Source organism: Melaminivora jejuensis, assembly GCF_017811175.1.
Classification (GTDB): domain Bacteria; phylum Pseudomonadota; class Gammaproteobacteria; order Burkholderiales; family Burkholderiaceae_C; genus Melaminivora; species Melaminivora jejuensis.
The window spans coordinates 1-56,662 of sequence record NZ_JACWIJ010000002.1 but is presented as its reverse complement, the minus strand read 5'-3'; the positions used below and the strand labels follow the sequence as shown (position 1 = coordinate 56,662).

General features: G+C 66.6%; 42 protein-coding genes and 14 pseudogenes (1 of these 56 cut by a window edge). 16 read left to right on the top strand and 40 right to left on the bottom strand.

Translation table 11 applies throughout. The features are described from left to right. The 3 genes in view from IDM45_RS00485 to IDM45_RS00475 are tightly spaced (at most 13 nt apart) and all read left to right on the top strand, a layout consistent with a single transcriptional unit that may run on beyond the window. Positions 1 to 520, top strand: the 3' portion of a protein-coding gene (locus IDM45_RS00485) for a hypothetical protein (RefSeq protein WP_209421169.1). Its footprint begins 176 nt before the window's first position; only the last 520 of its 696 coding nucleotides appear in the window; the start codon falls outside the window, past its left edge; its stop codon occupies positions 518 to 520. A 13-nt stretch (positions 521 to 533) separates the two neighbouring features. Next, the gene (locus IDM45_RS00480; RefSeq protein ID WP_209421168.1) at positions 534 to 1,079 is read left to right on the top strand and encodes a GTP-binding protein; all 546 of its coding nucleotides are present in this window, start codon (positions 534 to 536) and stop codon (positions 1,077 to 1,079) included. Further along, positions 1,076 to 1,717 (top strand): hypothetical protein, encoded by a 642-nt coding sequence (locus IDM45_RS00475; RefSeq protein ID WP_209421167.1) that lies wholly within the window; start codon positions 1,076 to 1,078, stop codon positions 1,715 to 1,717. The genes IDM45_RS00480 and IDM45_RS00475 overlap by 4 nt, the downstream gene beginning before the upstream one ends. A gap of 163 nt (positions 1,718 to 1,880) precedes the next feature. Here the strand turns inward: IDM45_RS00475 and IDM45_RS00470 are convergent, their stop codons facing one another. From IDM45_RS00470 to IDM45_RS00405, 14 genes and pseudogenes are all read right to left on the bottom strand, one after another. Continuing rightward, positions 1,881 to 2,678, bottom strand: coding sequence for an amino acid ABC transporter ATP-binding protein (locus IDM45_RS00470; RefSeq protein WP_269783620.1), 798 nt, complete (start codon positions 2,676 to 2,678; stop codon positions 1,881 to 1,883). Next, positions 2,659 to 3,312: an amino acid ABC transporter permease gene (locus tag IDM45_RS00465; RefSeq protein ID WP_209421166.1), complete on the bottom strand. Its 654-nt coding sequence runs from the start codon at positions 3,310 to 3,312 to the stop codon at positions 2,659 to 2,661. Before IDM45_RS00465 ends, IDM45_RS00470 begins: the two co-directional genes overlap by 20 nt. 151 nt (positions 3,313 to 3,463) lie before the next feature. Beyond that, positions 3,464 to 4,266 (bottom strand): annotated as a pseudogene (locus IDM45_RS00460) (amino acid ABC transporter substrate-binding protein). A 120-nt stretch (positions 4,267 to 4,386) separates the two neighbouring features. Further along, a complete protein-coding gene (locus tag IDM45_RS00455; RefSeq protein WP_232653652.1) occupies positions 4,387 to 5,382 on the bottom strand; it encodes a Bug family tripartite tricarboxylate transporter substrate binding protein in 996 nt (331 codons plus the stop codon). Between the two features lie 121 nt (positions 5,383 to 5,503). Beyond that, the gene (locus IDM45_RS00450) at positions 5,504 to 6,430 is read right to left on the bottom strand and encodes a class I SAM-dependent methyltransferase (protein WP_232653654.1); all 927 of its coding nucleotides are present in this window, start codon (positions 6,428 to 6,430) and stop codon (positions 5,504 to 5,506) included. Further along, complete coding sequence (locus IDM45_RS00445) at positions 6,427 to 7,053, bottom strand: DUF1415 domain-containing protein (protein WP_209423931.1); 627 nt, start codon at positions 7,051 to 7,053, stop codon at positions 6,427 to 6,429. The genes IDM45_RS00450 and IDM45_RS00445 overlap by 4 nt, the downstream gene beginning before the upstream one ends. Positions 7,054 to 7,210: 157 nt before the next feature. Then, entirely contained in the window at positions 7,211 to 8,398 is a 1,188-nt protein-coding gene (locus tag IDM45_RS00440) for a deoxyguanosinetriphosphate triphosphohydrolase (protein WP_209421165.1), read from the bottom strand. A gap of 113 nt (positions 8,399 to 8,511) precedes the next feature. Next, a pseudogene (gene aroB / locus IDM45_RS00435) lies at positions 8,512 to 9,626 on the bottom strand (3-dehydroquinate synthase). Between the two features lie 59 nt (positions 9,627 to 9,685). After that, on the bottom strand, positions 9,686 to 11,230 hold the full coding sequence (locus IDM45_RS00430; protein ID WP_209421164.1) for an Ig-like domain-containing protein: 1,545 nt from the start codon (positions 11,228 to 11,230) through the stop codon (positions 9,686 to 9,688). Between the two features lie 17 nt (positions 11,231 to 11,247). After that, on the bottom strand, positions 11,248 to 13,485 hold the full coding sequence (gene pilQ / locus IDM45_RS00425) for a type IV pilus secretin family protein (protein ID WP_209421163.1): 2,238 nt from the start codon (positions 13,483 to 13,485) through the stop codon (positions 11,248 to 11,250). After that, on the bottom strand, positions 13,482 to 14,048 hold the full coding sequence (locus tag IDM45_RS00420) for a pilus assembly protein PilP (protein ID WP_232653656.1): 567 nt from the start codon (positions 14,046 to 14,048) through the stop codon (positions 13,482 to 13,484). Before IDM45_RS00420 ends, pilQ begins: the two co-directional genes overlap by 4 nt. After that, positions 14,045 to 14,731, bottom strand: a complete 687-nt coding sequence (locus tag IDM45_RS00415) for a type IV pilus inner membrane component PilO (RefSeq protein WP_209421162.1) — start codon at positions 14,729 to 14,731, stop codon at positions 14,045 to 14,047. The genes IDM45_RS00420 and IDM45_RS00415 overlap by 4 nt, the downstream gene beginning before the upstream one ends. Positions 14,732 to 14,743: 12 nt before the next feature. Beyond that, a complete protein-coding gene (locus IDM45_RS00410; RefSeq protein WP_209421161.1) occupies positions 14,744 to 15,379 on the bottom strand; it encodes a PilN domain-containing protein in 636 nt (211 codons plus the stop codon). Further along, on the bottom strand, positions 15,376 to 16,455 hold the full coding sequence (locus IDM45_RS00405) for a pilus assembly protein PilM (protein ID WP_209421160.1): 1,080 nt from the start codon (positions 16,453 to 16,455) through the stop codon (positions 15,376 to 15,378). Before IDM45_RS00405 ends, IDM45_RS00410 begins: the two co-directional genes overlap by 4 nt. A 233-nt stretch (positions 16,456 to 16,688) precedes the next feature. Between IDM45_RS00405 and IDM45_RS00400 the strand changes: the two genes are divergently transcribed. Next, positions 16,689 to 19,118, top strand: coding sequence for a penicillin-binding protein 1A (locus IDM45_RS00400; protein WP_209421159.1), 2,430 nt, complete (start codon positions 16,689 to 16,691; stop codon positions 19,116 to 19,118). Positions 19,119 to 19,211: 93 nt separating this feature from the next. On the opposite strand, the gene cyaY is transcribed toward IDM45_RS00400, so the two are convergent. Further along, the gene (gene cyaY / locus IDM45_RS00395) at positions 19,212 to 19,550 is read right to left on the bottom strand and encodes an iron donor protein CyaY (protein WP_209421142.1); all 339 of its coding nucleotides are present in this window, start codon (positions 19,548 to 19,550) and stop codon (positions 19,212 to 19,214) included. A 15-nt stretch (positions 19,551 to 19,565) separates the two neighbouring features. Between cyaY and lptM the strand changes: the two genes are divergently transcribed. The 3 genes from lptM (at position 19,566) to IDM45_RS00380 (ending at position 22,002) form a co-directional block, all read left to right on the top strand. Continuing rightward, positions 19,566 to 19,799 carry an LPS translocon maturation chaperone LptM gene (lptM, locus tag IDM45_RS00390; protein ID WP_209421141.1) on the top strand — a complete coding sequence of 78 codons (234 nt, stop codon included), beginning with the start codon at positions 19,566 to 19,568 and terminating at the stop codon, positions 19,797 to 19,799. Continuing rightward, positions 19,796 to 21,094, top strand: a complete 1,299-nt coding sequence (gene lysA, locus IDM45_RS00385) for a diaminopimelate decarboxylase (RefSeq protein ID WP_209421158.1) — start codon at positions 19,796 to 19,798, stop codon at positions 21,092 to 21,094. The genes lptM and lysA overlap by 4 nt, the downstream gene beginning before the upstream one ends. Positions 21,095 to 21,165: 71 nt before the next feature. Further along, a complete protein-coding gene (locus IDM45_RS00380; protein ID WP_209421157.1) occupies positions 21,166 to 22,002 on the top strand; it encodes an oxygen-binding di-iron domain-containing protein in 837 nt (278 codons plus the stop codon). Here the strand turns inward: IDM45_RS00380 and IDM45_RS00375 are convergent. The 5 genes from IDM45_RS00375 to IDM45_RS00355 form a co-directional block, all read right to left on the bottom strand. Next, positions 21,938 to 22,606 carry a protein-methionine-sulfoxide reductase heme-binding subunit MsrQ gene (locus IDM45_RS00375; RefSeq protein ID WP_209421156.1) on the bottom strand — a complete coding sequence of 223 codons (669 nt, stop codon included), beginning with the start codon at positions 22,604 to 22,606 and terminating at the stop codon, positions 21,938 to 21,940. The two genes, IDM45_RS00380 and IDM45_RS00375, sit on opposite strands and share 65 nt — an antisense overlap. Next, positions 22,606 to 23,616 (bottom strand): protein-methionine-sulfoxide reductase catalytic subunit MsrP, encoded by a 1,011-nt coding sequence (gene msrP, locus IDM45_RS00370; protein ID WP_209421140.1) that lies wholly within the window; start codon positions 23,614 to 23,616, stop codon positions 22,606 to 22,608. The genes IDM45_RS00375 and msrP overlap by 1 nt, the downstream gene beginning before the upstream one ends. 70 nt (positions 23,617 to 23,686) lie before the next feature. Continuing rightward, positions 23,687 to 25,039, bottom strand: a complete 1,353-nt coding sequence (gene ccsB / locus IDM45_RS00365; RefSeq protein ID WP_209421139.1) for a c-type cytochrome biogenesis protein CcsB — start codon at positions 25,037 to 25,039, stop codon at positions 23,687 to 23,689. Beyond that, the gene (locus tag IDM45_RS00360) at positions 25,036 to 27,192 is read right to left on the bottom strand and encodes a cytochrome c biogenesis protein ResB (RefSeq protein ID WP_209421138.1); all 2,157 of its coding nucleotides are present in this window, start codon (positions 27,190 to 27,192) and stop codon (positions 25,036 to 25,038) included. The genes ccsB and IDM45_RS00360 overlap by 4 nt, the downstream gene beginning before the upstream one ends. Before the next feature lie 182 nt (positions 27,193 to 27,374). Continuing rightward, on the bottom strand, positions 27,375 to 28,007 hold the full coding sequence (locus IDM45_RS00355; RefSeq protein WP_209421137.1) for a c-type cytochrome: 633 nt from the start codon (positions 28,005 to 28,007) through the stop codon (positions 27,375 to 27,377). A gap of 119 nt (positions 28,008 to 28,126) precedes the next feature. Between IDM45_RS00355 and yihA the strand changes: the two genes are divergently transcribed. Together yihA and IDM45_RS00345 are read left to right on the top strand one after the other, a co-directional pair. Beyond that, on the top strand, positions 28,127 to 28,873 hold the full coding sequence (gene yihA / locus IDM45_RS00350; RefSeq protein ID WP_209421136.1) for a ribosome biogenesis GTP-binding protein YihA/YsxC: 747 nt from the start codon (positions 28,127 to 28,129) through the stop codon (positions 28,871 to 28,873). Between the two features lie 58 nt (positions 28,874 to 28,931). Beyond that, positions 28,932 to 29,831 (top strand): alpha/beta fold hydrolase, encoded by a 900-nt coding sequence (locus IDM45_RS00345; protein ID WP_209421155.1) that lies wholly within the window; start codon positions 28,932 to 28,934, stop codon positions 29,829 to 29,831. Positions 29,832 to 29,900: 69 nt separating this feature from the next. On the opposite strand, the gene IDM45_RS00340 is transcribed toward IDM45_RS00345, so the two are convergent. Both IDM45_RS00340 and IDM45_RS00335 read right to left on the bottom strand, forming a co-directional pair. After that, positions 29,901 to 30,770 carry a lysophospholipid acyltransferase family protein gene (locus IDM45_RS00340; protein ID WP_209421135.1) on the bottom strand — a complete coding sequence of 290 codons (870 nt, stop codon included), beginning with the start codon at positions 30,768 to 30,770 and terminating at the stop codon, positions 29,901 to 29,903. Next, on the bottom strand, positions 30,767 to 31,624 hold the full coding sequence (locus IDM45_RS00335) for a lysophospholipid acyltransferase family protein (protein ID WP_209421134.1): 858 nt from the start codon (positions 31,622 to 31,624) through the stop codon (positions 30,767 to 30,769). Before IDM45_RS00335 ends, IDM45_RS00340 begins: the two co-directional genes overlap by 4 nt. Positions 31,625 to 31,768: 144 nt before the next feature. On the opposite strand from IDM45_RS00335, the gene metK reads away from it, so the two are divergent. The 3 genes from metK to nadE all read left to right on the top strand — a co-directional run bounded on the left by metK (position 31,769) and on the right by nadE (position 35,167). Next, a complete protein-coding gene (gene metK / locus IDM45_RS00330; RefSeq protein WP_209421133.1) occupies positions 31,769 to 32,950 on the top strand; it encodes a methionine adenosyltransferase in 1,182 nt (393 codons plus the stop codon). 163 nt (positions 32,951 to 33,113) lie between these two features. Further along, a complete protein-coding gene (locus tag IDM45_RS00325) occupies positions 33,114 to 33,299 on the top strand; it encodes a DUF1328 domain-containing protein (protein WP_209421132.1) in 186 nt (61 codons plus the stop codon). A gap of 149 nt (positions 33,300 to 33,448) precedes the next feature. After that, positions 33,449 to 35,167 (top strand): NAD(+) synthase, encoded by a 1,719-nt coding sequence (gene nadE, locus IDM45_RS00320; protein WP_209421131.1) that lies wholly within the window; start codon positions 33,449 to 33,451, stop codon positions 35,165 to 35,167. Between the two features lie 518 nt (positions 35,168 to 35,685). Here the strand turns inward: nadE and IDM45_RS00315 are convergent. Together IDM45_RS00315 and IDM45_RS00310 are read right to left on the bottom strand one after the other, a co-directional pair. Continuing rightward, a complete protein-coding gene (locus IDM45_RS00315; RefSeq protein ID WP_209421154.1) occupies positions 35,686 to 37,233 on the bottom strand; it encodes an ATP-binding protein in 1,548 nt (515 codons plus the stop codon). A 31-nt stretch (positions 37,234 to 37,264) separates the two neighbouring features. Further along, complete coding sequence (locus IDM45_RS00310; RefSeq protein ID WP_209421153.1) at positions 37,265 to 39,103, bottom strand: acyl-CoA dehydrogenase; 1,839 nt, start codon at positions 39,101 to 39,103, stop codon at positions 37,265 to 37,267. A gap of 221 nt (positions 39,104 to 39,324) precedes the next feature. On the opposite strand from IDM45_RS00310, the gene IDM45_RS00305 reads away from it, so the two are divergent. Further along, positions 39,325 to 40,521: an MFS transporter gene (locus IDM45_RS00305; protein WP_209421152.1), complete on the top strand. Its 1,197-nt coding sequence runs from the start codon at positions 39,325 to 39,327 to the stop codon at positions 40,519 to 40,521. A gap of 202 nt (positions 40,522 to 40,723) precedes the next feature. Here the strand turns inward: IDM45_RS00305 and IDM45_RS00300 are convergent. The 12 genes and pseudogenes from IDM45_RS00300 to IDM45_RS00250 form a co-directional block, all read right to left on the bottom strand. Beyond that, a pseudogene (locus IDM45_RS00300) lies at positions 40,724 to 41,897 on the bottom strand (acetyl-CoA C-acyltransferase). Positions 41,898 to 41,980: 83 nt separating this feature from the next. Next, complete coding sequence (locus tag IDM45_RS00295) at positions 41,981 to 44,092, bottom strand: 3-hydroxyacyl-CoA dehydrogenase NAD-binding domain-containing protein (RefSeq protein ID WP_209421151.1); 2,112 nt, start codon at positions 44,090 to 44,092, stop codon at positions 41,981 to 41,983. 173 nt (positions 44,093 to 44,265) lie between these two features. Then, positions 44,266 to 44,918: pseudogene (gene maiA / locus IDM45_RS00290) on the bottom strand (maleylacetoacetate isomerase). A gap of 16 nt (positions 44,919 to 44,934) precedes the next feature. Beyond that, positions 44,935 to 46,008: a TRAP transporter large permease gene (locus IDM45_RS00285; RefSeq protein ID WP_325168927.1), complete on the bottom strand. Its 1,074-nt coding sequence runs from the start codon at positions 46,006 to 46,008 to the stop codon at positions 44,935 to 44,937. Positions 46,009 to 46,045: 37 nt separating this feature from the next. Next, positions 46,046 to 46,255, bottom strand: a complete 210-nt coding sequence (locus tag IDM45_RS18045) for a hypothetical protein (protein ID WP_325168926.1) — start codon at positions 46,253 to 46,255, stop codon at positions 46,046 to 46,048. Further along, positions 46,252 to 46,797 (bottom strand): TRAP transporter small permease, encoded by a 546-nt coding sequence (locus IDM45_RS00280; protein WP_209421149.1) that lies wholly within the window; start codon positions 46,795 to 46,797, stop codon positions 46,252 to 46,254. Before IDM45_RS00280 ends, IDM45_RS18045 begins: the two co-directional genes overlap by 4 nt. 116 nt (positions 46,798 to 46,913) lie before the next feature. Next, entirely contained in the window at positions 46,914 to 47,939 is a 1,026-nt protein-coding gene (locus IDM45_RS00275; protein ID WP_209421148.1) for a TRAP transporter substrate-binding protein, read from the bottom strand. Between the two features lie 25 nt (positions 47,940 to 47,964). Further along, positions 47,965 to 48,976, bottom strand: a pseudogene (locus IDM45_RS00270) (fumarylacetoacetate hydrolase family protein). Between the two features lie 85 nt (positions 48,977 to 49,061). Beyond that, positions 49,062 to 49,608, bottom strand: a pseudogene (locus IDM45_RS00265) (VOC family protein). A 36-nt stretch (positions 49,609 to 49,644) separates the two neighbouring features. Beyond that, positions 49,645 to 49,872, bottom strand: a complete 228-nt coding sequence (locus tag IDM45_RS00260) for a DUF2783 domain-containing protein (protein WP_209421147.1) — start codon at positions 49,870 to 49,872, stop codon at positions 49,645 to 49,647. 27 nt (positions 49,873 to 49,899) lie between these two features. Then, a pseudogene (locus tag IDM45_RS00255) lies at positions 49,900 to 51,581 on the bottom strand (FAD-dependent oxidoreductase). A 75-nt stretch (positions 51,582 to 51,656) separates the two neighbouring features. After that, positions 51,657 to 52,619, bottom strand: a pseudogene (locus IDM45_RS00250) (MBL fold metallo-hydrolase). Positions 52,620 to 52,728: 109 nt separating this feature from the next. Here IDM45_RS00250 and IDM45_RS18190 point away from each other — a divergent pair. The 3 genes and pseudogenes from IDM45_RS18190 to IDM45_RS18180 form a co-directional block, all read left to right on the top strand. Then, a pseudogene (locus tag IDM45_RS18190) lies at positions 52,729 to 52,908 on the top strand (LysR family transcriptional regulator); the annotation flags it as partial. Between the two features lie 101 nt (positions 52,909 to 53,009). After that, positions 53,010 to 53,057 (top strand): annotated as a pseudogene (locus IDM45_RS18185) (hypothetical protein); the annotation flags it as partial. Between the two features lie 37 nt (positions 53,058 to 53,094). Then, entirely contained in the window at positions 53,095 to 53,631 is a 537-nt protein-coding gene (locus IDM45_RS18180; protein WP_411828432.1) for a LysR substrate-binding domain-containing protein, read from the top strand. A gap of 11 nt (positions 53,632 to 53,642) precedes the next feature. On the opposite strand, the pseudogene IDM45_RS00240 reads toward IDM45_RS18180, so the two are convergent. From IDM45_RS00240 to IDM45_RS00225, 4 pseudogenes are all read right to left on the bottom strand, one after another. Next, positions 53,643 to 54,336: pseudogene (locus IDM45_RS00240) on the bottom strand (ABC transporter ATP-binding protein). Position 54,337: 1 nt separating this feature from the next. Continuing rightward, positions 54,338 to 55,126, bottom strand: a pseudogene (locus tag IDM45_RS00235) (ABC transporter ATP-binding protein). Beyond that, positions 55,123 to 56,425, bottom strand: a pseudogene (locus IDM45_RS00230) (branched-chain amino acid ABC transporter permease). The pseudogenes IDM45_RS00235 and IDM45_RS00230 overlap by 4 nt, the downstream one beginning before the upstream one ends. Positions 56,426 to 56,438: 13 nt before the next feature. After that, a pseudogene (locus tag IDM45_RS00225) lies at positions 56,439 to 56,662 on the bottom strand (branched-chain amino acid ABC transporter permease); the annotation flags it as partial.

Genomic DNA, 56,662 nt, shown 5'->3' with positions numbered 1-56,662 from the left:
GGTGCGCAGCCTCATGGTGCACCCACTGCCAGACGATGCGCTGGAGCAGGCCGCGCAGCAGCACCTGGGCGGCAGGATGCACGCCGCACGCAAGCCGCTCGACCTGCTGGTCTGGGAACTCGCCAGTCAGGCACTCAAGGGCATTACGCTGCAAGTGCAGGCAGACCTGACGCTGCAGCTGCTGCGCTTTCCCAACTTCACGCTGCTGGAGCAGGTCGGGCCGCTGGACGTGCAGCTGGCCGCCATCTGTGCGCGCGCGCCGCGCTCGCTGCGCAATCTGCAGCGCAGCTTCGCCAGCCATGAGCAGGAGGTGCTGCGCTTCGTGGTGCTGAGCGTCCTGTCGGATCTGGCACGCGTGTCGCCCGCCGCCGAAGCGCCGGCGAATATGACGCACAACGAGCCCGCGCCAGCCGCGCCCACAGCCCGGTCGAAGTCCGCCGCCGACGCCGCGCCGGAGCGCGCACGACCGTCGGCGCAGCGGCGCGGCTTCTTCAAGTCCTTCCTGGAAAAGCTCTTCTAACGCAGTCCAGACTATGGCACAGATCTACAAGCTTCTGTTCGCCGGCCCCGTCGGGGCGGGCAAGACGACGGCCATCCAGAGCCTGTCGGATATCGAAGTGGTCAGCACCGAGGCCAAGGCGTCAGACGACGTGCGCCTGCTCAAGGAAACCACCACCGTGGCCATGGACTACGGCCTGATGCGCCTAGCCAATGGCGACCAGGTGCGGCTGTACGGCGCGCCCGGCCAGAAGCGCTTTGATTTCATGTGGGACATCTTGTCGGAAAACGCCCTGGGCCTGGTGCTGCTGCTGAATGGTCAAGCGAGCAATCCGGTAGCCGATCTGCGCACCTACGTGACGGCTCTGCGCGACTTCATCGTCCGCACGACGCTGGTGGTCGGCATCACCCATGCCGAGGCGGCCGGCTGGCAGGCGCGCCAGGAGGTGGCGCGCGAGCTGGTGTCGCTGGGTCTGCCGCCGACCGTCATGGACACCGACGCGCGCAGCCGCGCCCACATGGCGGCGCTGGTTACGGCGCTGATCTACGACATCGACCCATTCGCGGGCGCCGCGTCATGACGGCCGAGCAGGACCCGAGCGCCAACGCCCCGGCCGCTGGCCCCTGGCTGATGCTGACGCCAGCAGGCGCCCTGCGCGTGTTCGCCGAGCGCCAGCCGGACGAGGACAGCGCCCTGCTGCAAACCCTGTTGCCGCGCGGCGCGGCGCCGACGCGACGCGCATGGCTGGCGCAGCATCCGGCTCATCAGGAGCTGCTGGCGCGCGCGCTGCGCGAGGGCTGGGCGCACGAAGTGCAGCGCGAACTCAGGGCGCCCGACGTGCGGCTGGACAACTATCTGCCGCACGCCATCGCCGGCCTGTCCGGCGCGCGGCTGGCAGCGCTGGCCTCCGACGACGGCTTTTGCCTGGCTCGCGTGGGCTATTCAGAGGACGAGGCCGACACCTTGTGCGCCGCGGCTGCCGAGTTTTTCACTTTCGCCGCGCGCCAGAAGCAGCGCGGCTGGACCGGCACAGGCCGGGCGGTATCGTTCTTCGAGAGCATCGACATGGTCATGCCCACCACCAGTTTCATGCTGTTTTGGGTGGATGGCGTGGGTTACTGGTTGATCCTGGGCGACGAGCCGCTGATCAACAACACGGCCTTTGTCGAACTGATCTGGGGCATTCGTGCGGCCGGGGAGAAATTCTCGCTGCGGTGAGGGCGGCGCGGCAACGCCCCAAACGCCACGACTGGCCTAGGGCGCGGTGCTGCAGAGCATGCAATCGGGTCTGTTGCTGCCTCTGCGACCCTCATCGCACCTGCGCCCAGCCATCGACAGGGTTCTCGTGGGCCGAGCCCATCTCGCCGAACGCAAACTCGTATCAGAGCATATGGTTCAAAAACGCCCGCGCCCGCTCGTTGCCCGGATCGGCAAAGAACTCGCGCGCCGGGCGGGCCGCGATCAGCTCGCCCTGATCCATGAAGGCCACGGTGTTGGCCACTTCGCGCGCAAAACCCATCTCGTGCGTGACTACCAGCATGGTCATGCGCCCGTCGGCCAGCTCGCGCATGGTGCGCAGCACCTCGCCCGTGAGCTCGGGATCGAGTGCCGAGGTCGGCTCGTCGAACAGCATGACCTCGGGCTGCATGGCCAGCGCCCGGGCAATCGCCACGCGCTGCTTTTGCCCGCCCGACAGGCGCGCCGGGTAGTTGTCGCGCTTTTGTGTCAGGCCGACTTTGGCCAGCAGGCCTTCGGCGCGCGCAATCGCCGCATCGCGCGCCAGGCCCTGCACCACCATGGGCGCTTCGATCAGGTTCTGCAGCACCGTGAGATGCGGAAACAGGTTGAAGTGCTGGAACACCATGCCGGTGCGCGCGCAGATGCGGCGCAGGTGCGGATCGGGCACATAGACGCAGCGGCCCTCGGCGTCGGTGGTGGCCAGGGTGTCGCCGGCAATGGCGATGTGGCCGCTGTCGATGGTCTCCAGGTGGTTCAGGCAGCGCAGGAAAGTGCTCTTGCCCGAGCCAGAGGGGCCGATGATGGCCACCACCTCGCCGGCGCGCACGGACAGCGAGACGCCGCGCAGCACCTCGTGGCTGCCAAAGCGCTTGCGCACGTCGCGCGCCTCGATCATCGGGGGCGCGCCCACGGCGCCAGCATCACTGGTCGAACTTGGCATAGCGTTGCTCCAGGCGCTGGAAGCCCCAGGTCAGCACCAGCGTCATGAGCAGATAGAACGCGGCGGCGACGATGAAGGGCGTGGTGGTGAAGTCGCGCTGCACGATGCCGCGCGCGGCGCGCAGCAGGTCGTTGAGCGCCAGCACATAGATCAGCGACGTGTCCTTGACCAGGGTGATGGTCTCGTTGCTCATGGGCGGCAAGATGGTGCGCACCATCTGCGGCAGCACGATGCGGCGCATGGTCTGCGGGTAGCTCATGCCCAGCACCTTGGCGGCCTCGTACTGGCCGCGATCGACGGACTGGATGCCGGCGCGGAAGATCTCGGCAAAGTAGGCGGCGTAGTTCAGCGCAAAGGCCGCCACCGCCGCCGGGAAGTCCGGCAGGCGCACGCCCACCACCGGCACGAAGGGCAGCGCAAAGTAGATGAACAGCATCTGCAGCATCAGCGGCGTGCCGCGCATCAGCCAGATGTAGCCATTCACGGCCCCCGACAGGGGCTTGAGGGGCGACAGCCGCGCCAGCGCCAGCGCCAGGCCCAGCGGCAGGGCCAGCGCCAGCGTGATGGCAAACAGCTTGAGCGTGACCGCAGCGCCCTGCGCCAGCGGCGCGATGAGGGAGAGAACGTAATCCATGCGTGGGCGGGAGTAGCCCCCTCCCCAGCCCTCCCCCATCGGGGAAGGGGGTCAAAAAATGAATGAAAAGTGGCTCAAAGCCGCACCAGTCAAGCGCAGCCAGCTATCAAAATTGATGATTGACCGATAGCGCAATAACGCAATAGCGCAATCACTTGATGATGTTCTTGCCGAACCACTGCTCGGCAATCTTGGCGGCGGCGCCGTCGCCCTTCATCTCGTTCAGGGCCTTGTCCAGCTTGCCTTGCAGGTCGGTGTCGTCCTTGCGCACACCCACGCCGTACTCCTCGGTGCCGAAGTTCTCGTCCAGCACGGCGTACTGGTCGGGCTTCTTGGCCACGTAGTAGCGGCCCACGACCTCATCGACCACCACGGCCTCCAGGCGGCCCGTGCTCAAGTCCATCAGCGCGGTCACGTTGTCGCCAAAGGTCTTGAGCTCCTTGAAGGATTCGAAGACGGCGGCTTCCTTCTTGATGGCGTCCACCGCGCTGGAGCCTTCCTGCGCGCCGACCACCTTGCCGGCCAGATCGGCCTTGGCCTTGATCTCGGAGTTGGCGGGCACCACGATGATCTGGTGGTTTTCCATGTAGGGCGCGGTGAAGGCGATGTTTTGCTTGCGCTCTTCGGTGATGGTCAGGCCGTTCCACAGCGCATCGACGCGCTTGCCCGACAGCTCGGCCTCCTTGGCGCTCCAGTCGATGGGCTTGAACTCGACCTCCAGGCCCAGGCGCTTGGCGGCTTCCCTGGCCATGTCGATGTCGAAGCCGACCAGCTCGTTCTTGTCGTCACGAAAGCCCATGGGCGGGAAGTTGTCGTCCAGGCCGACCACGATCTTGGTGATGGCCGCAGGCTCGGGCGTGGGTGCGGCAGCAGCGGGGCGGCGCTTTCCTGCTTGGAGCAGCCGGCAAGCACGGCGGTGAGGGTCAACAGGGCGACAGCGGCGAACTTCTTCATGGGTTTGGCAAAGGTGGGGAGTTGAGGGAAAGCAGGCGAAGCAAAAAGCGTCGTCCCGGGCGCTGGCGCCCAGGAAAACCCGCAATTGTCCCATCTTTGCCGTATCGCCCGGCGCCGGCGTCAGTCCACCCGTGCGCCCGAGGCCTTGACGATGGGCGCCCAGCCCTTGACCTCGCTGTCGATGAAGCGCGCGAAGTCCTGCGGGCTGTTCTTCTCGGCCATGGCGCCCAGCTTGGCGTAGGACTGCTGGATGTTGGGCTTGTCGAAGGCGTCGTTCATGACCTTGTTGAGCCGGGCGACGATCTCGGGCGGCGTGCCCTTGGGCGCCAGCAGGCCGAACCAGGAGGTGACATCGAACGGCGCCACGCCGCTTTCCTCCATGGTCGGCACGTCCGGCGCCGAGGGCGAGCGCTTCTTGGTCGTCACGGCCAGCGCGCGCAGCTTGCCCGACTGCACGTGCGGCCAGGCCGAGGGCATGTTGTCGAACATGAACTGCACCTGGCCGCCGATCAGGTCGGTCATGGCCGGGGCGCTGCCCTTGTAGGGCACGTGCTGGGTCTGCAGACCGGTGCGCACCTTGAACATCTCGCCGGCCATGTGGATGGACGTGCCGCTGCCCGAGGAGGCATAGGAGGCCGTGTCGTTGTTGGCGCGCGCCCAGGCAATCAGCTCGGGCACCGTTTTGGCCGGCACGCTGGGATGCACCACCAGGATGTTGGGCACCTTGGCACCCAGCGCCACGGCCTCAAAGTCGCGCATCAGGTCGAACTTGATGTTCGGGTACAGCGTCTGGTTGATGGTGCTGGTCACGGCCACGAACAGCAGCGTGTAGCCATCGGCAGGCGCCTGGCGCACCAGGTCGGTGGCGATGTTGCTGCCGCCGCCGGGCTTGTTGTCCACGACGAAGGACTGGCCCAGCGCCTCGGTCAGCTCCTGCGCCATCAGGCGCGCGACGATGTCGGTGGTACCGCCCGCCGAGAAGCCGACGACGATGCGCACCGGCTTGCTGGGGTAGCCGGCACCTGCCTGGGCCTGCACGCCCAAGGCGTCGGCAGCGGCCAGGCCAGCCATGGAGCGCACCAGAGTGCGACGCGAGAAAAAGCCGTTCAAGGGCATGGTGGGAGTCTCCTGTTGTTCCAAGCGGCTGAGGCAGCCGGCAGCGCCGCACACTACCGGACTCGGCGTGGCAGGAGTAGCGGGGGCTTTCCCGCAGTGCAATACCCGCCGGGCAACCTCCTCAGGCCAGCCCGAAGCGCGCCCCCAGCGCGGCGCGCAGGCCAAACTCGTCCAGGATGGCGGCCAGGCGCTCGGCGGCACTGCGCTTTTTCTGGCCGGTGAAACGCGCCAGGATCAGCTCGTTCTTCAGGCTGTGCTCCCAGCCGACCAGCTCGGTCACCGTAACCTGGTAGCCCGAGGCCTCCAGATGCAGGCAGCGCAGCACGTTGGTGATCTGGCTGCCCAGCTCGCGCGTGTGGATGGGGTGGCGCCACAGCTCGGCCAGCGGCGTGCGCGACAGGGCGAGCGCCTTGCCCTGGCGCAGACTGGCCGCGACCTCGGCCTGGCAGCACGGCACCAGCACCATGGCGCGCGCCTGCTTGGCCAGGCCGAAGCGAATAGCGTCGTCGGTGGCGGTGTCGCAGGCGTGCAGCGCGGTCACGATGTCGAAGCCCTCGGGCAGCTGCGCCGCGCCTGCGGCATCGGCCACTGCCATGTCCAGAAAGTGCATCCGCTCGAAGCCCAGGCGTGCCGCCAGCTCGCGCGAACGCTGCACGAGTTCCGCGCGCCACTCGATGCCGTAGATCTCGCCGCGCCCGAGCTGCTTGAAAAACAGGTCATACAGGATGAAGCCCAGGTAGGACTTGCCCGCACCGTGGTCAGCCAGCAGCGGCGCGTGGCCGTCCTGCGCGGCCTCGGCCAGCAGCGGCTCGATGAACTGGTACAGGTGATAGACCTGCTTGAGCTTGCGCCGCGAGTCCTGGTTCAGCCGGCCCTCGCGCGTCAGGATGTGCAACTCCTTGAGCAGCTCGATGGACTGGCCGGGGCGCAGCTCGGCCAGCACGGCGGCGTCCTGCGCCGCACCCCTGCCCTGCCCGGCTCCCTCTGGCCTGTTCTTGCCGCCCTTGCCCGGCCTGCCGCCCGGGCGTGCCTGCGCTGCGCCGCTCATGGCTGCTGCCCGCCGGCGCCAGCCTTGCCGCCGGACTGGCCATCGGCAGCGGCATTGCCAGGGCCGCGCCCAGGAGCCGGCTCGGGCAGGCCGCCATGCAGCGGGCAGCGCGGGCCGACGTTCAGCGCCGTCCAGCCCTCGGCCCCCAACCCCTCCAGCACTTCGATGTTGCGCTCGAAAATGGCCTCGGCCTCGGGGAAGGCCTCGACCGCGCGGTCGATGCTGTCCTCGCGCAACAGGTGCAGCGTCGGGTACGGCGCGCGGTTGGTGCAGTTGCTGACGTCATCCGCCTGCGTGCCGGCGAACTGGAACTGCGGATGGAACGATGCCACCTGCAGGATGCCGGCCAGCTCCAGCGTCTCGACCAGCTCGTCGGCCAGCTCCAGGAAATCGTTGAAATCCAGAAAATCCGCCATGCAGTGCGGCGCCATCAGCAGCGTGGTGTCGCGCCGCTCGGGCGAGGCCTCGGCCAGTGCCTCCAGCTCATCAGCCAGCTCCTGCAGCAGCCCGCGCGCATCAGTGGCCTGGCTGACGACGTAGTGGATCTGCCCCTTGGCGTGGACGCCCTTGGCAAAGGGGCACAGGTTCAGGTCGATCACGGCGCGCTCCAGCCAGCGCACCATGTCCTCGATGACGATGGCGTCCGGGGTGCTGGCATCGGTGCCAGGGCCGGTGTCGCTCGGGCTTTGCGGGTTGGCTGGGTGCTGGGGCATGGGGCGTTCCGTGGCTGGTGTGGCGAAAAGGGAAAGCCGCGATTCTAGGAAGCGCGCCCAAACCCTCTCAAACCAGCAGCCGCAGCCCCGTCAGCCGCTCGTGCTCGCGTGCGGCAAAGCGGTCGGTCATGCCGGCGATGAAATCGGCCACGACGCGGGCGCCTTGCGCCGGCGCGCCCGCCGCCAGCGCCTGCCGGGCCTGCTGCGCCTGGGCGACGGGCAGCTCGTGCGGCGCGGCCAGGTAGGCGGCGAACAGCTCACGCACGATCTGCTGGGCTGCATCCATGGTCTGCGCCACCTGCGGATGGCGGTACAGCGCGCGCATCAGAAACTGCTTGAGCTGCAGCGACTGCGCGCGCATGGCAGCCGAAAAACACACCAGCGCCGGCAGCGCCCGCACCGCCTGCACGCTGTCCGGGTGGTGGCGTGCCAGGGCGGCGCGCGTGCTGTCGATCACGTCATAGACCTGGTCGCTGAGCATCCGCCGGATGGCCTCGTGCAGCAGCCGGCGCTGGCCAGCCGGCTCGGCCAGCTGCGGGTATTGGCTCTGCACCGCTGCGCGGTAGCGGTCGAACAGCGGCACCTCGCGCAACTGCGCCAGCGTCACCAGGCCGGCGCGCACGCCGTCGTCGATGTCGTGCGCGTTGTAGGCGATCTCGTCGGCCAGGTTGCACAGCTGCGCCTCCAGGCTGGGCTGGCCGCCGTGCAGGAAGCGCCAGGCCACGCCGTGCGGCTCGCGCGACTCCAGCAGCTCGGCGTTGCGCCGCGAGCAGTGCTTCAAGATGCCCTCGCGCGTCTCGAACGTCAGGTTCAAGCCGTCGAATTCGGGGTAGCGCTCCTCCAGCCAGTCCACCACGCGCAGGCTTTGCAGGTTGTGCTCGAAGCCGCCAAAGCCCTGCATACAGGCGTTGAGCGCGTCCTGGCCGGCATGGCCGAAGGGCGTGTGGCCCAGGTCGTGCGCCAGGCTGATGGCCTCGACCAGATCCTCGTTGAGACGCAGCGAGCGGGCGATGGAGCGCGCCAGTTGCGCCACCTCCAGCGAGTGCGTCAGCCGGGTGCGGTACAGATCGCCCTCGTGGTTGACGAAGACCTGGGTTTTATAGACCAGGCGCCGGAAGGCCGAGGAGTGGACGATGCGGTCGCGGTCGCGCTGGTATTCGGTGCGCGTGGGCGCAGGCGGCTGCGGATGGCGCCGCCCACGGGTATGGGCCGGATCGCAGGCATAGGGGGCCAAAAGCCCTGAATTTTTGGTCATTTTGGCCTCAAACCCTTACCCAGCAAGCGCTAACAGCTACTTTAACAATAGCAAAACAGCTTTTGACTTTCGACGTAGCGCAGCCGCACCGCACCCAGGCAGCCCGGCCCCGATCAGCCAGCGCAGCAGGTGTCGATGACTTCGCGCACCAGCGCATCGGGCGCCGGGCGCAGCACGGCGCGGCCCGGCTGCTCGATCAGCACGAAGCGGATGGCGCCGGCCTCGGCCTTCTTGTCCACGCGCATCAGCTCCAGGTAGCGGGCGGCGTTGTCCCGGGCGTCGAGCACCGGGCCGCGCACGGGCAGGCCGGCGCGCTCGATCAGGCGGCGCAAGCGCTGCACGAAGGCGGCATCGACCAGGCCCAGGCGCTGCGACAGCTCGGCCGCCATGACCATCCCGGCGGCCACGCCCTCGCCATGCAGCCACTGGCCGTAGCCCAGGCCGGCCTCGATGGCGTGGCCGAAGGTGTGGCCGAAGTTCAGGATGGCGCGCAGGCCGGCCTCGCGCTCGTCGGCGCCCACCACCTCGGCCTTGATCTCGCAACTGCGCTGCACGGCGTGGGCCAGCGCCTGCGGCTCGCGCGCCAGCAGGGCGTCCATGTGCTCCTCCAGCCAGGCGAAGAAGGCCATGTCGGCAATCGGGCCGTACTTGATGACCTCGGCAATGCCGGCAGCCAGCTCGCGCGTGGGCAGGGTGTTCAGGGTGGACAGATCGCAGATCACCAAGCGCGGCTGGTGGAAGGCGCCGACCATGTTCTTGCCCAGCGGGTGGTTGATGCCGGTCTTGCCGCCGACGCTGGAGTCCACCTGCGCCAGCAGCGTCGTGGGCACCTGCACGAAATCCACCCCGCGCATGTAGCAGGCGGCGGCAAAGCCGGTCATGTCGCCGATCACGCCGCCGCCCAGGGCGTACAAAACCACCTTGCGGTCGCAGCCGTGGGTCAACAGGGCGTCGAAGATCAGGTTCAGGGTCTGCCAGGTCTTGTGCTCCTCGCCATCGGGGAGGGTGACGGTGTGGACGTGCGGGTAGTAGGGGCGAGGGCGTCGGCCAGGGCCTGGCCGTACAGGGGGGCGATGGTGGTGTTGGTGACGATGAGGGCGGAGGTGGCGGGGGGGAAGACTTGATCCGCTTTTTTTGCCAAATAGGCGAGCAGTTCACTCCCTACATTTATTGCATAACTACGCCGCCCAAGGTCGATCGTTATTTTTCCAGAAGAACTCAACATCATTGAATTTTCTTTATTGAAAAAGGCCCGGAAAATCCGGGCCTTTTTTATCAAATATTAAATCAATCCACTTTGGGGCAGGCAGGGACGCTAACTGCCAGATTTACTGCATACACAGTTTTGCTGGGGCCTGCCGTGAATTGCACCACCCAATTGTCAACACCTGCAGGATTGTCAGGCTTGCCGGTTGCAGAAAATTCCACCAAATTTCTAATCCCAGGGGAATCAAGCGTCGGAGAGCCTGCCACAACGGCTGGATTGGCCAATTCGCTACGTGACCTGGCAGTGATAACTGTACCTGCAGGAGCTGGAAAACCTTTTTCCGTTCCCAGCCACAGTACAAAACCGCTGAATTTACATGTCTTTGCATCAACCAGACTCAAGTTGATAGGAGCTGTAATGGGAGTAGTGCTGTTGCGATCCGCATAAAAATCGAGCCAACCCACCGAAGTCACCCACAGTCTTAGAGAATCGGTGATCCTTTCTCCCTGCCCTGTTTGCGTAGAAAACAGCACATTCACGGGCACACCGTCAAGTGGCCGTGGATTCTGCACTTCATACTGCACCGAACATTTACCATTCACCGTGGTGCAGCCACCACGCCCAGAGGTGCCAACGCGTCCGTAATCAGCTTGCGCGACAACAGCCAAGCCGTCGGCAACAGGGTTTCCGTTCCTGTCCACTACCATCACATTGATGGTCGAACTATCGCCAGACAAATCGAAATCCATATTGTATTTGGAAGCCGAAAGATCGAAACCGCGTTGTGTGGCGATATCCGTAGTGACAGTCAAGGTGTCAGATTGCGTGCTGATATTGCGTTCTCGCACCCTAGCATTGACAATGACAGAAACCGGATTTTCCTTCGAAGATACGGATACCGTAATTTCTCCAGCAGAGTTTGTAGTACCTTGCGTGGTAAGTAGGTTGACGCTGCCTGCAGGCACAACATTGAAGTCAACCACTACTCCCTTGAGAGGCGAGCCTTGCCCATCGACCACGGTAAAGGTGAGCAATGCGGTCTCCGACCTGCCATTCCCGCCAGAGCCGGCAATGACGATGGAGCTGTCGGAGGGATTAGCCTTGCTGAAATTGATGGCCGCAGCGGCAGCTTGTGGATCAGCAACCACTGTAGGGGAAACTGATACGCTTTGCCGTCCTGTTGCCACCTTTTCCTGGCCAGTTCTATCCACGACTTTCACAGTGGCGACAATTTGGGTTGCGCCTAGAGCCTGTGCATCCTTGGCTTTGACATCAACCTCGGCAACCCCATCCTTGTTCGTCAAGGCAGTGGCAGATTCCGGGATGAACTCCAGCAATGCAGAGCCTTCTTGAGAGAAGGTAACGACCGTCCCCGGGATCGGATTGCCAGCCCTGTCCTTGACCGTAGCCTTGACATGGGCGTCCAGTTCTGAAGAAGAAAAGGAATTTACAGGAGCTGCGCCCTGACCCTCTCCCTTGAAAGTCTGGACATTGACGATGGCATTGACTGACGTACCTCCCTCACCACTAGAATTTCCAGACCCTCCCGGATCTCCGCCGCCGCCACCACAAGCGGCCAACAACGTGAAGGATAAGCACGCTGCAATTTTTCCTATGATTTTCATTGTTCTCACCTTATGAATTAACGCACAGATCCACGATCAGTAATCACCTTGGGGGTGATGAAGACCAGCATTTCCCGCTTGGTGGATTCCTTGGTGCGGGATTTGAAGAGATTGCCCACTACCGGAACATCACCCAGCAGCGGGATTTTCTCTTCCTGCGAGGTTTCTTCCATTTCGAAGATGCCGCCAATCACCACGGTACCACCGTTTTCCACCAGCACCTGGGTGATGACATGCTTGGTATCGATGGCCAGGCCCTGCTCGGTGCGCTCGCCCCGGGCGTCCTTGCTGATGTCCAGGTCCATGATGATGTTGCCCTCGGGGGTGATCTGCGGGGTCACCTCCAGCTTGAGCACCGCCTTCCTCCAGACCGTATTGGCACCCCTGTCGGATATCACCACATACGGATATTCGGTGCCCTGCTCGATCAGTGCCTTGACCTGGTCGGCCGTCACCAGGCGCGGGCTGGAGACGATCTTGCCCTGGCCATCGGCCTCCATGGCAGACAACTCCAGGGTCAGGAAGCGATTGGCTGCCGGGCTGAAGATCGACAGGGCAAAGGAGCCGATCCCGCCCACTCCGGACAAGGCTGCCGGCAGGTTCAGGAAAGTGCCAGTGGTGCTGGGACCTTCCCCCTCCTTGCCGCCCGGCTTCACGCCGCTGATGTTCATACCCGCCCCGGACTGGAAGCCAGTGGAGCCAGTCGCGTTGTCGTAGCCGGTGCCAATTGCCAGGCGGTTGCCCCCGCCGATGCTGTAGCCGCCGTCGCCACCCCTTTGGGCACGCAGGTCGCCGCCGCCCAGCCGCACCCCCAGCGAGCGCCCAAAGGTGTCGCGCGCCTCGACGATGCGCGCCTCGATCATGACCTGGCGCACCGGCACGTCCAGGGTCTGCAGCAGCAGGCGCACTTCTTCGAGCTTGGCAGCGGTGTCGGTCACGAAGATCTGGTTGGTGCGCGGCTCGTCGATGGCGCTGCCGCGTGGCGACAAAAAGCGTGCGCCCGGCGTGGAGGCTGTCGGCGAAGTGCCCGCTGCGCTAGTGGCACCACCACCGCCGCCGCTGCCGCCGGAAGTGGCCGTCAGGCGCGGCGCGATGTCCGACGCCTTGGCGTAGTTGAGCTGGAAGGCCTGGGTGCGCAGGGGTTCGAGCCGCTGCAGGGCCTGGGTGGCCTCGTAGTCCTTCTTGGTGCGCTCGTCGATCTCGTCCTTGGGGGCGATCCACAGCACGGTGCCCGACTTGCGCATCCCCAGGCCCTTGGCCTCCATGATGATCTGCAGCGCCTGATCCCAGGGCACGTCCTTCAGGCGCAGCGTCAGCGCGCCGGTCACGGTGTCGGAGGTGACGATGTTGAAGTTGGTGAAGTCGGCAATGACCTGCAGGAGCGAGCGCACGTCGATGTTCTGGAAGTTCAGCGACAGCTTCTCGCCGGTGTAGCGCGGGCCTTGGCTGAGTTTGTTCAGGTCAATCTTCTTGGGCCGCACCTCGACCACGAACTGGTTGTCGCTTTGGTAGGCACTGTGCTCCCATTCCCCCGTCGGCTCGATGAGCACGCGCACACGCTCGCCCTGCTGCGTGGCGCTGATGGTCTGCACGGGCGTGCCGAAGTCGGACACATCGAGGCGGCGGCGCAGCCCTTCGGGCAGCGAGGAGCGCAGGAATTCCACCACCAGCCCCTTGCCCTGCTGCTGCAGATCGACGCCGACCTGGTTGTTGGCCAGCGCCACCACCACCCGGCCCGCGCCATCGGGGCTGCGCCTGAAGTCCAGATCGCGCAGCGCCAGCACATCGGCGTTGTGCCCTTCGGCAAACACCGTGCGCTCGGCGCTGGGCGAGGCCGCTGCCGAGGTGCCGGCCACGGCGTCCAGCGTCACCAGCACCGTGCGCCCCTGCATCTGGGTGCTGTAGGTCGCGGTCTGCCTGAGGTTGAGCACCACCCGGGCGCGCTCCTCGGTCTGCACGATGTTGGCTGTCCGGATGTTGCCCTGGTTGACCTCCACCAGCGAGCGCCCGGTGGCATTGCCCACGCCGGGGAAGTCGAGTGCGATGCGCGCCGGACTTTGGGTGGCGAAGCCTGCCGGGGCTTCCGTCAGGGGCTCGGTGAGTTCGATGCGCAGCACCTCCGTCCCGCCCTGCAGATAAGCCGTGACCGATTCGATGCTGGGCCGGGCCTGCACCCCCGCAGCCCCCAGGACGGCGGCCAGGGCGACGGCGGCAAGCCGCAGGCGCTGATGCAGACGTGTTGTCGAGCCGATCATTGTTTCTTCTCCCCACTTGCCTCTTGCAGTTCGATCTTGGTCGGGCGCTCGATCCAGTCGCCCGATGAGTCCTGCACCACCTCGCGCAGATCCATCGAGGTTTCGTTGATGGCCATGATTTTTCCGTAGTTCTGCCCCAGGTAATTGCCTACGCGCACCTGGTACAGCAGCTTGTCCACGCTGACCAGGGCTGTCGGCGTGCCTTCCTTGTTCAGGCTGCCGACCATCTTGATGGCATCCAGCGGATAGGCCTCCAGCGGCTGCTTGCGCCGCGCCATCTCGGGCGCTATCAGCGACACGTTGGCCACCGACTGCGAGGAGTCCCGGCGCAGTGCCTGGGTCAGCTTCTGCGGGTTGAAGGGGTCGGAGCTGCCCTCGGCCCCGTAGTCGCTGGGCACGAACTGCTTGGGCTCGGTGAGCTCCAGGGTGCGTGGCTTGGTGGTGCTGCGCAACTGCCGCATCCAGCCGCGCAGGTCGTCCTGGCCGTCACTGCTGCAACCCGCCAGCAGCAACGCCAGCGGCAGGGCTGCCAGCGGCAGCATCCGGTTCTTGCCGCCCGTCATTTGGCGCCCGCCTTCTTTTTCTTGGTGGCGTCCTTCTGGGCCTGGATCTCTTCGGGATCGAGGTAGCGGAAGGTGCGCGCCGTGGCCTCCAGCGTCAGGTTGCCGCCGCCCTCCTTGGCCACCGGCACTAGCGAAATGTTGTTCAGCGTGACGATGCGCGAGAGGTTGGCCACGTCGGCGGCGAAGGCGCCGATGTCGTGGTAGCGCCCGATGATGCGGATCGAGATGGGCAGCTCGGCGTAGTAGTCCTTGACCACGATCTGATCCGGGCGGAACAGCTCGAACTGCAGGTTGCGGCCCAGGCCGGCCTGGTTGATGTCGGACAGCAGCGCCGACATCTCGGCCTTGCTGGGCAACTGCTTTTCCAGCTGGATCACGTACTGCTGCACCTGCTCGCGCTGCTTCTTGAGCATGTCCAGGCTGACGGCCTTGACCAGCTTCTTCTGGTAGTCCGTGCGCAGGGTCTGCTCGGTGGCGCGCTCGGCGGCCAGTTCCTCTTCGTAGTCGGTCAGCTTGAAGAACCAGGAGAAAGTGGCCACGCCGGCTGCGATGAACAGGCACAGCAACACGCGCGGCACGATGGGCCACAGGGAGGGATCCTTGGAGTCGAGGTTCTGGAACTGCCGCTGCAGGCGATCCTGCAGATCGGCAAAGTCCAGCTTGGGAACGGTGCGTGTCGCCATCTGTCTGGTCACTCACTTGCTGGCCGGCTTGCCACCGGCAGCCGGCTTGCCGCCGGCCGCTGGCTGGCCGGCAGCGTCCTGCTTGCTGGCGCTGCGCACCAGCCTGAAGCGCAGGTTGAAGGAAGCCACGCGGCGCTGATCCTTGGGGGTCAGGGACACGTTGGCGGCAACGATCTCCACCAGCTCGGGCTTGGTGAACCAGGGCGTGTTGTCGGAGAAGTTGCGCAGCATCTCCGACACGCGCTCGTTGGACTGGGCCATGCCCTGCATGGTCACGACCTCGTTGCCCTGCTTGAGACTGGTGATGTACACGCCATCGGGCAGCTGGGCCACCAGTTCGTTGAGCATGTGGACTGGCAGGTTGCGGTCGGCCTGCAGGTCTTCCACCGCCTTCTGGCGCGCCTGCAGGGCGGTGATTTCCTCCTCGATGCTGGCGATCTCCTTGATCTGCCCTTCCAGCAGCTTGATCTCGCTGCGCAGCAGTTCGTTGCGCCCTTGCTGCTCGGCGATGTGGGCCTGGAACCACAGGTAGATCAGTGCGGCGATCGCCAGGCCGCCCAGGGCGGAGGCGAACATGACAACCTGGAAGGTCTCGCGGCGGCGTTTGCGTGCTGCCTCGCGATGCGGCAGCAGGTTGATCAGGATCACTGCAGGAACCTCCGCATGGCCAGACCGCAGGCAGTCAGGTAGGAGGGCGCTTCGCGCATGAGTTTCTTCAGGCGGATGGAGCCGCCGATTTCCATGTCGTCGAAGGGATTGACCACGCTGCAGGCCGAGCCGGTGGTCTGGATGACCTGCTCGGGCAGGCCGTGCAGGGCCGCCGAGCCGCCGGCCAGCAGGATGTGATCGACCCGGTGAAAGGGCGTGCTGGTGAAGAAGAACTGCAGCGCCCGGGCGAATTCCTGCGCCAGGCTGTCCACGAAGGGACGCAGCACAGCCGAGCCATAGTCTTCGGGCAGCTCGCCGCTGCGCTTCTTGTCTTCCGCCTCTTCCTGCGAAAAGCCATACTGGCGCATGAGCAGCTGGGTCAGCTGGGCGCCGCCGAAGGCTTGGTCGCGCTCGTACAGCACATCGTCGTTGCGGATGACCTGCAAGCTGGTGGTAAGCGCGCCGACCTCGAACAGGGCAATGACGGCATCCTGGCTGCCGCCGGGCAGCGCCTGGATCAGGCGGGCCGCCGCCAGGCGCGCGGCGTGGGATTCGATATCGACGATGACCGGCCTGAGCCCGGCGGCCTCGGCCAGGCCCTGGCGATCCTGCACCTTCTCCTTGCGCGAGGCGGCGATCAGCACCTCATCGTCGCCCGGGGAGTTCTTGGCCGGGCCGATGACGCAAAAATCCAGGCTGACCTCATCGAGCGAGAACGGGATGTACTGGCTGGCCTCGGACTCGACCTGCACCTCCAGCTCCTGCTCGCTCATGCCACCGGGCAGGGCGATGCGCTTGGTGATGACGGCCGAAGGTGGCAGGGCCAGGGCGACGTTGCGCGTGCGGCTGCCGCTTTTCTTGACCAGGCGACGCATGGCTTCGGCCACCTCATCGAATTTCTCGATGTTGCCGTCGCTGATCCAGCCGCGTTCGAGCGGCTCCATCGCGCAATGCTCCAGCGTCAGCCGACCATCGCCGGCCTGTCCGAGCTCCACCAGCTTGATGCTCGATGAGCTGATGTCCACCCCCAGAAGAGGGGCGGCCTTGCGACGAAATAACGATCCCACTGAGACCAAGACGCCCCCTGTGTAACTATTTTGGCAAACGCTGCAATCGAGGTTGCCGGGCGATGCTAGCAGCAAGATTGTTGCGTCAACAACTTGCCGCACCGGCGCACTGCCCTTGGTCGTTGTCAAAAGCAGACGCATCGTGCGCGCCGAAACCGACCCGAAAACGCTGCGCCGGCCCGGGGCACAACTGGTCACAGGCACGATTTTTATAATGGCCGGTTCCCCGCAGAACGAGCCAGATGACTTCCTCCACCGATCAAGAGCCGGTTGCGCAACCGGAAAAAAAGCCGGGAAAAAAACCGGATCGCCAGCCCGCCCGCCGCCTGCCCCCGTGGCTGCGCCTGCCGCTGCTGGCCCTGGCCTGGTTGCTGGGCCTGGCCGTCGCCGGCGTGCTGGGCGTCGTCCTGGCCGTGGCGCTGGGCCTGGCCGTGGCCTACCCCAACCTGCCCGACATTTCGGAGCTGGCCGACTACAAGCCCAAGCTGCCCATGCGGGTCTATTCGGTCGAGGGCGCGCTGCTGGGCGAGTTCGGTGAGGAGCGGCGCAACCTGACACCCATCGAGGACATCCCCAAGGTCATGACGGACGCCGTGCTGGCCATCGAGGACGCGCGCTTTTTCGAGCACGGCGGGGTGGACTACAAGGGCGTGCTGCGCGCCGCGCTGGCCAACCTGGGCCGCGTCAAGAGCCAGGGCGCATCGACCATCACCATGCAGGTGGCGCGCAACGTCTATCTCTCATCAGAGAAAACATTTACACGCAAGATTTACGAAATCCTGTTGACCTTCAAGCTTGAGCATCTATTGAGCAAGAATCAGATCCTCGAGATCTACATGAACCAGATCTATCTGGGCAACCGCGCCTATGGCTTTGCCGCAGCGGCAGAGACCTATTTCGGCAAGCCACTCAAATCCATCACCATTGCCGAAGCCGCCATGCTGGCCGGCCTGCCCAAGGCCCCGTCGGCCTACAACCCCATCAGCAATCCCAAGCGCGCGCGCAGCCGCCAGCTCTACATCATCGAGCGCATGTACGACAACGGCTTCATCAGCGCCGCCGAGGCCGCCGAGGCCAAGCGCGAACCCATCCGGCTGCGCTCGCCGGGCGACAGCACGCGCATCCATGCCGAATACGTGGCCGAGATGGCGCGCCAGCTGATCTTTGCCCAGTACGGCAACGAGGCCTACACACGCGGCCTGAACGTCTATACAACGCTCAATGCCGGCGAGCAGGAAGCGGCCTACCGCGCCCTGCGCCAGGGCATCATGGACTACGAGCGGCGCCAGCACTACCGTGGCCCGGAGCGCTTCGTGGAGCTGCCCCGCAGCGCCGCCGAGCTGGAGGACGCCATCGACGACGCCCTGGCCGCGCACCCCGACAACGGCGACGTGCGCGCCGCCGTGGTGCTGGAGGCCGGGCCGAAAAAGATCGTCGCCGCGCGCGCCGACGGCGAGAAGCTGGAGATCACCGGCGAAGGCTTGAAGCCGGCCCAGTCCGGCCTGTCCGACAAGGCGCCGCCCAACATCCGGCTGCGCCGCGGCGCCGTGATTCGCGTGGTGCAGACGCCCAAGAAGACCTGGGAGATCACCCAGCTGCCCGAGGTCGAGGGGGCCTTCGTCGCCATCGACCCGCGCTCCGGCGCCATCCGCGCGCTGGTGGGCGGCTTCGACTTCGACAAGAACAAGTTCAACCACGTCACCCAGGCCTGGCGCCAGCCGGGCTCGGCCTTCAAGCCCTTCATCTACTCGGCGGCGCTGGAAAAGGGCTTCACCCCGGCCACCGTGATCAACGACGCACCGCTGTTCTTCGGCTCCGGCGTGACCGGCGGCCAGCCCTGGGAGCCCAAGAACTACGACGGCAAGTACGACGGCCCCATGACCATGCGCTCCGGCCTGGCGCGCTCCAAGAACCTGGTGTCGATCCGCGTGCTGCAGGCTGTCGGGCCGAAGACGGCGCAGCAATGGGTCACGCGCTTTGGCTTCGACGCCGACAAGCATCCGGCCTATCTGACCATGGCGCTGGGCGCCGGCTCGGTCACGCCCATGCAGATGGCCACCGCCTACTCGGTGTTTGCCAATGGCGGCTGGCGCGTCAATCCCTACCTGATCACGCGCGTGTCGGATCACAAGGGCCGGGTGCTGTCCAACTTCCAGCCGCCGCCGCTGGAGCACAACCCGCGCGCCATCGACGCGCGCAACGCCTTCATCATGGACAGTCTGCTGCAGGAGATCACCCGCTCGGGCACGGCAGCGCGCGCCCAGGCCACGCTCAAGCGGCCTGACCTGTACGGCAAGACGGGCACTACCAACGACTCGGTCGATGCCTGGTTCGCCGGCTTTCAGCCGAGCATCGCGGCCGTGACCTGGATCGGCTACGACACGCCGCGCAACCTGGGCAGCCGCGAGACCGGCGGCGGCCTATCCCTGCCGGTGTGGATCAACTTCATGGACAAGGCACTCAAGGGCGTGCCGGTGACCGAGCCGCCCGTGCCCGAGGGCGTGACCAACATCGGCGGCGAGTGGTACTACAACGAGTACGCGCGTAGCGGCGGCGTGGCCAGCGTCGGCCTGGAGTCCGCAAGCTCCGAGCCGGATGCCGGCGCGCCGGCCCCGGTCGCCCCGCCCGCACCGGAGGAGCGCAGCCGCATCCTGGATTTGTTTCGCAACTGATCCTGCGACGTGACTGGGTTTGAGGTCTTTTTGCCCTCAAACCCTTGTCCAACAAGCGCTGTCAGCTATCAAAAAAGTAGTTGACACCGGCTGTCAGACAGGTACGAAACGCAGCGCCTGCCCGGCCTGCTCGCTGGCGCAGCGCGCCAGATCGGCAAAGAACTCGCTGCCGGCCTTGGTGTCGAGCCAGCACCCGCTGGCCGCATCGAAGCGGTAGTGGTAGCCGCCCGAGCGCGCCGCCAGCCAGACCTCCTGCAGCGGCTTTTGCAAGTTCACGATGATCTGGCTGCCGCCCTCGAAGGCGATGGTGACCATGCCGCCCGAACGCTGGCTGTCCAGGTCGCAATCGGTCTCCTCGTTGATGCGGTCGCAGCCCTGCTCCAGCGCCAGCAGCAGGGCCTCGGCGCGATCCATATATTCCAGGTCGGTCATCAATACAATTTGCAGATGTTTACAGGCCGCCGCATTCTAGTCAGCACCTCGTTCCCTGCCGCCCTCGCTGCCCTGGCAGTCCTGGCCGCCCTTGCGGGCTGCGGCCAGCGCGGCCCGCTGTATCTGCCCGAGCAGGGTGCCGCCGCCCCGCCGGCAGCCGCCTCCATCGCCCAGCCGGCCACGCCTGCTGCCCCTGTCGATCCGGCCTCCGATCCGTCCCTGGTTTCTCCTTCCCGCTCCCGACCATGATCCCCTCCCCCCTGCCCGGCCAACCGCAACTGCACTACCGCAACCAGTCCCTGTACCTGGAGGACTGCCGCCTGGCCGACTTGGCGCGCGAGCACGGCACGCCGCTGTACGTCTACTCCAGCGCCCACATGCTGGCAGCACTCGCCGCCTACCAACGCGGCTTTGCCGGGCGGCGCGTGCAGATCTGCTACGCCATGAAGGCCAACTCCTCGCTGGCCGTGCTGCAGTTGTTCGCCGCCCAGGGCTGCGGCTTCGACATCGTCTCCGGCGGCGAGCTGGCGCGCGTGCTGGCTGCCGGCGGCAACCCGGCCCGCGTCATCTTCTCGGGCGTGGGCAAGACGCGCGCCGAGATGCGCCAGGCGCTGGAGGCCGGCATCCAGTGCTTCAACGTCGAGAGCGAGGCCGAGCTGGAAGTGCTCAGCGAAGTCGCAAGCAGCATGGGCCTGCGCGCACCGGTCAGCATCCGCGTCAATCCCAACGTGGACGCCAAGACACACCCCTACATCTCCACCGGCCTCAAGGGCAACAAGTTCGGCATCGCCCACGAGCGCACGCTGGCCACCTACCAGCGCGCTGCGGCGCTGCCCGGCCTGCGCGTGGTCGGCATCGACTGCCATATCGGCTCGCAGATTACCGAGGAGGCGCCCTTCATGGACGCGCTGGAGCGGATGCTCGACCTGGTGGACGCCATCGAGGCCGCCGGCATCGCCATCCAGCACATCGACTTCGGCGGCGGCCTGGGCATCGACTACAACGGCGACACCCCGCCGGCGGCCGATGCGCTGTGGCAACGCCTGCTGCAGCGCCTGGATGCGCGCGGCCACGGCGATCGGCTGCTGATGATCGAGCCGGGCCGCTCGCTGGTGGGCAATGCCGGCGTGTGCCTGACCGAGGTGCTGTACCTCAAGCCTGGCGAGGACAAGAATTTCTGCATCGTCGATGCCGCCATGAACGACCTGCCGCGCCCGGCCATGTACCAGGCGTACCACGCCATCGTGCCGCTGGACTGTGCTGCCGAGGGCCGCCAGGGCGTCACCTACGACGTGGTCGGCCCGGTGTGCGAGAGCGGCGACTGGCTGGGGCGCGAGCGCCAGCTCGCCGTGCAGCCGGGCGACCTGCTGGCGGTGCTGTCCGCCGGGGCCTATTGCAGCGCCATGGGCAGCACCTACAACAGCCGTCCGCGCCCGGCGGAAGTGCTGGTGTCTGCCGGCACCGCGCAGGTGGTGCGCCGGCGCGAGAGCATCAGCGATCTGCTGCGCAACGAGCAACTGCCGGCCCAGGCGGGGGGCCTATAGACTTGACGCCTCTCAAGCAATAACCATCCCCGCAAAGCTACTATTGCCCTTTTGGCTCCCGGAAGACGCCCATGTCCACGCCCCCCCTGGAACTGTACCGAGACAGCAACCACGCCTGCCTGATGTTCTCCGATCTGATTGACGAGGATGGCGTGGCCGTGCAGGCCAACCAGTTCCTGATCGTCGATGACGGCACTGGCGCCATCATCGACCCGGGCGGGATACTGGCCTTCAACGAGCTGTTCATGGGCATGTCGCGGCACTTCTCGCCGCACAAGCTCTCGTACCTGATCGCCTCGCACGCCGACCCGGACATCATCGCTTCGCTGGATCGCTGGCTGACCAGCACCTCGGCGCAACTGGTCATCTCGCGCATCTGGGAGCGCTTCGTGCCGCACTTCACCAAGGTCGGCAAGACGGACAACCGCATGATCGCCGTACCCGACGGCGGCGGGCGCCTGCCGCTGGGGCGCCATGAGCTGGTGCTGCTGCCGGCGCACTTCATGCACTCGGAGGGCAACTTCCACTTCTACGACCCGGTCAGCCGCATCCTGTTCACGGGCGACCTGGGCGTGTCCATGACCAACGGCGCCGAGGCGCGCGTGCCGGTGACCGAGCTGGGGCCGCACATCGCGCGCATGGAAGGCTTTCACAAGCGCTACATGGTGTCCAACAAGATCCTGCGGCTGTGGACGCGCATGGTGCGCAAGCTCGACGTGGCCATGATCGTGCCGCAGCACGGCGCACCCATCCTGGGCGCCAAGGCCATCAGCGACTTCTACGACTGGCTCGATGGCCTGGCCTGCGGCGTCGATCTGTTCGACGAGCGCGCCTACCAGGTGCCTACGGGCATGATCGACCCGCAGACGCGCCAGCTGCGCCCGGCCCTGAAGGCGGTCGGCGCCTGAGGGGCCAGCGCGCCAGCAGCAGGGCGGCCACGATGGCGCCATAGGCCAGCACTTCGGCAAAATCGTTCTTGCCAGCGCGCATCAGCCACAAGTGCAGCAGCGCCAGCACCGCTGCCAGATAGACGCTGCGGTGCAGCAGCTGCCAGCGCCGCCCGCCCAGCCAGCGCATGGCGGCGGCGGTCGATGTCGCAGCCAGCACCAGCAGCAAGGCAAAGGCCTTGAGGCCGACCACGATGAAGGGGCGCTGGCCGATGTCGCGGGCCATCTCGTCCATGTCCAGCCCCATGTCGAAGCCGGCATAGGCCAGCAGGTGCAGCGCGGCATAGAAGAAGGTGAACAGCCCCAACATGCGCCGAAAGCGCGCCAGCGCCGGCTGGCCCAGCGCCAGGCGCAGCGGCGTGATGGCCAGCGTCAGGCACAGCAGGCGCAGCGTCCAGTCGCCCAGGGCGCGGATCAGCGCCTCGGCCGGGTTGGCGCCCAGGCGATCAGTGGCAGCGGCAAACAGCAGCCAAGCCAGCGGCAGCAGGCATAGCGCGAACGCCAGCGGCTTGACCCACGGGCGCAGCAGCCAGGAGCGGGCGGCAGCCTGGCGCGCCGTGGCCATCAGTAGAACTTCTTCAGATCCATGCCGGCATAGAGCTGGCCGACCTGCGCCTCGTAGCCGTTGAACGGCAGCGTCCTGCGCTTTTTGGCGAACAGGCCGTCCTCGCCGATGCGCCGCTCGCTGGCCTGGCTCCAGCGCGGGTGCGGCACGTCCGGGTTGACGTTGGAATAAAAGCCGTATTCATTCTTCGCCGCCTTGTTCCAGGCGGTGGCCGGCTCGTGCTCGGTGAAGCGGATCTTCACGATGCTCTTGGCACTCTTGAAGCCGTACTTCCAGGGCACGACCAGGCGCACCGGCGCGCCGTTTTGCTGCGGCAGCACTTCGCCATACATGCCAAAGGCCAGCAGGGTCAGCGGGTGCAGGGCTTCGTCCAGGCGCAGGCCCTCGGTGTAGGGCCAGTCCAGGATGCGCGAGTTGACGCCGGGCATCACGGCCTTGTCGGCCAGGGTGACGAATTCGACATATCTGGCGCTGCCCTGCGGCTCGACGCGGCGGATCAGCTCGGCCAGCGAATAGCCGACCCAGGGGATGACCATCGACCAGCCCTCGACGCAGCGCAGGCGGTAGATGCGCTCTTGCTGCGGCGCGAGCTTGAGCAGCTCGTCGATGTCGAAGCTGCGCGGCTTGTTGACCAGGCCTTCGACGGCCACCGTCCAGGGCCGGGTCTTGAGCGTGGCAGCGTTCTGCGCCGGGTCACCCTTGCCGGTGCCGAACTCGTAGAAATTGTTGTAGGTCGTGGCGTCGCGGTAGCTGGTGACTTTTTCCATGGTCGCCGCGCCAGCCACGGCGCTGCGGTGCGCCGGCAGCGCCGACTGCCGCCCAGGGGCCGGATACAGCGCCTGCTCGGCCAGGGCGCTGCGCCCGGCCCAGGCGGCCAGCGCGGCGCCGGCAGCGCCACTGGCCAGGTGCCGCAGCAGCGCACGCCGGTCGGCCTGCAGGGCGCGCGGCGTGATGTCGCTGCTGCGGGGATGGACGAAGCCGTCGGCGCCAGTGCGGATGCGAAAACTCATGGCGCAGACTCCTTTTTTGAATGAAATCGGCCTCAAAGCCTTGCCAGGCAAGCGCTAACAGCTATCAAATTCAGAGTGTGCCGTAGCTGTGCAGGCCCGACAGGAACATGTTCACGCCCAGGAAGGCAAAGGTCGTCACCGCCAGCCCGCCCAGCGCCCACCAGGCCGACATGGTGCCGCGCAGGCCCTTCATCAGGCGCATGTGCAGCCAGGCGGCGTAGTTCAGCCAGACGATCAGCGCCCAGGTCTCCTTGGGATCCCAGCTCCAGTAGCCGCCCCAGGCCTCGGCGGCCCACAGCGCGCCCAGCACGGTGGCGATGGTGAAGAAGGCAAAGCCCACGGCGATGGACTTGTACATCACGTCGTCCAGCACTTCCAGCGCCGGCAGCTGTGCGGCGATGCGCCGGCGGCCAAAGAGGATGGCGCCCACGATCAGCGCCGAGATGCCGAAGTACACCATCCAGTAGCTGCTGCGCCCGTCCACCTCCTGGCGAAAAGCCAGCGGCTCGAAGCACAACACGATGCCCAGCAGCCACAGCGGCGCGAGCTTGTACCAACGCGTCTCGGCGGCCTGCTGCTTGATCAGGTAGGCAAAGGCCACCATGGCGGCCAGCGCAAAGGTGCCATAGCCAATGAAGTTGGCCGGCACGTGCAGCTTCATCCACCAGCTCTTGAGGGCCGGCACCAGCGGCTGGATCTCGTGCGCCTCGCGCACCACCGTGTACCACAGCAGAAAGCCCACGGCGGCGCTCACCACCAGCATTACGAAGGCGCCCAGCGCGCGCGTGGCGTACTGCTCCTCGTAGTACAGGTAAAAGATCGCCGTCATCCAGCAGAACATGATGAAGACTTCGTACAGGTTGCTGACCGGGATGTGGCCGATGTCGGGCGCGATCTGGTAGCTCTCGTACCAGCGCACCATGGTGCCGATCAGCGCCAGGCCGATGGCCACCCAGGCCACGCGCGAGCCGATGCGCATCATGGTCTGACGCTCGCCGCCGGCGAACATGCCGATCCAGTAAAAAACCGTGCTCATGAAGAACAGCACGCTCATCCACAAGATGGCCGATTGGCTGGACAGGAAATATTTCAGCAGGAAAACGCTGTCGGCGCGCGCCAGATCGCCGCCGGCATCGCCCTGGTACAGCCCGATGGCCGCCAGCGACAGCCCGGCCACGGCCAGCATCAGCCACAGCAGTGGCCGCCAGAACCAGCCCAGCCAGACCAGCGACGGGATGGAGGCCAGCAAGATGCCTTTCTCATAGACATCCATGTGTACGCCGTAGCGCTGCAGGGCGAACAGGCCGCCGACGGCCACGGCCAGGGCGAACAGCCAGTCCAGCCAGTTGCGCCGCGCGAAATAGCCCCCGCCCAGGGTGTAGGCAGTGGCCGGGGTGGTGGTCGTGGTGGTGGCGGTGTTCATCGCGGGGAGCCTCCGTCAACGGGTGTGCCAAGGATGTGCGTGGTCAGTTGGGCAAATTCGCGGCCGTTGTCCAGCGCCTTGCGGTTGCTGGACATGGCCATGGTGGCCTGCGCGCCGCCGCCTTGCGGTGCCAGCCAGACCCACAGGCGCCGGTCGCGCACGTACAGCATGGCGAACACGCCCAGGATCAGCAGGGCGCAGCCCAGATAGACCACGTTCTTGCCGGGTGCTCTGGCCACCTGGAAGACGCTGGCCTGCACCTGGTTGAAGTCCGCCAGCTCCAGCACCACCGGCGCTGGATAGGCCTGGGCGTCGCTCAGGGACAGCACGGCCTGCGCCATGAAGCTGCGTGTGCCCTCGTCCAGCGGCAGGGGCGCCAGGCCGGCCTGGGTGCGCGTGAGCTGGGCCAGCTCGAACAGCGCGCCGTTGAGGATGCGCACCAGCACCTCGCCGGCACGCTCGCGCTCGGCCTCGGGCACATTGCTTTCGATGAATTGCGACACCGCCTGCAGACCGCCGTTGCCCCGGCCCCGGGCATCGACCTCGGTGCCGGCAAACAGCGCCAGCGCGCGCGTGGCCGAGATCGCCAGTTGCTCGGCCAGGTCGGGCCGGCTGGCATCGACGGCCATGGCGGCGTAGCGGCGCACGGCGGCTTCGCGCAGCAGCGGATCGGCCAGCGCCAGGCGCAGGCGCAAAAAGCCTTCCATGCCGCCCTCGCTGTCGATGGGCACGCGCAGGTAGCGGAAGGGCTCGGCCGGCGTCTCGCGCACGCCCAGCAGATACACCGGCAACTGGCCGTCGCCCATGTCGATGGGCAGCATGTAGTTGTTGAACTCGCGCGCCTGGCCGGCGGCGTCGCGCAGCTTGTAGCTGATGCTGGGGCCGACGTTGCGCAACTCGCGGCGGGTCACCGTCTTGTTGCCCGCGCCCAGGCGCGACTCGATGGAGCCGCGCAGATCGACGCGGCGCACGTCGGCGCCGGAAGTGTTGCCCTCCTCGCCCATGTTTTCCACGTTGAGCACGCGCAAGGCGGAGAACTCCAGCGTCATGGCCTCGGGCAGCTTGCCGGCGGCCAGCTGCGCCGAGCCGCCGATCACGCCCTCGATGTCGAAGGGCGCGGCGCCCGGCACCAGAGGCCGCGCACGCAGGCGCACCTGCGAGCCGCCATCGTCGAAGCTGGACTGGTAGATCTCCACGCCCCGGTAGTTGAACGGGTGGTTGACCTCGATGCGCGCCGGCGTGGCGGCGCCGGTTTCCTTGTCGTGTACCACGATCTCGCTGGCAAACAGCTTGGGCATCCCGGTGGAGTAGTGCTCGACGATGAATTTCTTCAGCTCCACCGTGAAGGGCAGCTCCTGCAACAGCAGGCCGTCGGACTGGCTCAGCACCGCCGTGCTGGACTGCGTGCCCTCGCTGACCACCAGGTTGCCGCGAAACGTCGGGTTATTGGGCGACAGCCAGTGCTCGGGCGCGACTTCGGAGATCAGGCCGCCGCCGGTGTAGGGCGTCTTGCCGCCCAGCAGCATCTGCGCGCGCACGATCAGGTCGCCGTCGAGCAGGCCGCCCAGGCAGATCAGCACGATGGCGCTGTGCGCGGCGATGTAGCCGATCTTGTTGGCCGCGCCGGCCTTGGCGGCCACCATGAAGCCGGCGCCGGCAGCGCCCGGGCGCTCCTGCACGCGCACCTTCCAGCCCCGGCGCACCAGCAGCTCGCCGATGCGCTGGGCGGCGGCCTGCGGCGCCTCGCCGGCCAGCGCGCCGCTGGCCTTCATGCCGAAGGCCTGCAGGCTTTTCTCGCGGATGTTTTCCTTGTAGTTGCGGATGTCGGCCAGGTACTTGGGCGTGTGCCGGGCGATGCACAGCGAGGTGCTGATGACCAGGAAGGCCAGGATCAGCAGGAACCACCAGGCGCTATAGACGGCGTTGAGCTTGAGCGCCAGGAACAGCTCGGCCCAGAACGGGCCGAACTGGTTGACGTAGTTGTTGACCGGCTCGTGCTGCTTCATCACCGTGCCGATGACCGAGGCGATGCAGATCACCGTCAGGAGCGCGATGGCAAAGCGCATCGAGGCCAGCAGCTCGGTCAGGGGGCGCAGGGCCTGCGCGCGCGGCGCACGCGGCGGGGCGGGCGCTGCGATGGAAGAGTCGGGCATGGACACAGGAAGAAAGGGCGGGCTGCAGGGAAAGGGCTGCCGACGTGCAAAAAGGGCGGGCCATCCGTGTCAGATGGGCCCGCCCGTCTTGGGTCGGATTATCGGCCGGAGGTTCCCGCCGCCGGGGGCTGCAGCCCTACTCGGCTGGCGAGAATCCAGCGGCTGGCCGGGCGCCGCAGTGTTCAGCGCAGGCCGGAGATGTAGTCGGATACCGCGCGGATCTCGCGGTCGTTCATCTTGGCAGCCACGTCGATCATCTGCGCGCTGTTGCCGCGCTTGGCGTCGCGGAAATCATTGAGCTGCTTGATGGTGTAGTCGGCGTGCTGGCCCGACAGGCGCGGGTACTGCGCCGGGATGCCGGCGCCGTTGGGGCTGTGGCAGCCGGCGCAGGCGGCGATGCCGCGCTCCTGGATGCCGCCGCGGTAGATGCGCTCGCCCAGGGCGACCGAGTCCTTGTCCTTGGCAAAGCCTTCCTTGGCCGGCTTGGAGGCCAGCCACCAGGCGATGTTGCGCATCTCGTCGTCGCTGAGCATGGAGGCAAAGCCCTGCATCACGGCGTCGGCGCGCTTGCCGGACTTGAACTCCTGCAGCTGCTTGACCAGGTATTCGGGGTGCTGCTGGGCCAGCTTGGGATTGGCGGCAATGGTGGAGTTGCCGTCTTCGGCGTGGCAGGCTACGCACACCGTGCTGTACTTGGTCTCACCCTGGACCAGATCGGGCTTGGCCGGTGCCTTGGGCGCTGCGTCCGCAGCAACGGCCGAGAGGGCGGGGACTGCAAGCGCGGCAGCCGTCAGCAGGGAGGCGAGCAACTTCATATCGTGGACTGATTCTTGTGGAGAAGGGCGCAAAACCCCACGATTCTACAATGCACGCTGGCGCAGCCCTGCGCCGCCGCCCTGGCCCGCCTTCCGGCCCGAGACCTGCCCCGCCCCTGATGACCCATCCCCACGCCGCGCCCGCCGCGCCCCTGCCCGATGCCAAAGCCGCCCTGGGCTGGATGCACACGGCGCGCTTTCTGACCACCGCTGCCCAATTGCACCAGTTGCCGGCCATCGACGTGCCCGAGATCGCCTTTGTGGGCCGCTCCAACGCCGGCAAGTCCACCTGCATCAACACGCTGACACAGCAGCGCCAGTTGGCCTTTGCCTCCAAGAAGCCCGGGCGCACGCAGCACATCAACCTGTTCGCCCTGGGCCGCCAGGGCCAGATGGATGCCGTGCTGGCCGACCTGCCCGGCTACGGCTACGCCGCCGTCTCGCGCGAGGACAAGCTGCGCTGGCAGCGCGTGATGCTGAACTATCTGATGCAGCGCAGCAGCCTGACGGCCATCGTGCTGCTGTGCGACCCGCGCCTGGGCCTGACCGAGCTGGACGAGGCGCTGCTCGACGCCGTGCGCCCGCGCGTCGAGGACGGCCTGAAATTCCTGGTGCTGCTGACCAAGGCCGACAAGCTCACGCGCGCCGAGCAGGCCAAGGCGCTGTCCATCGCCCGGCTGCAGGCCGGCGGCGGCGAGGTGCGCATGTTCTCGGCCCTCAAGCGCCAAGGCGTGGACGAGGTGGCGCAACTGCTGTGGCAGTGGGCGCATCCCGAGCCGTCGCCCCAATCTGGCGCAGTGGGGGCGGATACAGCTGCGGCAGCACCCGGGGCAGAGGGCCGGGACTCAGAGACAAATCAGCCCTGAAGCCTTGCCCAGCAAGCGCCATCAGCTATCTAAAACGTAGCAAAACGAAAGGCCAGCCATGGAGATCCGGCAACTCGTCCACCACCTGCCGCACGGCATCGAGCTGCACTACCGCAGCGCCGGCGAGGCCGGCCAGCCCTTGCTGCTGTTCCTGCACGGCTTTCCCGAGGGTGCCTTCATCTGGGACGAGTTGCTGGCGCACTTTGCCGAAGCGGCCCACGGCGGCTGGCGCTGCGTGGCGCCGTTCCTGCGCGGCTATGCGCCCTCCAGCGCCCCGCCCGAGGTGGCCGACTACCGCGCCCGGCTGCTGGTGCAGGACATCGCCGCGCTGATCCGGGCCGAGACCGGCGCCGGTGGCAGCGCCGCCGCCGTGATCGCCCACGACTGGGGCGGCGCGCTGGCCTGGAACCTGGCCGCCCTACAGCCCGAGCTGCTGCAGCGCCTGATGATCGTGAACGCGCCCCACCCGGGCGCCTTTGCGCGCGAGCTGCAGACCAACCCGGCGCAGCAGCAGGCCAGCCGCTACATGCACTTTCTGTGCCGCCCGGACGCCGAGGCGCTGCTGGCCGAGGACGGCTTTCGCCGGCTGGAGGGCTTTCTGGCCCGCCCCGACGGCAGCCGGCCCGAGTGGCTGACGCCGGCGCTGCGCCAGCGCTACCACGCCCTGTGGAGCGCCGGCCTGAGTGGCCCGTGCAACTACTACCGCGCCAGCCCGCTGCGCCCGCCGGCAACGGATGCGCCGCCGCTGCAACTGCCGCCCGAACTGCTCACGGTGCGCGTGCCGACGCGGGTGCTGTGGGGCCTGGAAGACCCGGCCCTGCTGCCGGCCCTGCTCGATGGCCTGGACGCCTGGGTGCCGCGCCTGCAGGTACAGCCCGTGCCGGGCGCCAGCCACTGGCTTGTGCATGAGCAGCCCGAGCTGGTGCGCCAGGCGCTGGCCGGCCTGTTGCAGGAGTGATACCCCACTCTTTTTTGATAGCTGCCAGCGCTTGCCCAACAAGGGTTTGAAGCCGATTTGACCTGAATTTCAATACAGCGGCGCCTGCCCCTGGGGCCGGGTCTTGAAGCGCCGATGTACCCAGTAATACTGCGCCGGCATGGTGCGGATCGCCGCCTCCAGCTCGCGGTTCATGCGCGCCGTGTCGGCAATGGGGTCGTCGGTCGGGAAGTGCTCCCAGGCCGGGGTCAGCACCGCCTCGTAGCCCTGCGGCGTCATGCGGCTGTACAGGGCGACCACCTTGGCGCGGCCCAGCCGGGCAAAGCGCGACAGCGACGGGATGGTCGCCGCGTCCGGCACGGCAAAAAAAGGCACGAAGACCGAGTCGTCCGGCCCGTAGTCCATGTCGGGCAGCAGATACAGCAGGCCGCCCTTGCGCACGCAGTTGATGATGGGCTTGACGCCATCGGCGCGGTTGAGCATCCGCACCTTGCCAAAGCGCTGGCGCCCGGCCATGAACCACTGATCCAACACCGGATTGGGATGCGTGGCAAAGATGGAGGTGAACTCGCGCGTGGTGTGCAGCGGCAGCGCCAGGCCGCCGGCGTCCATGCTGTAGAAGTGCGGCGCGAAGACGATGGTTGGCGTATCGCCATCGAGTTCGTGCAGCGCACCGCTCAGCTTCACACGGCTCCTGACCAGCGCCTCGGAGCCTGACCACAGCCAGCCGCGATCCAGGAAGGTCTGGCAAAACACCTCGAAGGACTGGCGCGCCCAGAGCCGGCGCTGGTGTGCAGGCACTTCGGGAAAGCACAGCTGCAGGTTGCGCAGCGCCACCCGCCGGCGCGGTGCGGCCAGCACGAACAGCGCCCGGCCAATGCCCGCGCCCAGCGCGCGCAGCACGGGCAGCGGCAGGCGCCCGAGCAGGTTCAGGAGGGCAATGCCCAGGCGCGCCATCATGCGCCCGCCTGCGCCAGCGGCGGCGCCTCGGCGCGCGGCTGCTTGTAGCGCGCGTAACCCCACAGATACTGCTGCGGGCAGGCGCGGATCTGCTGCTCCATGGCGGCGTTGATCTGACGCACCGCCTGGGGCAGATCGGCAGACAGCGGCTCGCCCAGGCCCTGCAGGTGCAGCCGATAGCCGCGCGCCCAGCCCAGGCGCTCGCAGCGCGCCAACACCACCGCCGCGCCGGTCTGCTGCACCAGGCGTGCGGCCAGCGTCATGGTGTAGGCGGGCCGGCCAAAGAAGGGCGACCACAGGCCCTGGCCCTCGGGCGGCACCTGGTCGGGCAGCAGGCCTACGGCCTCACCGCGGCGCAGCGCTTTGATCATCTGGCGCACACCCTGCAGGCTGGTGGGCACGGCGGCGATGCCCGGGCGGTTGCGCACGGTCTGCATGAGCTGCGCCAACCAGGCCTGGCGCGCCGGGCGGTACAGGACGGTGATGGGGCCGTGCTGCGCCGACCACTGGCGCGCCGCGTGCTGCACCGACAACTCGAAGCAGCCGATGTGCGGCGTCAGAAAGACGATGCCGCGCCCCTCGCCATAGGCCTGCTCGACGACCTGGCTGCCGCGCATGTCGCAGCGCGGCAGGCGCGGGTGCAGCCACAGCCGGGGTGTCTCGGCCAGCATCTGCCCGGCGTGCGCTACGGCGGCATGGACTTGGGCCAGGCCATAGCCGGCCTGCCGGGCATTGGCCACAAAGCGGCGCCGGTAGGTCGGCGAAGCGGCAAAGACCAGCCACCCCAGGACGGCGCCCAGCGCGTGCAGCAGGGGCAAGGGCAGCCTCGCGAGAAGGCGGAAGACGGATGGCATTAAAATGGCGGGCTGTCGCCGAGTTAAATGAGCAACTTGCAGGGCGACGTTAAACACAACTGCTAAAGCGTTCGCCACGAGGCTCCCGCAAAGGCCTTGGGCAACGCCCAAGAAAGCTGCTGCCAAACACCGGAGTTTATTCAAATGGCGAACGACTTCCTCTTCACGTCCGAATCGGTCTCCGAAGGCCACCCCGACAAGGTGGCCGACCAGATCTCGGACGCCATCCTGGACGCAATCCTTGCGCAAGACCCGCGCTCGCGCGTGGCCGCCGAGACGCTGACCAACACCGGCCTCGTCGTGCTGGCCGGCGAGATCACCACCAACGCCCACGTGGACTACATCCAGGTGGCGCGCGACACCATCCGGCGCATCGGCTACGACAACACCGAGTACGGCATCGATTACAAGGGCTGCGCGGTGCTGGTGGCCTATGACAAGCAAAGCAACGACATCGCCCAGGGCGTCGATCACGCCAGCGACGACCACCTGAACACCGGCGCCGGCGACCAGGGTCTGATGTTCGGCTATGCCTGCGACGAGACGCCCGAGCTGATGCCTGCGCCCATCTACTACGCGCACCGCCTGGTCGAGCGCCAGGCGCAACTGCGCAAGGACGGCCGCCTGCCCTTCCTGCGCCCCGACGCCAAGAGCCAGGTGACCATGCGCTACGTCGATGGCAAGCCGCACTCCATCGACACCGTGGTGCTGTCCACCCAGCACAGTCCGGATCAGAGCGAAAACGCCACGACCATGAAGGCCAGCTTCATCGAAGCCGTGGTCGAGGAGATCATCAAGCCGGTGCTGCCCCAGGAGTGGCTGCAGGACACCAAATACCTGATCAACCCGACGGGGCGCTTCGTCATCGGCGGCCCGCAGGGCGACTGCGGCCTCACCGGGCGCAAGATCATCGTGGACACCTACGGCGGCGCCTGCCCGCACGGCGGCGGCGCGTTCTCGGGCAAGGATCCGACCAAGGTCGATCGCTCGGCAGCGTATGCCGCGCGCTACGTGGCCAAGAACATCGTCGCTGCCGGCCTGGCGCGCCAGTGCGAGATCCAGGTGGCCTATGCCATCGGCGTGGCGCGGCCCATGAACATCACGGTCTATACGGAAGGCACGGGCGTCATCCCCGACGAGCAGATCGCCGCGCTGGTACACGAGCACTTCGACCTGCGCCCCAAGGGCATCATCCAGATGCTCGATCTGCTGCGCCCGATCTACGCCAAGACTGCCGCCTACGGCCACTTCGGCCGCGAGGAGCCCGAGTTCACCTGGGAGCGCACGGATCGCGCTGCGGCGCTGCGCCAGGCAGCGGGTCTGTAACGGCCTGGGGAGGTGGCGCATAGCCATCTGGAGCGGCGCTCTTCTCCTACGCCTGGCCTGAGAGTGCGCCGACGCCGCTGCGCAGAGGCCTCTTGCTATCGTGGCTGCAGGCTTTTTCCACCCCAAAAGCCCAGTTCACCGCCACGCTGCAAGGAGCCTCGCCATGCTGAAATACGCCATCATTTTTGCCATCATCTCGCTGATCGCTGGAGCGTTCGGCTTCACCGGCATTGCCGCCGGCTCGGCAGGCATCGCCAAGCTGCTGTTCTTCGTCTTCGTGGCGCTGGCGGTGCTGTTCGTGGTGCTGGCCCTGCTGGGTGTGGGGGCGGCACGCAAGGCGCTCAGATAGCAGATAGCTTGGCGCGCAGCCATAAGCGAAAGGCAGGTGCTGCAACACCTGCCTTTTTTGTTTGGCAAAACATGGAAAATAGCACCCAAACCCTTTGCTGATCAGCGCTTCCAGCTACTGAAAAACTAGCAAACACCAAGGATTGCCCCATGCTCCGCATCACCCTGGCCCAGCTCAATCCGACCCTGGGCGACCTCGAAGGCAACGCCGCCCGCATGGCCGAAGCTGCCCGGCGGGCCGCTGCCCAGGGCAGCGGGCTGATCGTTTTTTCGCAGATGGCGCTGACCGGCTACTACCCAGCCGACCTGCTGGGCCAAGCCGGCTTCATGGATCGGGTCGAGGCGGCGCTGGATGCGCTGCGCCGCGAAAGCGCCGCCCTGCCCGGGCTGCACTGGGTGCTGGGCACGCCCACCCGCATCGACCACGCCAGCCAGGCCGGCACCCTGCTGCACGACAGCCTGCTGGTGCTGCACGGCGGCGAACTGCGCCTGGCCTGCAGCCGGCAGGTGCTGACCAGCGGCGATTTCGACGAGCGCCGCCACCTTGCATCCGGGCCGGATGGCACACGGCTGCTGCAGATAGGCCAGACCCGCATTGGCCTGTTGATCGGCGCCGAGGCCGGCATTGGCGACATTGCCGAGCCAGCCGATCCCGCCTCTCCCCTGGCCCGCGTGGCCGCCGCCGCGCCCGATCTGGTACTGCACCTCGACGCACGCAGCAGCCACCTGTGCCGGCGCAGCCAGCGCCATGCTGCCCTGGCACGGGTGGCGCAGCAGTGCGCGGCGGCGCTCATCAGCGTCAACCAAGTGGGCGGGCACGACGGGCTGGTCTATGACGGCGGCTCGCTGGCTGCCCTGCCCGGCGCCGGCGTGGTCTTCGAGGCCCGGCGCTTCGAGCAGGACGAGCCTGCGCTGGTACTGAACGCTGCTGGCGGCCTGCACGGCGCGCAGGGCGAGGCGCTGGCGCCAGTGCCTGGCGAGGGCCTGCCTGTGATGGAGTTCTATCGCCGCCAGCTCATCCTGGGCCTGCGGGACTATGCGCGCCGCTGCGGCTTTGCGCGCGTCGTGGTCGGCAGCTCGGGCGGGCTGGACAGCGCCCTGACCCTGGCCCTGGCCGCCGAGGCGCTGGGGCCGGACAAGGTCGTCGGCATCACCATGCCCTCGCGCTTTTCCACGACCGGCTCGGTGGATGACTCGGTGGCGCTGTGCCGCAACCTGGGCATCGAACTGATCAGCCACCCGATTGCCGATCTGGTAGCTGCCTATGGCCAGCAGTTTGCGGCCAGTTTCGGCCAGCCGCTGGCCGGCCTGACGCTGGAAAACCTGCAGGCGCGCATCCGTGGCACGGCACTGATGGAGTATTCCAACGCCTTCGGCCATCTGCTGCTGACCACCGGCAACAAGTCCGAAGTCGCCGTCGGCTACTGCACGCTGTACGGCGACACCAACGGTGGCCTGAGCCTGCTGGGCGATCTGTACAAGACCGAGGTCTTCGCGCTGGCCCGCCACCTGAACGCCCACGCCGGACGCGAGCTGGTGCCGCAGGTCGTGATCGACAAGCCGCCCTCGGCAGAACTGGCGCCGGGGCAGCGCGACGACGACAGCCTGCCGCCGTACCCGGTGCTCGACGAGGTGCTGAAATTCCTCATAGAAGGCCCGCTGCTGCCCGCCGAGCAATACGCCGCCGCACGCGACTTCGTAGTACAGCAGCAGCGCAGCGAGGAGGGCCGCGCCCTGGTGCAGCGGGTGCAAGGCCTGCTGGCGCGCAGCCAGTTCAAGCGCCAGCAACTGGCCCCGGTCATCCGCGTGCGAGCGCGCAGCCTGGGCGTGCGCGACTGGCAGATGCCGGTGGCGGCGCGGCACGTTTGAGTGCTGTCAGTTGCGGAGGTTGGGTCGGCCTGATCCATGCTGGATGTGCTTCCGTTGTTGGGGAACATCAAAAATCATAGCTCCTATCGCTTGCCAGACGGGCTTTCAGGCTGATTTGATTGTTAAAACAGGGCGGAAACAGGCTGCTTCGGACGGTTTTGGGGCGGCCTGGGGTCTGGAGGCGGGGTTTTGCAGTGTTTTTTTGCTGATTCTTCAGGTCAAATCGGCTGCAAACCCTTGCTGGTCAAGCGCTGGCAGCTATCAAAACAGGAGTTTTGCGGGGCTGATGCAGGCGGTGTGATGCCGTGCGCCGCGCCCGATGCAGGCGTGCGCTGTCCTGGCTCCTTCCCCGCTGGGGAAGGCCGGGATGGGGGCCGGCTGGTTCTGGCGCGCCATGCCGTGCGGCCAGCGTCGCTGGCCCCCACCCCAGCCCTCCCCCAGGGGGGAGGGGGGAAGAGGTGCTCCTCAAAGGATGAGGGGTGAAGACGCACCCTCAAGAGGCAGAGGAAGCAAGCGCCTCAGCTACCCACGGTCAGCGTATCGAATGCCACGATGTTGCGGCTCTCGCGGCTGAACTCCACGCCCACCAGATGCACCGGCCCGCTGGCGCGGTATTTGTCGGCGTAGTTTTTCTGTTGCAGCTGCTCGATGGCCCGCCCTTCAGGCACCAGCTCCACGACCTTGAACTCGAACAGCCAGGTCTGCCCCAGCCAGCGCAGCGCCATGTCGATGCGGTCTTGGTTGGTGGCGTCCTCCAGCACCATGTCCAGCCCCAGCGCAGCAAAGTAGCTGTAGAAGACGCTGGCCCAGTAGCCCTCGTATTGGGCGATGGGGTTGCCCCGGTACCAGTCGTGCGGGATGCTGGCAAAGAAGCTGTGCAGCAGTTGCTGCAGCCCCGCGAGGTCGCCCGCTTCGAGCAGGTCATAGACCGGGTTGATGTAGCGCTCGGGCACTTCGGTGGCGCCGCACAGTGCGCCCAGCAGGCTGTTGTTCAGGCTGGTCTTGACTTCCAGGTTGGGATAGGACAGCTGCAGCGCCAGCCGCCCGGGGCGGTAGCGCTCGCCGGTGATGGTGAGGTAGCCGGCCTGGAACAGCAGCGCTTCGGTGGCGATGTTGTCCACCTCGAAGCTCGACAGCAGCGTGGCCGACTCGAAGACGTTTTCCAGCGCGGGCGTGAACTGGCGCCGCCGCGTGAGCAGCTTGACCAAAAAGGTGGGCGTGCCGGTCTCGAACCAGTAGGGCTGGAACTGGCGGTTGCGAAACAGCAGCAGCACATCGAAGGGGTTGTAGACCGACTCGCCGCGCCAGCTGTAGCCGTTGTACCAGCGCCGGATCTCGCCTCGATCCAGACCCGGCAGCTCGGGCGCGAACACGGTGTCCACATCATGATCGGTGTAGCCGCAGATGCTGCTGTACTCGGGGCTGATGGTGATGTCTTCCAGGTTGTTCAGGCCCGAGAAAATGCTGACCTTGCTGAACTTGGATACGCCCGTGAGAAAGGCAAAGCGGATGTGCGCATCGCTGTCCTTGATGACGCAATAAAAGTCCTTGAGCACCTCGCGCAGCTGCAGCGCCACGTCCTGGTCTTCGATGCGGTCGAGGATGGGCTTGTCGTATTCGTCGATCAGCACCACCACGCGTTGGCCGGTCTGCTCGGCCAGGCGCAGGATCAGGCGCTTGAAGCGGCTGCGCGCATCGGGGTATTCGGCGGGCAGGCCGTGGCGCGCCTCGAAGGTGCCCAGTTGCTCGTCCAGGCTGGCGCGCAAGTCCTCCACGCTGCCCAGCAAGCCACCGCCAAAGCTGAAGCGCAGCACCGGGTACTTGACTGACCAATCCCAGTGCTGCTCGGCGTGCAGCCCCTCGAACAGCGCCCGGTTGCCCTCGAACAGCTCCTTGAGCGTGTCCAGGAACAGGCTCTTGCCAAAGCGCCGCGGGCGCGACAGGAAAAAGTACGAGCCTTGCGCTATCAGCCGCAGCGCAATCGGCGTCTTGTCCACGTAGTAGCAGTCCTTGGCACGGATCTTGGCCAGGGTCTGGATGCCGATGGGGAGTTGCTTGCGGGCCATCGGACGATTGTAGAAAGACGGCCACCCAGCATCAGAACATGTCCGGCGCCATCTGCGCGCAGGTCATGTCGCGCCGCGCCGCCACGGCCAGCCAGGGCGTGATGCGCGGTAGCTCGTAGCCGAAGAAGTAGCGCGCTGCGCCCATGCGACCAGCATTGGCGGCATCGTGGAGCGCCGGGTCGCGCTCCAGCACGCTGGCGGCCACGTCCAGCCAGACCCAGGCCAGCACCATATGGCCAAAGGCCTGCATGTAGGGCACGGCGTTGGCCAGCGCCTCCTGCGGATCACCCGACGCCCAGGCCGCCTGCGTGGCCGCCAGCACGTCCTGCAGCGCCACGGCCAGCTGGTCGGCCCACGGGGCCAGCGCCTTGTGCTGGCGCGAGCGCTCCATGGTGGCGCTGATGGTCTCGGCCAGCAGCGTCAGGCCGGCGCCGCCCTGCATGACCACCTTGCGCCCCAGCAGGTCGGCCGCCTGGATGCCGTGCGTGCCCTCGTGAATCATGTTCAGGCGGTTGTCGCGCCAGTACTGCTCGACGGGAAAGTCGCGCGTGTAACCGTAGCCGCCGTGGATCTGGATGGCCAGGCTGTTGGCCTCCAGGCAGTTTTCGCTGGGCCAGCTCTTGGCAATCGGGGTCAGCACCTCCAGCAGCAGCCGGGCGTTGGCGGCGGCCTGGGTTTCGCCCGTGCGGCCCTCATCGACCAGGCGCGCACAGTACAGGTTCAGCGCCAGGGCGCCCTCGCACCAGCTCTTTTGCGCCAGCAACATGCGCTTGATGTCGGCGTGCGCTATCAGCGGCACCTGGGGCTGGGTCGCATCCTTGCCGCCGGCGCCGACCGGGCGGCCTTGCAGGCGGGTCTTGGCATAGTCCAGGCTGGCGTAATAGCCCGCCAGGCCCAGCATGGTCGCGGCCATGCCGATGGCGATGCGCGCCTCGTTCATCATGTGGAACATGCACTTGAGGCCCTCGCCCGGCTGGCCTACCAGGTAGCCGATGGCGCCCGCGCCGCCGCGCACCGGGTATCTGCCCTCACCGAAGTTCAGCAGCGTATTGGTCGTGCCGCGCCAACCCAGCTTGTGGTTCAGGCCGGCCAGGGCCACGTCGTTGCGCTCGCCGGTGAGCTGGCCCTCGGTATCGACCAGCTGCTTGGGCACGATGAACAGCGAAATGCCCCGCGTGCCCGCCACCAGGCGGCCATCCGGGCCGGGGATCTTGGCCAGCACCAGATGCACGATGTTTTCCGTCAGCTCATGCTCGCCCGAGCTGATCCACATCTTGTTGCCGGTGAGGCGGTAGCGCGGGCCCAGCGGGTCATCGGCAAAATCGGCGCCATCGGGCTCGGCGCGCGTGGCGATGTCCGACAGCGACGAGCCGGCCTGCGGCTCGGACAGGCACATGGTGCCGGCCCAGCGGCCATTGAATTCATTGGCGGCAAAGACCTGCTGCTGCGCCGGCGTGCCATGCACCAAAATGGCGTTGGCGTTGCCGGTGGTCAGCAAGTTGGAGCCGATGCTGATGGAGGCGACGCCGAAGAACGCATTGGCCGCCGACTCGACCACGTAGGGCAGCTGCATGCCGCCCAGGGCATAGTCCTGCGCGGCGCTGAGCATTCCGCTGTCCGCATAGGCGCGCCGGGCGTCATGGGTGCATTGCGGCAGGATGACTTTCTCGCCGTCGAACTGCGGCTCCTGCGTGTCCACGGTGCGGTTGAAGGGCGCGTATTTCTCGCGCGCGATGCGCTCGCAGGTATCGAGCACGGCGTCGAACGTCTCGCGCGAATGGTCGGCGAAGCGTTCACGGTCAGTGAGGCTGCAGGCCTGCAGCCAGTCGTGCAGCAGGAAGTCGAGGGTGGTGCGCAAAGGGGTGGTCATGCAGGAAATTATGGGAGGCCGCCAGCGCCAGTGGCTGTCCGCTGGGTGACGCCAGCCAGTGCAGCCCCGGCGAGGGCCAGCAGGGCAAGGGCCGGCCTGGGTCAAGCCATGAGCACAATACGCGTCTTGCCCGTTCATCCGCCGCGCCCCGCCTGGCTCCGTGGCCCCGCCCTGTCCTTTTCCCTTCCTGCAGCGCCGCTGCTGCTCTTGGTGTTTCTTGCATGTCCCCTGGTTTCCGGTCTCTTTGCCTGCTCAGCTTCGCCATGGTCGTGGGGGTGATGGGCACGGCGCTGATCAGCCCGCTGTACGGCCTGTACCAGGAGGCCTGGCACCTGCAGACCGTGCAGGTCTCGCTGATCTACGTGATCTACATGGGCGGCGCGCTGTGCGCCCTGCTGCTGTTCGGGCGGCTGCCGGATGTGCTGGGCTTCAAGACGACGATGGCCTGGGCCCTGGCGGCGATCTGGCTGGGCACGCTGGTGTCCCTGCTGGCGTGGAACGCCGTGTCGCTGTCTGTGGGGCGCTTCATCGTCGGGGCGGCCTCCAGCATGGTCACCACGAGCGCGTCGCTGGGCTTTTTGCAGGTGGCGCCACCGGAAAAACGCCACCGCATGGCCATGCTCAGCAGCATCCTCATCGCCTTCGGCTTCGGGGTCGGGCCGCTGATGGGCGGCATCCTGGGGCAGTGGGCGCCGGCGCCGCTGGTGACCGCCTACCTGCCCACGCTGGTGCTGGCCGTGCTGGGCATCGTGGGCCTGCGCCAAGTGCGCGAGCATGTCCACGAGGGCGGCACGCCCCAGCGCCGGGCGGTGTGGGCCGACATCGTTCCCCGGCTGACTTGGCCTGCGGCTGCGGACTCGGGCGTGTTCGTGCTGACCTGCGCCCTGCCCTTCGTGGCCTTTGGGGTGTTTGGCCTGTATGCGTCCATGCTCCCGCTGTTCCTGGATCAGATGATCCCCTGGCATGGCCCGGTGGTGAGCGGCACGGCCGTGGCGCTGATTCTGTTCGCCTCCTCGGGCCTTCAGTTGCTGGCGCGGCACATGCCGGTGCGCTGGGCGGGCTTTGCCGGCATGGCGGCGCTGGCCGCGAGCAACGCCCTGCTGCTGCTCAACCTGCTGGCGGCCAGCACCGTGCTGTTTTTCAGCGGCGTGCTGCTGACGGCGCTAGGCCATGCGCTGTGCATGTTGACCGGCATGACCATGATCAACCGCATCGCCACGCCGCACAACCGCTCGGGCCTGTTGTCGACCTACCTGGTCGTGGGCTACCTGGGCTCGATGGCGCCCATGCTGGGCATCGGCTGGATCGCCGACCGCTGGGGCATGAACGTGGCGCTGGCGTGCTTTTGCAGCGCAGTGGTGGTCATGGGCGGCGTGGCCGGCTGGCGATTCCAGGCGCATCCACGCACCCGCACCTGACATCACCGGCGCCTAAAGCCTGCAGGCGCCGCCCAATCATGATGAAAAGTGGCCCCAACCCTTGCCAGTCAAGCGCTGATAGCTATCAAAATTAAAGCGAAACTTAAAGCGAAACACCCGCGCAGGCGTTGAGCCTGCGCGGGGCGTGGAGGACACCGGGGCCTGTTGCGCCCAGTGTCCAGGAGGCCCAGCGTGCTTGTGCTTACAGCACCTCGAACACCCCGGCCGCGCCCATGCCGCCGCCGATGCACATGGTCACGCACACGCGCTTGGCACCCCGGCGCTTGCCCTCGATCAGCGCGTGGCCGGTCAGGCGCTGGCCGGACACGCCGTAGGGGTGGCCCAGAGCGATGGCGCCGCCGTTGACGTTCAGGCGGTCAGCGGGATGCCCAGCTTGTCGCGGCAGTAGATGACCTGCACGGCAAAGGCTTCGTTGAGTTCCCACAGGTCGATGTCCTCAACTCTCAGGCCGAGCTTCTTGAGCACCTTGGGCACCGCAAAGACCGGGCCGATGCCCATCTCGTCGGGTTCGCAGCCGGCCACGGCAAAGCCCAGGAAGCGGCCCAGGGGCTTGAGGCCATTTTTCTGTGCGAACTCCTCACTCACCACCACGCAGGCACCGGCGCCGTCGGAGAACTGGCTGGCGTTGCCGGCAGACACCAGGCCGCCCGGCAGCGCCGAGCGCAGGCCGTGGATGCCCTCGAAGGTCGTGCCCTCGCGCGTGCCCTCGTCCTTGGAGACGGTCACCTTTTTGGTGATCAGGCCCAGCGTCTTGTCAGCCACGCCCATGGTGACTTCGATGGGCGCAATCTCATCTTGAAACAAGCCGGCAGCCTGCGCGGCGCAGGCCTTTTGCTGGCTGGCGGCGCCGTACTCGTCCATGGCGTCGCGGCCAATGCCGTAGCGCTGGGCTACCTGCTCGGCGGTCTGCAACATAGACCAGTAGATCTCGGGCTTTTTCTTCTTCAGCGCCGGGTCGAAGATCATGTGCATGTTCATCTCCTGCTGCACGCAGGAGATGCTCTCCACGCCGCCAGCGACATACACGTCGCCCTCGCCGGCGATGATGCGCTGGCTGGCGGTGGCGATGGTCTGCAGGCCCGAGGAGCAAAAGCGGTTGATGGTCATGCCCGAGGTGGTCACCGGCAGGTCGGCCATCAGCGCAATCTGGCGCGCGATGTTCATGCCAGTGGCGCCCTCGGGTTGGCGCAGCCCATGATGACGTCATCGACCAGGGCCGGCTCGATGCCGGCGCGCTCGACGGCAGCGCGCACGGCGTGGCCGCCCAGCGTGGCGCCGTGGGTCATGTTGAAAGCGCCCTTCCAGCTCTTGGCAAGGGGGGTGCGGGCGGTGGAGACGATCACTGCAGAGGTCATTTCAAATTCCTGTTGTGCGTTGTGGGTTGTGCGTTTCGCAGGTTGGCGTCGAGCGCTGAACGCTCAACGCCAAACGCTCAACCTCAAAATTGCTTGCCCTCGCCCACCAGCTTTTGCAGCAGCGGCGCAGGCTGCCAGAAGGCGGCGTCGTCCTGCGGGTTCTGGGCAAAGCGCTTCATCGCCTGCACGACGTTGAACAGGCCGACCTCGTTGGCGTAGCTCAAAGGGCCGCCGCGATGCACCGGGAAGCCGTAGCCAAAGATGTAGACCACGTCGATATCGCTGGCCTTGTTGGCGATGCCTTCCTCCAGGATGTGCGCGGCCTCGTTGACCAGCGAATACACCAGGCGCTGCACGATTTCCTCGTCGCTGATCTTGCGCGGCGCAAGCCCCAGGCTCTCGCGGTGCTTGGCGACCATCTGTTCGACCTCGGCGTTGGGGATGGCGTCGCGCTTGCCGGGCACGTAGTCGTACCAGCCCTTGCCCACCTTCTGGCCGAAGCGGCCCATCTCGCACAGCAGGTCGGCCGTCTTGCTGTATTTCATGCCGGGCTTTTCCACGGCGCGGCGCTTCCTGATCGCCCAGCCGATGTCGTTGCCGGCCAGGTCGCCCATGCGGAACGGCCCCATGGCAAAGCCGAACTTCTCGATGGCCTTGTCCACCTGTTGCGGCGTGCAGCCCTCGTCAAGCAAAAAGCCCGCCTGGCGGCCATATTGCTCGATCATGCGGTTGCCGATGAAGCCATCGCACACGCCCGAGACCACGGCCGTCTTGCGGATCTTCTTGGCCACGGCCATCACGGTGGCCAGCACATCCTTGGCGGTGGCGTCGCCACGCACCACTTCCAGCAGCTTCATGACGTTGGCCGGGCTGAAGAAGTGCAGGCCCACCACGTCCTGCGGGCGGCGGGTGAAGTTGGCGATCTGGTTCAAGTCCAGCGTGGAGGTGTTGGAGGCCAGGATGGCACCCGGCTTCATGACCTCGTCGAGCTTCTTGAAGACCTGCTCCTTGACGCCCATGTCCTCGAACACGGCCTCGATGACCAGGTCGGCGTCCTTGAGGTCGGCGTAGTCCAGCGTGGTGGACAGCAGGGCCATGCGCTGCTCGTACTTGTCCTGCTTCAACTTCTTCTTGGCCACCTGCGCTTCGTAGTTCTTGCGCATGATGCCCACGCCGCGATCGAGCGCGTCCTGCTTCATCTCCAGCATGACCACCGGGATGCCGGCATTCAGGAAATTCATGGCGATGCCGCCGCCCATGGTGCCGGCGCCGATGATGGCCACCTTCTTCACGTCGCGCTTCGGGGTATCGGCGGGCACGTCCGGGATCTTGCTGGCGGCGCGCTCGGCAAAGAACAGGTGGCGCAGCGCGCGCGACTCGGGCGTCCACATCAGCTGCAGGAACAGGTCGCGCTCGGCCTTGAGGCCGTCGTCGAATTTCCTGCTCTTGGTGGCGGCTTCCACGGCATCGACGCACTTGGCCGGCGCGGGAAAGTTCTTGGCCATACCTCGGGCCATGTTGCGGGCGAACTGGAAATAGGCCTCGCCCTGCGGGTGCTTGCACGGCAGATCGCGCACCAGCGGCAGCGGGCCACCCTTGGCATGTTCATCGGCCACGCCGCGCGCAAACGACAGCGCGCCCTCGGCCAGTCCTTCGGGCGAATCGACCAGTTTGTCGAACAGCTTCTGGCCGGGCACGGAGGCGATGAACTCGCTCTTGACGGCCTCGCCGCTGACGATCATGTTCAGCGCGGCCTCCACGCCGAGCACGCGCGGCAGGCGCTGCGTGCCGCCGGCGCCGGGCAGCAGGCCCAGCTTGACCTCGGGCAGCGCCACGTTGCAGCCGGGCGCGGCCACGCGGTAATGGCAGGCCAGGGCCAGCTCCAGCCCGCCGCCCATGCACACGCTGTGGATGGCGGCCACCACCGGCTTGGCGGACTGCTCGACGGCGGCGATGACGGAGTGCAGATTGGGCTCGGCAAGGGCCCGGTCGGTGCCGAACTCGGTGATGTCGGCACCGCCGGAGAAGGCGCCGCCGGCTCCGGTGATGACAATGGCCTTGACCTGCTCGTCGGCCTGGGCTTTTTCCAGCCCCTGCACGACGGCCCGGCGGGTGGACAGCCCCAGGCCGTTGACAGGCGGATTGTTCAGCGTGATCACGGCAACATCGCCGTGTACCTGGTAGTCAGCGCTCATGCGGGTCTTCCTTTGTCAGAGTTGGAAAAGTACGATCGTGCGATTTTCCATTGTAGGCAGAGGCCGACACGGCGCCAGAGGCGTTTGTCCCAAGTGGGACAAAGCTGCCGGGGTGCAACAAAAAAGAGCGCCACCGGCGCCCTCCGTCATTTCAGCCGGCCAGCGCGCCAGCCTCACTGCGCATCCGGCTGCCTGTCTGGCGCTGCCGCCTGGAATGCCGGCAGCTCCTCGCAGGCTGCGGTGATGCGTGCGATGGTCGGATAGTCCTCCACCCGGCAATTGAAGCGCCGGGCATTGAAGACCTGCGGCACCAGGCAGCAGTCGGCCAGGCCGGGCGCGTCGCCATGGCAAAAGCGCCCAGTGGCCGGACTGGCGGCCAGCATGTCCTCGATGGCCGACAGGCCAAGGCCCACCCAGTGCGCGTACCAGGCGTCCTTTTGCGCGTCGCTCACGCCCAGTTCGTGCTTGAGGTAGCGCAGCACGCGCAGATTGTTCAGCGGATGCAGGTCGCAGGCCACGGCCTGGGCCAATGCCCGCACGCGCGCCCGGCCCAGGGAGTCGGCAGGCAGCAGCGGCGCGCCGCCGTGGGCCTCGTCCAGATATTCGATGATGGCCAGCGACTGCGTGAGCACCGCCCCGCCTTGGCCGTCCTGCAATGCCGGCACCAGGCTCTGCGGGTTGGTGGCGCGGTAGGCCGGAGCGTGCTGCTGGCCACCGCCTGCGAGCAGATGCACCGGCACGGTCTCATAGGGCAGGCCCTTGAGCGCCAGCGCGATGCGCACCGGTAGGCGGCGGAGCTGCGGAAATAGGAATAAAGCTTGAGCATGACAGGAGCGCTTGCGTCAGTTGAGTAAATGCACCAGCCACAGCGACAGGCCGGGCACCAGCACCAGCACTGCGGTGCGCAGCAGGTCGGACACGATGAAGGGCACGGTGCCGCGGTAGGTTTCCTTCATGGGCACGTCGCGCGCCAGGCTGTTGATGATGAACAGATTCATGCCCACGGGCGGCGTGATCAGGCCGATCTCCACCACCATCAGCGCCAGCACGCCGAACCAAATGGCCTTGTCGGTGGGGTTCAGGCCCCAGTAGTCCATGCCCATGACGATGGGCAGAAAAATCGGGATGGTCAGCAGGATCATGGACAGGCTGTCCATCACGCAGCCCAGCACCAGGTAGATCACGATAATGGCCAGCAGCACCAGCATGGGCGACAGGCCGGCGGTCAAGACCCACTGCGCCACTGCCGTGGGCATCTGCGACAGGGCAAAGAAGGCATTGAGCAGGTCGGCACCCAGCAGGATCAGGAAGATCATGGCCGTGGCAGAGGCGGTATCGAAAGCCGCCTGTGTCAGGCCCTTCCAGGTCAGCTCGCGGGTAATGACAGCCAGCGCGCCGGTAGCCATGGTGCCGATGGCCGCCGCCTCGGTGGGCGTAAAGATGCCGCCGTAGATGCCGCCGATCACGGTGACGAACACCGCCACGATGGGCCAGACCTGGCGCACCGTCTTCCAGCGCTCGGGCCAGCTCATGCGTGGCGCTGCCGGGCCACTGCCGGGCACCACGCGCACATAGATGGCAATGGCCACCATGTAGCCGGCCATGGCCAGCAAGCCCGGCAGCAGTGCGGCCATGAACATGGCAGCTACGTTTTGCTCGGCCAGCACAGCGTAGATGACCAGCACCACCGAGGGCGGAATCAGGATGCCCAGAGTGCCGCCGGCGGCTAGGGCACCCGTGGCCAGGGCCGGCGAATACTGGTAGCGGCGCAGTTCGGGCAGCGCCACCTGGCCCATGGTGGCCGCCGTGGCCAGCGACGAACCGCAGATCGCGCCAAAGCCGGCGCAGGCGCCCACGGCGCTCATGGCCACGCCGCCACGCCAGTGGCCCAGAAAGGCGTTGGTCGCCTGGAACAAGCGACGCGACAGCCCCCGCGCGAGGCGATATTGCCCATCAGCAGAAACAGTGGCACGACCGACAGGTCATAGACCGAGTAGCGCGCAAAAGCCATCGTCTTGACGTAGCTGCCCAGCGGCCCCAGCCCGACACCATGGCATAGCCCAGGCCGCCAGCCACCAGCATGGCCATGGCGATGTGTACGCGCAGCACCAGCAGCACCAGCACCAGCGCGCCCATCAGGAAGCCAATCGTCACCCCGCTCATGCCAGCCCCCGCAGGATCTGCTGACGGCCCCAGGCGGTGTAGAGCGCGCACAGCGACAGCAGCGCAAAGCCCGGCGCGATGGTCAGGTGCGCCCACCACTGGGGCCAGCCCAGGATCATGGAGGTCTCGCCCGACAGATAGGTATCCCAGGCGCCGACGGCACTGCGCCAGGTCAGCCAGGCTGCGACCACAGCCAGCAGCAGGGCGGCCAGCAGATCGAGCACGGCGCGCAGGCGCGGGCCAGCGTTGTGCGTGAAAAAATCCACGATGACATGGGCGTTCTTCATCTGCGCGTAGGGCAGGAAGGACGAGATGGCCAGCGAGCAGGCGACCTGCACCATTTCCACGTCGCCCATCAGGGGCGAATCGAACAGCGCGCGGCCCAGGACGCTCCAGGTGGACAGCAAGCATACGAGCGCGAGCAGCACGACGCCGCCCAGGGCCGACAGTTGGGCCCAGGCCAGCAGGAAGCGGCCCAGCGCATCCTGCGGCGCAGCCGGCGGCGGCACGCCTTCGTCGGGCGCGGTGAAGACTTCGGCCATGGTTTCAGCCTATGGGTGAGTGAAAGGAGAAAAGGCGGCGCCCGGCCGGCAGGCACCGCTGGCGCACACCTGCCACGGGCGGTGCGCTGCGCTGTTGCTGCGCTGCAGCGAGCGGCTTACTTGGCGTACTTGGCCGACAGGCTGCGCGCCATCTCGACCATGGCCTTGCCGTCGTAGCCCTTGGGTGTGACTTCCTTGATCCAGTCCTCGGTCACGCGCGCCGTGGCCTTCTGGAAGCCTTCGACCTCGGCGGCACCGATGGTGTTGAACTGGTTGCCGCGCTCCTGCGCCTGCTTGCGCGCCGGCGGCGCCGACTCGTCCCAGGCCTTGCCGATGGAAGCCGAGAAATCGGCACCAGAATTGGCGTCGATCACCTTCTTCAAGTGGGCCGGCAGGCTGTCGTACTTGGCCTGGTTCATGGCAATGGTGAACAGCGTGGTGTACAGGCCCGGCTGCGGCGCGCTGATCTCCGAGTGGTACTTGGTCATCTCATGCAGCTTCATGGTCGGGATGACTTCCCAGGGCAGCACGTAGCCATCGACCACGCCCTTGGAGACGGCATCGGGCGTCTGCGGCATGGGCATGGCCACCGGGGTGGCGCCCAGGGCGGCGACCATCTTGTTGGTCAGGCGCGTGGGCGCACGCATCTTCAGCCCACGGAAGTCCGCCACCTTGGTGATGGGGCGCTTGTTGTTGTGGATCTGGCCACGGTCGTGTACGTTGAAGGCCAGGGGCTTGACGCCGGCGAAGTCCTTCTGGCCGTATTTTTCATAGATCTCCCAGGCGGCGCGGCTGCCGCCCTCGGCGTCCTTGGTCAGGAAGGGCAGTTCCATGACCTCCATGGACGGGAAGCGCCCTGCCGTATAGCCGGGCAGCGTCCAGACGATGTCGGCCACGCCGTCGATGGCCTGCTGAATCAGCTGTGCCGGCGTGCCACCCAGCTGCATGGCCGGGTAGATCTGGCACTGCAACTCGTTATTGGATTCCTTGGCTATTTTTGCGCACCAGGGCTCCAGCACCTTTTGCTGGCTCATAGCGGTGGGCGGCCAGAAATGCGCCACCTTCAGCACAACAGGCTGCTGGGCATGGGCGGCCAGGCTGGCGGCGGCCAGGGCGAGGGCGGTCAGGAAATGCTTGCTCATGGGGATCTTTCCGGAAAATGGGGATTCAGGGCGCCTTGGCCGTATCCACGCGGTTCTCGATGGTGCCGAAGATGTTCTGGCCGCTGGCGTCAAACATTTCGATGCGCACCACATCGCCATGCTGCATGAAGGGTGTGCTGGGCTTGCCCTGCTCGATGGTTTCGTAGGTGCGTACTTCGGCCAGGCAGCAGTAGCCCACGCCGCCATTGGCGATCGACGAGCCCCACAGGTTGCCCTGCTTGTTCGACACCGTGCCCGAGCCGACGATGGAGCCGGCGCACAGGCTGCGCGTCTTGGCCACGTGGGCCACGAGCTGGCCGAAGTCGAACGTCATGTCCACGCCGGCATTGGGCTTGCCGAACAGCTCGCCGTTCAGATGCACGAGCAGCGGCAGATGCACCTTGGCGTCCCTCCAGGCCTCGCCCAGCTCATCGGGCGTGACGGCCACGGGGCTGAAGGCGCTGGCCGGCTTGGACTGGAAGAAGCCAAAGCCCTTGGCCAGCTCCGCCGGATCAGGCCGCGCAGCGACACATCGTTGACCAGCATGACCAGGCGGATGGCCTGGCCGCTTCGGCAGGACTGGCGCCCATGGGCACGTCGCCGGTGACCACGGTGACCTCGGCCTCGAAGTCGATGCCCCACTCCGGGCGCGCCACCACATCGCCGCGCGGCGGGATGAAACCGTCGCTGCCACCCTGGTACATCAGCGGGTCGGAATAGAAACTCTCGGGCACTTCGGCATTGCGCGCGCGGCGCACCAGCTCGACGTGGTTGATGTAGGCCGAGCCATCGGCCCACTGCCAGGTGCGCGGCAGCGGCGAGTGGCAGGCGGCCTCGTCGAAAGCCTCGCCCTCGATGGCGCCGCTGCTCAAGGCCTCATAGACCTGGCGCAACTGCGGCTCGACGTTGTGCCAATCGTCCAGCGCGGCAAGCATGGTGCGGGCGATGGCAGGAACGGCACGCTGGCGCGTGAGGTCACGGCTGACGACGACCAGGGTGCCGTCGCGGCCGCCTTGCTGGAGAGTGGCGAGTTTCATGGAAGAGCGTCTTTCTCGAAAAAACTGGTGCCCCTGCAGCGGGCGCTGCAGAGGGTCGGGGGTAATTGGACTGCGGGAGCTCTGCTCAGCTGGGCTTGCCGGTGCCGTCGTGCATCCAGCGGGCGTGCTGCGGGGCTTTCTTGGTGCGATCCCACTCGTCGAGCATCTCCCACTTGACCTTGTCCAGCGCCTGGGCCATCTCGGGCGTGGTGGTGTCGGCGGCCAGCTCCAGCGGTGGCCCGAGGGGTCGCGGAAGTAGATGGACTGGAACAGCGTGTGATCCGTGGGGCCGAGCACTTCCACGCCATCGGCCTCCATGCGCGCCTTGGCGGCCATCATGGCCTCGACCGAATCGACCTTGAGCGCAGGTGCTGCGTCCACGACGGCGTGTTGGCGTCGGACGGCGCAATCATCTCGTCCTTGGTGGGCAGCTCGAAGAAGGCCAGGATGTTGCCGCCGCCCAGATCCAGGAAGATGTGCATGTACGGATCCGGATCCTTGGTCGAGGGCACTTCATCCTCGGCAATGGCCAGGATGAAATCCATGTCGAGGTACTTCTTGTACCACTCGACGGTCTCCTTGGCATTCTTGCAGCGGTAGGCGACATGGTGGACGCCACGAACGATGGACATGATGGTCTCCTTGGGTGTTGTCTGCGGGTCGGGAATTCAGAAATTGCCCCGGGCGATGCGCATGGCCTCGCGCAGCACGCCGATGTCGCCGATGTGGTTGGACAGCAGCAGGATCAGGCGGGCGTTCACCGCCGTGCTCTGCTCGTCCGTCAAGCCCTGGTGGGTCTCGATCAGGGCCTCGTAGAAATCGTCGCCGGGCGTATAGGCCTGGAAATAGCGCTGGCCGCTCTCGTACAGGTTGGCTGGGTGATCAGGGCATGGCATCTCTTTGCATGGCGAAACCTCTTGCTCTCAGGCGGCGGCAGTGGCCGGGACATTGGCAGTGGCACGGGCGACGGCGGCGCGCACCTGCGCGGCATCGAAGTTGCGCCAGCGCGCGGCCACGTGCTGATCCGGGCGCAGCAGGTAGCAGCTGCCCGGCTGCAGGTCGTAGCGCTGGCGGATGGCGTCCTGCGCGTCCAGCAGCGTGGCCAGCGGTGCGGGTGCCGTGCCGCGCTGGGCGACAACGATGGCCTGCACGCCGATGGTGTCGTGCGCCAGCGCGGCGAGCTCCTGCGCCTGGGCGGCGTCCAGCGCGCTGGCGTCGTCCACGTAGTACAGCAGCTGGAACTGTCCGCCCACATGGCCCAGCAGCCAGTCGGTGCGGCCACCGGCCACCGGCGCGTCGTCCATGGGCGCGCCGGGCACCATGTCGCCGGCGAAGGTGTCGGTGTCGGGTGTGTTCAGAGGCGAGTCCACCAGCCACGACGGCACTGACAGCCGGCCCGAGTTGACCAGCGCGCGGGCGAAGGGGTAGTCCTGCGCCAGCTCCAGCACGGCGTTGCGGAAAGCCTTGCTCACAGCGCTCTTGGGCGTGATGAAGTCGGTCGAGCGCGTGGAGTTCTGGATGTTCTCGTCGGCGGCGTAGCAGCGCTCGCTGCTATAGCTGTCCAGCAGCGCCGCCGGCGCCTTGCCGTCGATGACCAGCTTGAGTTTCCAGGCCAAGTTGTCCGTGTCCTGGATGCCGCTGTTGGCGCCACGCGCGCCGAAGGGCGAGACCTGGTGGGCGGCGTCGCCCACGAACAGCACGCGGTTATGGTTGAACTGTCCCATGCGCCGGCACTGGAAGGTATAGACGCTGACCCACTCCAGCTCGAACTCGCGCTCGTCGCCCAGCATGGCCTTGATGCGCGGGATGACGCGCTCGGGTTTTTTCTCGGCTTCGGGGTCGGCGTCCCAGCCAAGCTGGAAGTCGATGCGCCAGACATTGTCGGCCTGCTTGTGCAGCAGCACCGACTGGTTGGGGTGGAAGGGCGGGTCGAACCAGAACCAGCGCTCTGCCGGTAGTCGGCGGCCATGACCACATCGGCGATCAGGAAACGATCCATGAAGATCTTGCCCTCGATGTCCAGGCCCAGCATCTGGCGAACAGGCGAGCGCGCGCCGTCGGCGGCCACCAGCCAGTCGCAGGTCAGGGTGTAGGCGCCGTCGGGTGTCTCCACGCGCAGCGTGGCCTTGTGCTCGTCCTGGCTGACGCCGATAACGTTGTTCTTGAAGCGCAGCTCCAGATTGGGCAACTGGCGCGCGCGCTCGACCAGGTACTGCTCCAGGTAGTACTGCTGCAGGTTGACCATGCCCGGGCGCTGGTGGCCCTCCTGCGGGCGCAGGTTGAAGTTGAACACCTCGCCCTCGCGAAAGAAGGTGCGGCCCACGTTCCAGGACACGCCCTTGTCCACGCAGGGGTTGCCGCAGCCCATGCGGTCGAGCACCTCCAGCGCGCGCTTGGCATAGCACACGCCACGCGAGCCGATGGACACGGTGTCGTCGTTGTCCAGCAGCAGCACGCGCTGGCCCTGCGCCGCCAGGTCGATGGCCATGGACAGGCCGACCGGGCCGGCGCCGATCACGATCACCGGATGGTGGCCGTCGCCCTGCCCTTGCAGCTCCGGCGGGCAGGTGTACTCGAACTTGGGATAGGTGTAGGTACTGAGCATGGCGTCTCCTCCATTTTGGTCAAAACAGGCTGAAACCCTTTACCAGCAAGCGGTAGCAGCTATGATTTTGAATGATCAATCCTGTTGCAGGGCGTGCCACATCTGCTGGTCGCGCTCAGCCGTCCAGATGCGCGGGTCGCGGATACCGCTGGCCTCGTCATGCGCGCGCGTCACGTCGAAAGGCAGGCAGTGCTCGTAGATGAAGACATGGCCAAACTTCGGATCCATGTTCTTGCGCGTGTGCGCCATGGTGGCCTTGAGATCCATGCCCTGGGCCACGGCCTCCTGGGCGCTGGTGTACAGCGTCGAGACGAAATCGCGCGTGTAGGCCAGGCCTTTTTCACGGCATCGGGCGTCAGCAGCGCCGGGCCACGGCCAGGCACCAGTTTGTCGAAGTTCATGGCCGTCAAGTTGTCCAGCGTCTGCGGCCAGTCGGCCAGGTAGGCGTCACCGGTATAGCAGGCGGCGTCGGCCTCGACCAGGTCGCCCGAGAAGCAGATGTTCTGGCTGGGGGATATAGACGATGGCGTCGCCCTTGGTGTGGCCACGGCCGATCTGCTTGATGCGCACCTCCAGCTTGCCCAGCCAGACGGCCATCTCACCCTCGAACGTCATGGTCGGCCAGGTCAGCCGGGCACGCTCTCCACCGCCTGGAACAGGCGCGGAAGCGCCCGATCTCCGAGTCCATGTCCTGCTGGCCGCGCTCGACGATCAGGTCGTAGGTGTCGCGGCTGGCGATGATCTGCTCCAGGCCTTCGTCCGTATAGCCCGACGCGCCCAGCACGCGCACGGCGTGGGTAGTGCGTCAGCACCACGTACTTGATGGGCTTGTCGGTGATCTCGCGTACTTTGGCGATGACACCCTGGGCGGCCACGGGGTGGCCGTGGCGTCGATGATCATGCAGCCGTCGTCGCCGATGATGACGCCGGTGTTGGGTCGCCCTCGGCGGTATAGGCATAGGCGTTGTCGCTGAGTTTTTCCCAGCTGATTTTTTTCTCTTCCAGATCGGCATGGGAGGCAAATTTCTTCTCGCTCACAACGCGGTACTCCTGTAGCAAAGGTAAAAACGACTGATTGGTCGGAATTAAACCGCCTTTGCATTTATCAGGCAAACGCTTTTTAATGATCGATTTATAGAATTACCTTATGAATGTCACCTTGCGCCAGCTCCATGCCTTCGTCGCCGTGGCTGACACCGGCAGCTTCACGCTGGCCGCCGAACGGCTGTTTCTCACGCAGTCGGCGCTCAGCTCGCTGATCAAGGAGCTGGAGGGGCAGCTGGGCCTGCGCCTGTTCGACCGCAGCACGCGGCGCCTGCGCCTGTCCGAGACCGGGCGCGAGCTATACCCGCAGATCGAGAAGATCCTGCACGACCTGGAGGGCGTGATCAGCGAGGTCGGCAACCTCAAGCGCTGGCGCGCGGCAGCGTGCGCGTGGCCGTGCCGCAATTGCTGGCCTGCACGCTGCTGCCCGAGGTCATGGCGGACTTTCACGCGCAGCACCCGAGCGTGCATCTGCGCGTGGTGGACTGCGCCGTGGAAAGCGTCATGCGCGGGTGTTCTCGGGCGAGGTGGACATCGGCCTGGGGCCGGAGCGCCAGACCAATTCCGACATCCAGGCCGAGCAGCTGTTCCGCCTGCCCTTCATGGCGGGCTGCCGCCCGGGCACCCGCTGGCCCGGCGCCGGCGCCTGCTCTGGAGCGACCTGAGCGGCCAGCCCATGATCACGCTGCAGGGCCAGTTCACCGAGCTGCTGGTCAGCGACGTGGGCGAGGCCGCGCGCGACCTGAACAAGGAGGCCTTCACCCAGGTCACCTTCATGACCACGGCGCTGGCCCTGGTGCGCGCCGGCCTGGGTCTGACGCTGTGCATGCCCTATGCGCGCACGCTGGTCGAGCAGTACGGGCTGGTCATGCGGCCCGTCGGCGAGCCGGTGGTCGAGCGCTCTTTCTGGATCTTCACCCGGCGCGCGCGCTCGCTGTCGCCGGCTGCCCAGGGCTTTCTGGAGTTTCTGCAACAGCGCCTGCAAGGCTCCGGGCGGCCCGCCTGAAGCGGCTGCGTTCAGACCTCCAGCCACTCCTTGCGCACGGCTGCGTTGGCGCGCAGCTCCTGCGGCGTGCCGTCGAAGACGATGCTGCCGTGGCCCATGACCAGCGCCCGGTCGGAAATGGTCATGGCAATGGTGAGTTTCTGCTCGATCAGCAGCACCGAGATGCCCTTGGCCTTGAGCGTGGTCAGGTACTCGCCCACCAGCTCGACGATCTTCGGCGCCAGGCCTTCGGTGGGCTCGTCGATGATGATGAGGTCGGGGTCGCCCATGAGCGTGCGGCACAGGGTCAGCATCTGCTGCTCGCCGCCGGACATGACGCCTGCCGGCACGTTGCGCCGCTCGCCCAGGCGCGGGAACATGGCGAACATGTCGTCCTCGCTCCAGCGGCTGCCGCGCCCATTGCCCTTCTGGCCCAGCAGCAGTTTTGATGCACCGTCAGGTTCGGGAAGACATCGCGGCTCTCGGGCACGTAGCCCAGGCCCAGGTGGGCAATCTCGTAGCCTTCTTGCCGGCTAGGTTGGCGCCCTTCCAGTCGATCCGGCCCTGCCAGTCCACCAGGCCCATGATGGCCTTGGCGGCGGTGGAGCGGCCCGAGCCGTTGCGCCCCAGCAGGGCCACGATCTCGCCGGGCCGCACCTCGAAGTTCACGCCATGCAGCACATGGCTCTTGCCGTAGTAGGCGTGCAGGTTCTCGATCTTCAGCATGTCAATGCCCCTCCGCCTGCTGGTCGGCAATCACCGAACCCAGGTAGGCCTCCTGCACGCGCGCATTGGCGCGCACGTTCTCGGGTGTGTCGAAGGCGATGACCTCGCCATAGACCACTACCGCAATCCGGTCGGCCAGGCCGAAGACCACGCCCATGTCGTGCTCCACGGTCAGCAGCGTGCGCCCCTCGGTGACCTCGCGGATCAGGGCGATGAAGCGCGCCGTCTCGGTCGTGCTCATGCCAGCGGTGGGTTCGTCCAGCAAGATGACGCTGGCGCCGCCGGCGATGGTGATGCCGATCTCCAGCGCGCGCTGCTCGGCGTAGGTCAGGTTCATGGCCAGCACGTCGCGCTTGTGGGCCAGGCCGATGCGCACCATGAGTTGCTCGGCCTGCTCGTTGGCATCCCTCAGGCGCGACAGGAAGCGCCAGAAGGCGTAGCGGTAGCCCAGGCTCCACAGCACGCCGCAGCGCAGGTTCTCGAAGACCGACAGGCGCGGAAAGATGTTGGTGATCTGGAAGCTGCGCGACAGCCCCATGCGGTTGATCTCGAAGGGCTGCTTGCCATCGATACGCGCGCCGTGCAGCAGCACCTGGCCGCTGGTGGGCGCAAAGCGACCGCTGATCAAATTGAACAGCGTGGATTTGCCCGCGCCGTTGGGCCGATGATGGCCACGCGCTCACCGGCGCGCACCGCCAGGTCGGCACCCCGGATGATTTCGGTCTTGCCAAAGCTTGCGCAGTTCGCGCAGCTCCAGCGCGTACCCGGTGGATTGTTGACTGGTGCTCATGCCGCCACCCCCGTGCGTTGCAACTGCTGCTCGATGTGCTCCTGGATGGTGCTCCAGCGGCGCACGAAGACGCGCCGGCAGGCCTCCAGCGCCACGCCGCCGACCGCCAGCAGTGCGCCGGCGCCCAGCCAGGTGGCCGTGCTGGCCGCATCCAAGTGCCGGCCCAGGAAATCCAGCTCGCTGCCCATGGCGGCGTTGAGCTGCAGGTGGTAGGTCATCTCGACCATGGCCGCCGCACCCAGCACCGCCACCAGGCCCGAGACGGCCAGCCCAGATAGGGCAGCGCCAGCCGGCGCCACAGGCCAAAGCGCACCACGCGCACGTTCATCATGATCAGGCTGGCGATGCCGCCGGCGCATACATGACCATCAGCAGGAACACCAGGCCCAGGTACAGCAGCCAGGCCTTGGACAGCTCGGACAGCAGCACCGAGGCAAACACCAGCAGCACCGCACCGATGATGGGCCCGAAGAAAAAGCCCGCGCCGCCCAGGAAAGTGAACAGCAGATAGCCGCCCGAGCGGATGGTGCTGACGCTGTCGGCGCCCGTGACGATCTCGAAGTTGATGGCTGCCAGCGCCCCGCCCACGCCAGCGAAGAAGCCGGCGATGATGAAGGCAAACCAGCGCACGCGCTGGGTGTTGTAGCCAATGAACTCGACGCGCTCAGGGTTGTCGCGCACGGCGTTCAGGATGCGCCCCAGCGGCGTGCCGGTGAAGGCATACATCAGCGCCGTGCAAATGAAGCAATACACGGCAATCAGGTAGTACACCTGGATGGCCGGCCCGAAGCTGATGCCCATGAAGCCCTGGCCATAGACGCGGTCGGTGGTGATGCCGCCCTCGCCGCCGAAGAACTCGGGGAACATCAGCGCCATGAGGCCACCAGCTCGCCGATGCCCAGGGTGATCATGGCGAATGTCGTGCCCGATTTGCGCGTGGTCACGAAGCCCAGCAACACGGCAAAGAAGGCGCCGGCCAGGCCGCCGACGATGGGCATCAGCACCAGCGGGATGGGCAGCTCACCCGGCCTGCCATGTTGATGGCATGGATGGCGATGAACGAGCCCAGGCCGGTATAGACGGCGTGGCCGAAGCTGAGCATCCCGCCCTGGCCCAGCAGGATGTTGTAGGACAGGCAGATGATGATCAGGTAGCCGATCTGCGACAGCATGGTCAGCGCCAGGCTGCTGGTGAAGACGTAGGGTGCGGCGATCAGCGCCAGGGCGAACAGCCCCAGGCAGCGATGCGGCCGACATTGCGCGGGGTGGCCTGCGCGGAAGAAACGGTGGATGCAGTCATGGCAGTGGTCTTCTCAATCCTCGCGTGTGCCCAGCAGGCCTCGGGGGCGCACGATCAGCATCAGCACCAGAAACAGATACGGCAGGATGGGCGCAACCTGCGAGACCGTGAGCTTGAGCAGCGGCCAGCCGAAGGTCTGCTCGCCCACCTCTATGCCCATGCCGGCCAGCGCGCCGGCAGCCGACCAGTCCAGCGCCACGGCAAAGGTCTGCACGACGCCGATGATCAGCGAGGCCA

Excerpts from the sequence above, each read along its gene's own strand:
- IDM45_RS00480 (WP_209421168.1), top strand. The coding sequence starts at position 534 with ATGGCACAGATCTACAAGCTTCTGTTCGCCGGCCCCGTCGGGGCGGGC.
- IDM45_RS00475 (WP_209421167.1), top strand. The coding sequence starts at position 1,076 with ATGACGGCCGAGCAGGACCCGAGCGCCAACGCCCCGGCCGCTGGCCCC.
- IDM45_RS00470 (WP_269783620.1), bottom strand. The coding sequence starts at position 2,678 with ATGCCAAGTTCGACCAGTGATGCTGGCGCCGTGGGCGCGCCCCCGATG.
- IDM45_RS00465 (WP_209421166.1), bottom strand. The coding sequence starts at position 3,312 with ATGGATTACGTTCTCTCCCTCATCGCGCCGCTGGCGCAGGGCGCTGCG.
- IDM45_RS00455 (WP_232653652.1), bottom strand. The coding sequence starts at position 5,382 with ATGCCCTTGAACGGCTTTTTCTCGCGTCGCACTCTGGTGCGCTCCATG.
- IDM45_RS00450 (WP_232653654.1), bottom strand. The coding sequence starts at position 6,430 with ATGAGCGGCGCAGCGCAGGCACGCCCGGGCGGCAGGCCGGGCAAGGGC.
- IDM45_RS00445 (WP_209423931.1), bottom strand. The coding sequence starts at position 7,053 with ATGGTGCGCTGGCTGGAGCGCGCCGTGATCGACCTGAACCTGTGCCCC.
- IDM45_RS00440 (WP_209421165.1), bottom strand. The coding sequence starts at position 8,398 with ATGACCAAAAATTCAGGGCTTTTGGCCCCCTATGCCTGCGATCCGGCC.
- IDM45_RS00430 (WP_209421164.1), bottom strand. The coding sequence starts at position 11,230 with ATGAAAATCATAGGAAAAATTGCAGCGTGCTTATCCTTCACGTTGTTG.
- pilQ (WP_209421163.1), bottom strand. The coding sequence starts at position 13,485 with ATGATCGGCTCGACAACACGTCTGCATCAGCGCCTGCGGCTTGCCGCC.
- IDM45_RS00420 (WP_232653656.1), bottom strand. The coding sequence starts at position 14,048 with ATGACGGGCGGCAAGAACCGGATGCTGCCGCTGGCAGCCCTGCCGCTG.
- IDM45_RS00415 (WP_209421162.1), bottom strand. The coding sequence starts at position 14,731 with ATGGCGACACGCACCGTTCCCAAGCTGGACTTTGCCGATCTGCAGGAT.
- IDM45_RS00400 (WP_209421159.1), top strand. The coding sequence starts at position 16,689 with ATGACTTCCTCCACCGATCAAGAGCCGGTTGCGCAACCGGAAAAAAAG.
- cyaY (WP_209421142.1), bottom strand. The coding sequence starts at position 19,550 with ATGACCGACCTGGAATATATGGATCGCGCCGAGGCCCTGCTGCTGGCG.
- lptM (WP_209421141.1), top strand. The coding sequence starts at position 19,566 with ATGTTTACAGGCCGCCGCATTCTAGTCAGCACCTCGTTCCCTGCCGCC.
- lysA (WP_209421158.1), top strand. The coding sequence starts at position 19,796 with ATGATCCCCTCCCCCCTGCCCGGCCAACCGCAACTGCACTACCGCAAC.
- IDM45_RS00380 (WP_209421157.1), top strand. The coding sequence starts at position 21,166 with ATGTCCACGCCCCCCCTGGAACTGTACCGAGACAGCAACCACGCCTGC.
- IDM45_RS00375 (WP_209421156.1), bottom strand. The coding sequence starts at position 22,606 with ATGGCCACGGCGCGCCAGGCTGCCGCCCGCTCCTGGCTGCTGCGCCCG.
- msrP (WP_209421140.1), bottom strand. The coding sequence starts at position 23,616 with ATGAGTTTTCGCATCCGCACTGGCGCCGACGGCTTCGTCCATCCCCGC.
- ccsB (WP_209421139.1), bottom strand. The coding sequence starts at position 25,039 with ATGAACACCGCCACCACCACGACCACCACCCCGGCCACTGCCTACACC.
- IDM45_RS00360 (WP_209421138.1), bottom strand. The coding sequence starts at position 27,192 with ATGCCCGACTCTTCCATCGCAGCGCCCGCCCCGCCGCGTGCGCCGCGC.
- IDM45_RS00355 (WP_209421137.1), bottom strand. The coding sequence starts at position 28,007 with ATGAAGTTGCTCGCCTCCCTGCTGACGGCTGCCGCGCTTGCAGTCCCC.
- yihA (WP_209421136.1), top strand. The coding sequence starts at position 28,127 with ATGACCCATCCCCACGCCGCGCCCGCCGCGCCCCTGCCCGATGCCAAA.
- IDM45_RS00345 (WP_209421155.1), top strand. The coding sequence starts at position 28,932 with ATGGAGATCCGGCAACTCGTCCACCACCTGCCGCACGGCATCGAGCTG.
- IDM45_RS00340 (WP_209421135.1), bottom strand. The coding sequence starts at position 30,770 with ATGATGGCGCGCCTGGGCATTGCCCTCCTGAACCTGCTCGGGCGCCTG.
- IDM45_RS00335 (WP_209421134.1), bottom strand. The coding sequence starts at position 31,624 with ATGCCATCCGTCTTCCGCCTTCTCGCGAGGCTGCCCTTGCCCCTGCTG.
- metK (WP_209421133.1), top strand. The coding sequence starts at position 31,769 with ATGGCGAACGACTTCCTCTTCACGTCCGAATCGGTCTCCGAAGGCCAC.
- IDM45_RS00325 (WP_209421132.1), top strand. The coding sequence starts at position 33,114 with ATGCTGAAATACGCCATCATTTTTGCCATCATCTCGCTGATCGCTGGA.
- nadE (WP_209421131.1), top strand. The coding sequence starts at position 33,449 with ATGCTCCGCATCACCCTGGCCCAGCTCAATCCGACCCTGGGCGACCTC.
- IDM45_RS00315 (WP_209421154.1), bottom strand. The coding sequence starts at position 37,233 with ATGGCCCGCAAGCAACTCCCCATCGGCATCCAGACCCTGGCCAAGATC.
- IDM45_RS00310 (WP_209421153.1), bottom strand. The coding sequence starts at position 39,103 with ATGACCACCCCTTTGCGCACCACCCTCGACTTCCTGCTGCACGACTGG.
- IDM45_RS00305 (WP_209421152.1), top strand. The coding sequence starts at position 39,325 with ATGTCCCCTGGTTTCCGGTCTCTTTGCCTGCTCAGCTTCGCCATGGTC.
- IDM45_RS00295 (WP_209421151.1), bottom strand. The coding sequence starts at position 44,092 with ATGAGCGCTGACTACCAGGTACACGGCGATGTTGCCGTGATCACGCTG.
- IDM45_RS18045 (WP_325168926.1), bottom strand. The coding sequence starts at position 46,255 with ATGAGCGGGGTGACGATTGGCTTCCTGATGGGCGCGCTGGTGCTGGTG.
- IDM45_RS00280 (WP_209421149.1), bottom strand. The coding sequence starts at position 46,797 with ATGGCCGAAGTCTTCACCGCGCCCGACGAAGGCGTGCCGCCGCCGGCT.
- IDM45_RS00275 (WP_209421148.1), bottom strand. The coding sequence starts at position 47,939 with ATGAGCAAGCATTTCCTGACCGCCCTCGCCCTGGCCGCCGCCAGCCTG.
- IDM45_RS00260 (WP_209421147.1), bottom strand. The coding sequence starts at position 49,872 with ATGCCATGCCCTGATCACCCAGCCAACCTGTACGAGAGCGGCCAGCGC.